Source organism: Niallia tiangongensis (genome assembly GCF_044704065.1).
Taxonomy (GTDB): domain Bacteria; phylum Bacillota; class Bacilli; order Bacillales; family Cytobacillaceae; genus Niallia; species Niallia tiangongensis.
Window position 1 is genome coordinate 1,553,255 of the sequence record NZ_CP162613.1, and the last position, 57,671, is coordinate 1,610,925.

At 35.0% G+C, this 57,671-nt stretch carries 40 protein-coding genes and 2 pseudogenes (2 of these 42 running past the window's edge); 31 read left to right on the plus strand and 11 right to left on the minus strand.

Features of this window, described 5'->3' with window-relative positions; genetic code table 11:
* From AB3U99_RS07415 to AB3U99_RS07440, 6 genes are all read left to right on the plus strand, one after another.
* A protein-coding gene (locus tag AB3U99_RS07415) for a replicative DNA helicase (RefSeq protein ID WP_400246660.1) crosses the window boundary here: on the plus strand, positions 1-587 show its 3' end. 940 nt of this gene lie to the left of the window's left edge; 587 of the gene's 1,527 nt are visible here — the last part of the coding sequence; its start codon lies off the left edge, out of view; it ends in the stop codon at positions 585-587.
* A complete protein-coding gene (locus AB3U99_RS07420) occupies positions 562-1,302 on the plus strand; it encodes a DUF6063 family protein (RefSeq protein ID WP_400246661.1) in 741 nt (246 codons plus the stop codon). Before AB3U99_RS07415 ends, AB3U99_RS07420 begins: the two co-directional genes overlap by 26 nt.
* Positions 1,289-5,704, plus strand: coding sequence for a hypothetical protein (locus AB3U99_RS07425; RefSeq protein WP_400246662.1), 4,416 nt, complete (start codon positions 1,289-1,291; stop codon positions 5,702-5,704). The genes AB3U99_RS07420 and AB3U99_RS07425 overlap by 14 nt, the downstream gene beginning before the upstream one ends.
* A gap of 238 nt (positions 5,705-5,942) precedes the next feature.
* The gene (locus AB3U99_RS07430; protein ID WP_400247983.1) at positions 5,943-6,845 is read left to right on the plus strand and encodes a 3-hydroxyacyl-CoA dehydrogenase; all 903 of its coding nucleotides are present in this window, start codon (positions 5,943-5,945) and stop codon (positions 6,843-6,845) included.
* A gap of 117 nt (positions 6,846-6,962) precedes the next feature.
* Positions 6,963-7,586: a TetR family transcriptional regulator gene (locus tag AB3U99_RS07435; RefSeq protein ID WP_400246663.1), complete on the plus strand. Its 624-nt coding sequence runs from the start codon at positions 6,963-6,965 to the stop codon at positions 7,584-7,586.
* A 134-nt stretch (positions 7,587-7,720) separates the two neighbouring features.
* Positions 7,721-8,743: a 2,3-butanediol dehydrogenase gene (locus tag AB3U99_RS07440; protein WP_400246664.1), complete on the plus strand. Its 1,023-nt coding sequence runs from the start codon at positions 7,721-7,723 to the stop codon at positions 8,741-8,743.
* Between the two features lie 413 nt (positions 8,744-9,156).
* On the opposite strand, the gene aiiA is transcribed toward AB3U99_RS07440, so the two are convergent.
* Positions 9,157-9,912 (minus strand): quorum-quenching N-acyl homoserine lactonase AiiA, encoded by a 756-nt coding sequence (gene aiiA, locus AB3U99_RS07445; RefSeq protein ID WP_400246665.1) that lies wholly within the window; start codon positions 9,910-9,912, stop codon positions 9,157-9,159.
* 308 nt (positions 9,913-10,220) lie between these two features.
* Here aiiA and AB3U99_RS07450 point away from each other — a divergent pair, with 308 nt between their 5' ends.
* Positions 10,221-10,397: a hypothetical protein gene (locus AB3U99_RS07450; RefSeq protein ID WP_400246666.1), complete on the plus strand. Its 177-nt coding sequence runs from the start codon at positions 10,221-10,223 to the stop codon at positions 10,395-10,397.
* A 207-nt stretch (positions 10,398-10,604) separates the two neighbouring features.
* Complete coding sequence (locus tag AB3U99_RS07455; RefSeq protein WP_400246667.1) at positions 10,605-10,757, plus strand: hypothetical protein; 153 nt, start codon at positions 10,605-10,607, stop codon at positions 10,755-10,757.
* 140 nt (positions 10,758-10,897) lie between these two features.
* On the opposite strand, the gene AB3U99_RS07460 is transcribed toward AB3U99_RS07455, so the two are convergent.
* From AB3U99_RS07460 to AB3U99_RS07470, 3 genes and pseudogenes are all read right to left on the minus strand, one after another.
* The gene (locus AB3U99_RS07460; protein WP_400246668.1) at positions 10,898-11,158 is read right to left on the minus strand and encodes a hypothetical protein; all 261 of its coding nucleotides are present in this window, start codon (positions 11,156-11,158) and stop codon (positions 10,898-10,900) included.
* On the minus strand, positions 11,155-11,955 hold the full coding sequence (locus tag AB3U99_RS07465; RefSeq protein WP_400246669.1) for an ExeA family protein: 801 nt from the start codon (positions 11,953-11,955) through the stop codon (positions 11,155-11,157). Before AB3U99_RS07465 ends, AB3U99_RS07460 begins: the two co-directional genes overlap by 4 nt.
* Positions 11,948-13,212, minus strand: a pseudogene (locus tag AB3U99_RS07470) (DDE-type integrase/transposase/recombinase). Before AB3U99_RS07470 ends, AB3U99_RS07465 begins: the two are co-directional and overlap by 8 nt.
* 920 nt (positions 13,213-14,132) lie before the next feature.
* On the opposite strand from AB3U99_RS07470, the gene AB3U99_RS07475 reads away from it, so the two are divergent.
* The gene (locus tag AB3U99_RS07475) at positions 14,133-14,603 is read left to right on the plus strand and encodes a hypothetical protein (protein WP_400246670.1); all 471 of its coding nucleotides are present in this window, start codon (positions 14,133-14,135) and stop codon (positions 14,601-14,603) included.
* A 58-nt stretch (positions 14,604-14,661) separates the two neighbouring features.
* Here AB3U99_RS07475 and AB3U99_RS07480 read toward each other — a convergent pair whose 3' ends face one another.
* Entirely contained in the window at positions 14,662-16,044 is a 1,383-nt protein-coding gene (locus tag AB3U99_RS07480; protein ID WP_400246671.1) for a Sau3AI family type II restriction endonuclease, read from the minus strand.
* A 179-nt stretch (positions 16,045-16,223) separates the two neighbouring features.
* Between AB3U99_RS07480 and dcm the strand changes: the two genes are divergently transcribed.
* Entirely contained in the window at positions 16,224-17,483 is a 1,260-nt protein-coding gene (gene dcm, locus AB3U99_RS07485) for a DNA (cytosine-5-)-methyltransferase (RefSeq protein ID WP_400246672.1), read from the plus strand.
* A gap of 387 nt (positions 17,484-17,870) precedes the next feature.
* Here dcm and AB3U99_RS07490 read toward each other — a convergent pair whose 3' ends face one another.
* Entirely contained in the window at positions 17,871-18,020 is a 150-nt protein-coding gene (locus tag AB3U99_RS07490) for a hypothetical protein (protein WP_400246673.1), read from the minus strand.
* Between the two features lie 703 nt (positions 18,021-18,723).
* Between AB3U99_RS07490 and AB3U99_RS07495 the strand changes: the two genes are divergently transcribed.
* Positions 18,724-20,091, plus strand: a complete 1,368-nt coding sequence (locus tag AB3U99_RS07495; protein WP_400244534.1) for a transposase — start codon at positions 18,724-18,726, stop codon at positions 20,089-20,091.
* Between the two features lie 238 nt (positions 20,092-20,329).
* Here AB3U99_RS07495 and AB3U99_RS07500 read toward each other — a convergent pair whose 3' ends face one another.
* The gene (locus tag AB3U99_RS07500) at positions 20,330-21,172 is read right to left on the minus strand and encodes an AraC family transcriptional regulator (protein WP_400246674.1); all 843 of its coding nucleotides are present in this window, start codon (positions 21,170-21,172) and stop codon (positions 20,330-20,332) included.
* A 161-nt stretch (positions 21,173-21,333) separates the two neighbouring features.
* On the opposite strand from AB3U99_RS07500, the gene AB3U99_RS07505 reads away from it, so the two are divergent.
* From AB3U99_RS07505 to AB3U99_RS07530, 6 genes and pseudogenes are all read left to right on the plus strand, one after another.
* On the plus strand, positions 21,334-22,635 hold the full coding sequence (locus tag AB3U99_RS07505) for an ABC transporter substrate-binding protein (RefSeq protein WP_400246675.1): 1,302 nt from the start codon (positions 21,334-21,336) through the stop codon (positions 22,633-22,635).
* A gap of 59 nt (positions 22,636-22,694) precedes the next feature.
* Positions 22,695-23,609, plus strand: coding sequence for a carbohydrate ABC transporter permease (locus tag AB3U99_RS07510; RefSeq protein WP_400246676.1), 915 nt, complete (start codon positions 22,695-22,697; stop codon positions 23,607-23,609).
* Positions 23,610-24,455, plus strand: a complete 846-nt coding sequence (locus AB3U99_RS07515; protein ID WP_400246677.1) for a carbohydrate ABC transporter permease — start codon at positions 23,610-23,612, stop codon at positions 24,453-24,455.
* Between the two features lie 6 nt (positions 24,456-24,461).
* Positions 24,462-26,567 carry a glycoside hydrolase family 36 protein gene (locus AB3U99_RS07520; RefSeq protein WP_400246678.1) on the plus strand — a complete coding sequence of 702 codons (2,106 nt, stop codon included), beginning with the start codon at positions 24,462-24,464 and terminating at the stop codon, positions 26,565-26,567.
* A 254-nt stretch (positions 26,568-26,821) separates the two neighbouring features.
* Complete coding sequence (locus AB3U99_RS07525; protein WP_400246679.1) at positions 26,822-26,944, plus strand: hypothetical protein; 123 nt, start codon at positions 26,822-26,824, stop codon at positions 26,942-26,944.
* A gap of 228 nt (positions 26,945-27,172) precedes the next feature.
* Positions 27,173-27,280: pseudogene (locus tag AB3U99_RS07530) on the plus strand (SDR family oxidoreductase); the annotation flags it as partial.
* Positions 27,281-27,822: 542 nt separating this feature from the next.
* Here the strand turns inward: AB3U99_RS07530 and AB3U99_RS07535 are convergent.
* The 4 genes from AB3U99_RS07535 to AB3U99_RS07550 form a co-directional block, all read right to left on the minus strand.
* The gene (locus tag AB3U99_RS07535) at positions 27,823-28,473 is read right to left on the minus strand and encodes a hypothetical protein (protein ID WP_400242608.1); all 651 of its coding nucleotides are present in this window, start codon (positions 28,471-28,473) and stop codon (positions 27,823-27,825) included.
* Positions 28,403-29,407 (minus strand): transposase, encoded by a 1,005-nt coding sequence (locus tag AB3U99_RS07540; RefSeq protein ID WP_400242607.1) that lies wholly within the window; start codon positions 29,405-29,407, stop codon positions 28,403-28,405. Before AB3U99_RS07540 ends, AB3U99_RS07535 begins: the two co-directional genes overlap by 71 nt.
* A gap of 63 nt (positions 29,408-29,470) precedes the next feature.
* Positions 29,471-30,481 (minus strand): hypothetical protein, encoded by a 1,011-nt coding sequence (locus AB3U99_RS07545; RefSeq protein ID WP_400246680.1) that lies wholly within the window; start codon positions 30,479-30,481, stop codon positions 29,471-29,473.
* A complete protein-coding gene (locus AB3U99_RS07550; RefSeq protein ID WP_400246681.1) occupies positions 30,450-33,182 on the minus strand; it encodes a family 78 glycoside hydrolase catalytic domain in 2,733 nt (910 codons plus the stop codon). Before AB3U99_RS07550 ends, AB3U99_RS07545 begins: the two co-directional genes overlap by 32 nt.
* Before the next feature lie 272 nt (positions 33,183-33,454).
* Between AB3U99_RS07550 and AB3U99_RS07555 the strand changes: the two genes are divergently transcribed.
* The 14 genes from AB3U99_RS07555 to AB3U99_RS07620 all read left to right on the plus strand — a co-directional run.
* Complete coding sequence (locus tag AB3U99_RS07555) at positions 33,455-37,321, plus strand: hypothetical protein (RefSeq protein WP_400246682.1); 3,867 nt, start codon at positions 33,455-33,457, stop codon at positions 37,319-37,321.
* Between the two features lie 17 nt (positions 37,322-37,338).
* On the plus strand, positions 37,339-39,396 hold the full coding sequence (locus tag AB3U99_RS07560; protein WP_400247985.1) for a beta-galactosidase: 2,058 nt from the start codon (positions 37,339-37,341) through the stop codon (positions 39,394-39,396).
* A 20-nt stretch (positions 39,397-39,416) separates the two neighbouring features.
* Positions 39,417-40,673, plus strand: a complete 1,257-nt coding sequence (locus AB3U99_RS07565; protein WP_400246683.1) for a ribulose-bisphosphate carboxylase large subunit family protein — start codon at positions 39,417-39,419, stop codon at positions 40,671-40,673.
* A 355-nt stretch (positions 40,674-41,028) separates the two neighbouring features.
* The gene (locus tag AB3U99_RS07570) at positions 41,029-42,816 is read left to right on the plus strand and encodes a sensor histidine kinase (protein WP_400246684.1); all 1,788 of its coding nucleotides are present in this window, start codon (positions 41,029-41,031) and stop codon (positions 42,814-42,816) included.
* Positions 42,794-43,573 carry a response regulator gene (locus tag AB3U99_RS07575; protein WP_400246685.1) on the plus strand — a complete coding sequence of 260 codons (780 nt, stop codon included), beginning with the start codon at positions 42,794-42,796 and terminating at the stop codon, positions 43,571-43,573. Before AB3U99_RS07570 ends, AB3U99_RS07575 begins: the two co-directional genes overlap by 23 nt.
* 215 nt (positions 43,574-43,788) lie before the next feature.
* Positions 43,789-45,168 carry a four-carbon acid sugar kinase family protein gene (locus AB3U99_RS07580; RefSeq protein WP_400246686.1) on the plus strand — a complete coding sequence of 460 codons (1,380 nt, stop codon included), beginning with the start codon at positions 43,789-43,791 and terminating at the stop codon, positions 45,166-45,168.
* A 42-nt stretch (positions 45,169-45,210) separates the two neighbouring features.
* Positions 45,211-45,888 carry an aspartate/glutamate racemase family protein gene (locus AB3U99_RS07585; RefSeq protein WP_400246687.1) on the plus strand — a complete coding sequence of 226 codons (678 nt, stop codon included), beginning with the start codon at positions 45,211-45,213 and terminating at the stop codon, positions 45,886-45,888.
* Positions 45,875-49,006 carry a glycoside hydrolase family 2 TIM barrel-domain containing protein gene (locus tag AB3U99_RS07590; RefSeq protein ID WP_400246688.1) on the plus strand — a complete coding sequence of 1,044 codons (3,132 nt, stop codon included), beginning with the start codon at positions 45,875-45,877 and terminating at the stop codon, positions 49,004-49,006. Before AB3U99_RS07585 ends, AB3U99_RS07590 begins: the two co-directional genes overlap by 14 nt.
* On the plus strand, positions 48,999-51,059 hold the full coding sequence (locus AB3U99_RS07595; RefSeq protein WP_400246689.1) for a beta-galactosidase: 2,061 nt from the start codon (positions 48,999-49,001) through the stop codon (positions 51,057-51,059). Before AB3U99_RS07590 ends, AB3U99_RS07595 begins: the two co-directional genes overlap by 8 nt.
* 23 nt (positions 51,060-51,082) lie before the next feature.
* A complete protein-coding gene (locus AB3U99_RS07600; RefSeq protein WP_400246690.1) occupies positions 51,083-53,497 on the plus strand; it encodes a glycosyl hydrolase family 95 catalytic domain-containing protein in 2,415 nt (804 codons plus the stop codon).
* A 15-nt stretch (positions 53,498-53,512) separates the two neighbouring features.
* A complete protein-coding gene (locus AB3U99_RS07605; RefSeq protein WP_400246691.1) occupies positions 53,513-54,220 on the plus strand; it encodes a GDSL-type esterase/lipase family protein in 708 nt (235 codons plus the stop codon).
* Positions 54,221-54,516: 296 nt separating this feature from the next.
* Positions 54,517-55,524, plus strand: coding sequence for an ABC transporter permease (locus AB3U99_RS07610; RefSeq protein ID WP_400246692.1), 1,008 nt, complete (start codon positions 54,517-54,519; stop codon positions 55,522-55,524).
* 19 nt (positions 55,525-55,543) lie between these two features.
* Complete coding sequence (locus AB3U99_RS07615; RefSeq protein ID WP_400246693.1) at positions 55,544-56,428, plus strand: carbohydrate ABC transporter permease; 885 nt, start codon at positions 55,544-55,546, stop codon at positions 56,426-56,428.
* Positions 56,429-56,511: 83 nt separating this feature from the next.
* Positions 56,512-57,671: the 5' portion of an extracellular solute-binding protein gene (locus tag AB3U99_RS07620; RefSeq protein ID WP_400246694.1), read on the plus strand. It continues 409 nt past the right edge of the window; 1,160 of the gene's 1,569 nt are visible here — the first part of the coding sequence; its start codon is at positions 56,512-56,514; its stop codon lies off the right edge, out of view.

Here is a 57,671-nt window from a genome sequence, read left to right on the forward strand (position 1 = left end):
TTAATTTCGATCAAGATATTGTTTCCCATTTGATTTCCACACCATTACCTTTTGAAGCGATGCAAGGTGTTTTGCAGCCATTTTTAAAAGTGGAAGAAAATCACTTCTGGTCACCACTGACCATTTTGGCCGAGCAAAATATAAACGAAGAAAGAGAAAAACCAGTGGAGCAAGGATTAATAGAGCTAAGTAAAGAAGACCAAGATAGTCCTTATCGGAAAAATCTAATGAAAAAATATAAAGAGATTATGGAATTATTTTTATTTGCCTATCAGCCAGGAAAGGGGAATACTTTATCTTCCTTTCTTCATTACTTAGATGAAATAGGACAATCGTCGCTCTATGAAAATCGTTATTTTTATGAATTTTGGTTGATCTTACATCAACGGTCTCCGGTTGTACAAGGTGCTATCCAGGAAGAAGAAGGGACAACCTTACTTGGTGACGCTTTGGCACTTTTAGAAAATCGTACCCTTATTGTTAAAGAAGAAAAGCGTGTTGTTAGACAATTTGCCCGTTATTCTATTCAAGAAATGATTATTTCTTTGGAAGGAGAAGAAAATGAATTACTCGGAACAAACGATTAAAAATGCTTTTCAAATATATACGAAATTAGTTCGGGATGGAGTAGCAGATAAAGAAGCCGTTCAGCAATATAAAGCAGATGACGAAATTCGGGGTTTACTCGATCTTTTTAGTAGAGAAGTGGACTGTGTTATCGTGAATACAAGCGAACAAATGCTGTTAATCCCTGAAACGAAACTGTCACCCTTTCATGTTAGCAATGACTGGCTGAAGCGTAATTATTTACGTTCTGGAGCAACAAATGGAGATATTTATTTGCTTTACTTTGCGACCATCGTTCTTTTTGGTAGTTTTTACGATACCTATCAAAGCATAGAGCCCACAAGACTTTTCTTAAGATTGGATGAATGGGTGCGCTTTATTCATGAACGAATAGAGCATCTAAAGACCCATGATGAAGGTACATTGAAGGAACTGGAAAAGGAGTTTTCCTATAATTGGAGTATCATTATCGAGAAATGGGAAGACATGGATGATATTAAGGAAACGGCTAAAAAGCAGGCTGGAAATACAATCAGTCGGTTTAGTTTCATGAATACGGTGAAGCGATTCTTAATTGATCAAGCTTTAATCCAAGATATTGGTAATAATGAAATTACTTTAACGGAAAAGGCGAAAACAATCATTCAGCGATATTTTATGGAAGTGGAATATAATAAAGGTATTTTTGAATTTATTTATAGCTTTAGCAAGGAGGAAAGCCATGCCATCGATTAGCAAAATCCGTTTAACGAATGTGATCTATGAAGAGGGGAACAAGCGCTACAACAATGAGATTTTTTTATTTGATGGTCAAAATAGTGCGATTCTTTTAGAAAACGGCGGAGGAAAGACTGTTTTTATTCAAACTGCACTGCAAGCTATTTTGCCTCATGCAGATTTAGCAGATCGAAAAATCAAGAATACATTAATGCTTGAGAATGCTCCAGCACATATTGCTATTGAATGGATTACCAATGATAAGCCAAGACATTATGTAGTTACAGCGGTGTCGCTATTTACAACGAAACAAGGAATCGATTCACTCCGCTATGTCTATGATTACGGAGAGAATGATGCAAACAGCATCGAAGAAATTCCTTTTGTGAAAGAAGGGAAAGAAGGCAAACGAACAGCAGAAAAAGGGGAAATGCAAGACTATTATAGTTATATGAGAGAAAAATCTTTATCTGCGAGAACGTTTCAGACAATTAAAGAGTATAAGCAGTATATCGAAGAACAATTTCAAATCATCACAAGTGAATGGGAAAGTATCGCAAAAATTAATAGTTCAGAAGGGGGAGTAGAAGCTTTTTTTGACGACTGTAAAAACACGAATCAATTATTTGACCGCCTATTAATTCCCGTAGTAGAAAATTCAATTGTTGGCCATGATACGCAGTTGTTCGCTAATACATTTGAACAGCAGCATGCCAGTTTAAAAAACTATCAAAATTTAAAAGAAACGTTAGAAGAAAATAAACAAATACAAAGGAAATTGGAAGATTTCACAAAAACATATGAAGTACTTCATCTTCAAGAAATTGCTTATGAAAAAATGAAACAGTTTGTAAAAGGACTTTATAAGGAAGCAATTAGTCAAAAAGAAAGCTACTTAGCAGAACAACAAAGCATTACAGAAAACTGGAAGGAGTGGTTTTCGAGTAATCATTTATACGAAGTAAAAGAGGCTTCATTTGATATTTTACAAGAAGAGTGGAAGTTCCAGAATTTAGATCGAACTTATAAAGAAAGCTATCAACAAAAAAATGACAAAGAAGAAAATCTAAAGCGGTATAAAAAAGAATTTTACTCCTTAAAACTAATAGGTTTAAAGAAAGAAAAGCGTGTATTATTAGGAACTCTAGCCAACATTGAAGCTGAATTACAAATGCACGATCAAAAGGAAGAAGTGCAAGATTTTAAAGAACAATTAGAGGAAATAAAAGCGACGTTGTTAGGTTGGTATAAAGCGGAATTAGAACAGTTAGAAAAGAATAAGCAAGAGATAAGGTATCAACTAAATCCTATAAAAGAAGGGATTGCTAGTAAAGAATCAAACCGAAAAGATTTATTGGCAAGGGAGAAGGAGATAGAGGCACTTAATACACAAATTACTACGACAATTAGATATCTTAAAAAGGATATGCAGCGTATTAAACAACAAATTCTCGCCAATCCAGAACAGGAAAAAGTTGAAACAGAGCTCTTAGTATGGCAGCATAGAGCGCAGCATCTCGATCAAGAAATCATTCGTTTGGAACAGGAAATAAAGCAATTTCTGGTTCAGATAAAAGAAGCAGAGCAAAAAAAAGAAGAGATTCAATCGCAAGTGATCAATCTAGAAAAAGAGATGGACAAAATCTCCTTTAACCTGTCACTTGGAGAACAAGCAGAGAAAAAGCTAATAAACGAACTAGCAACTCTTCATGCTGCATGGAATGCCCTTGATACAGTATATTTACAGCAAGAATCCATTGAAAAAAGGCTCACTGAAACATTGGCGAATGTAAAGAAAGAAAAGGAGAAGTTACTAGATAAAGAAAGAATGGCCCATCGCTTTGTTGATGATTACGCGAATCAAGATATATTCTTTGGGGATCCCTACCTTGAAAAACAACTCCGTACGTGGAAAAATCAACTGGATTATGTAGTAACAGGAGTAGAGTATTTACAAGAAGTAGATGAAGTAGAAAAGCAAGCAGCAAAACGTTATCCTTTATGGCCGATTACGCTGGTGACAACACAAAAATCTAAGCCAAAGCTCCTAAATCGAATTTCCAATATGACCAAAGAGTTGCAATACCCTATTGTGGTACTTACTACTGAGGAAGCATTAACGATGCAAGATTATCAAACAAATGATAATTGGGTGGTGCCATCTCACTGGGAAACAAACTCAAGTCAGAATAACTTCGCAGAATGGAAAAAACAGGTTAGTACGATTGCGAAGGAAGCTACTCTACTTCGTGAGGAAAAAGAATTGGAAATGAAGAAATGGCAAGATGGCCAGCATGCGTTCAAACAATTTATGGAAACATATCCATTTGCTCTCTTTACAGAATGGAAGAGTCAGCAGAATGAAGCAAAAGCTATATTAGAGGATTTAGAGCAGCAACTTCAAAAGGAAAAATACGTTATACTTGCTCTACAGGATAAAGGGAAAAAGCATACAAATACGGTTAAAGATTATCGAGATGAGAAAAATGGTTTAGAAGGAAAAATCGATAAAGGGACGCAATATGTACAGTATGCCAAAGAAGTAATGGATGTATCTAGAAAGGAAATAGATACTAGAAATCAACTCGTAGAATTAAAAAAAGAGCTTGAACGAATTGAACGGCAACTTACTGATTTGAAGGAAGAGAAAGAGTATCTAGATGAACAGATAAGTAGGAATAAGGTGAGAGCTGAAATGCTTCAGCAAGAGGAGGAGTATAAATCTTTAGGATCCATTAATCCTATCTTTTCAAATGAGGATAAAACGACAATTAAAGAAAAAATGTTCTCATTAGAAATGAAAATTCGTGAAATAACGGTTGCCGAAGGAGAATTACTCGCTAAAAGAGAAGCAAATCAAAATTCCCTTAACAAAGTAAAGGATCAAATAGAAGAGTTACAAAAGGAACATCCTTATATAGATGAAACAATAGAGTTTCTAAGTGACCACAGGCTATTGCAAGATCAGTTATGGAATCAAATGCAAACGGCACAGAGTGAAATCGAGAAACTAGCAGATGAAGTAGAGCGCAAAAACACTCGAAAAGAAAGACAGCATGGTATATGGCAACTAAAAGTGAAACAATTTAAGGCGAAATTCCTAGAAGAAGAAATAATCCATTTTACCAAAATAAAAGCGGAAATTATGGAAGAACTAGCAATAGAAAAACAAGCTTTACTCGAACGAAAAGCATATCTAGAGAAAGAGGAAGCAAGAATAAAAAAAGAGTTATCTTCTATAAGTGAAGCGATTATAGGCATGGATCTTTTCGAGGATAGTCATCATTTTAAAGCACCACATATTGTACCAGTTTCCCTATCACAGGAAGAAATACTCACCTTTACTTATAGTCGCAAGAAATATATAGATAAAGTAGTGGATGAATTAAAGCAGAAGAAGCAACTAGTGGAAACTGAACAGAAGGACGTGGAAAAGGCTAGACGAAAATTCCGAGAGTTTTGTAATCGTGAAATTTCCAATATAAAGCTGCAGCAGATGGCTATCTCTGGCCTAGATAATAAACAAAACTATGAAGATTTGTTAGAGTTTAAGAAAAATATGCTTCTTCGCATTGAGAAAATATCTAACTATGCGATGGAACATATCCGTCAAAGTGATGAAGATTTACAATTTTTTATTAATCAAATCCATTCACACTTACAAACACTTGTTGAAGAAATTAATCAGATTCCAAAGAAAACAAGAGTAAAAGTGGAAGAGGATTGGAAGCAAATCTATACCTTTAAAATCCCTGAATGGGAAGAAGAAGCCGGTAAGATGAGAATAAGAGATTATATTGAATGGATCTTACGGCAATTAGATTCAGAAAGATTCTTAAATGACTTAGGACAACAAGATACATCAAAAATCCGAAAAGAGACAGAGAAATGGCTGCAGACGAAACAGTTGCTGCAAGTAGTAATGAATAATGATGTTTTAAAAGTAAACTGCCGCAAAGTGACTAATGATAATAAGGTATCCACTCGGAACTATAGTTGGGAGCAAAGTAATGTCTGGTCTGGAGGGGAAAAATGGAGTAAGAATATGACTCTATTTTTAGGAATACTCAATTATGTTGCAGAAAAGAAAAAGCATCAACCCACTAACCGAAAACGTAATAGAGTAGTAATTCTCGATAATCCATTCGGAAAAGCATCGAGCGATCATGTGTTAAGTCCAGTCTTTTTCGTTGCCGAACAGTTAGGATTCCAAATAATTGCGCTGACAGCACATGCAGAAGGTAAATTTCTGCAAGATTATTTTCCCATCCTTTATAGCTGCCGCTTAAGATCATCTAGTGACGCTAGTAAAAAAATTATGACGAAGGAAAAATGGTTGCACCATGCGTTTTTCCAAGATCATGAGCCTCAGACGATTGATCGACTTGGGGAGACGGAGCAGATGACGTTATTTGAGTGATGAAAATTGATAGCAAACAATAGTGCCTGGCACCTTATGGAACAAACGTTCTTTATGGTGACAGGCATTTGTTTTTTTGTTTTCACTATAAGCAATGTGTTTATGTTTGACAAGAAAAAAAGATAAGCGTAAATTATTTATTGAACAATCGTTCAAAACGAATGTTCAAATAATTAGATGGTTCATTTCTTCAAAAGAAGTAATGAAACTATTAGGGAAAAGAAAGGGAGAATTTACGATGGATTTCAAACATATTACAGTAGCAGGTAGTGGAGTTTTAGGTAGTCAAATTGCCTTTCAAACCGCATTTAAGGGGTATCAAGTATCTGTTTATGATATTAATGATGAAGTTCTAGAAAAAGCTAAGAATCGCATTCAAAACTTAAAACCCTATTATAAAAAAGATATTGGTGCTACTGAAGAAGAATTAAAGGATGCTTTTGGACGTCTCTCCTTTTATTCGAATTTAGCTGATGCAGTGAAGGATGCAGACCTTATTATTGAAGCAATTCCTGAAGTAGTAGAAATTAAAACAGATTTTTATAAACAGTTAGCAATTGTTGCTCCAGAAAAAACAATTTTCGCTACAAATTCTTCAACACTTCTACCAAGTCAATTTGTTGAAGCTACTGGAAGACCAGATAAGTTCTTAGCTCTTCACTTTGCTAATGAAATTTGGAAAAATAACACAGCGGAAATCATGAAACATAAAGGAACTTCTAAAAGTGTTTTTGAAGAAGTTATAGTTTTTGCAAAAAGTATTGGAATGGTTGCGTTACCACTTCATAAAGAACAGCCAGGTTATATTTTGAATTCCTTATTAGTTCCCCTTTTAGAAGCAGCTCAAATGTTACTTGTTAATGAAGTAGCAGAAGTGGAAACAATCGATAAAACATGGATGGTAGCAACTGGAGCACCAATGGGACCATTTGCGATTCTTGATGTAGTCGGTATTACTACTGCTTATAACATTACAAAAGGAAAAGCAGATGCGACAGGAAATCCTGAATTTGTAAAGCTAGCTGAAAAATTAAAAGCAGATTATATTGATCAAGGAAAATTGGGACGTGCTACAGGTGAAGGATTCTATAAATACCCAAACCCAAGTTTCGTTGATCCTGATTTTCTAAAAAATAAATAAGTATGAAAATGCCAGAAGTTCTATCTAAGAGTAAATTGACAAGTAATAAGGACAAGCATAAACTAGTATTTTAAAAAAAGTTCATTATTTGTTCAGGTAGGACAGGAAGAGGGGACTATGGCAAAGCAAATAGTAAATGATGAAGAAAAGAATAAACAAGTAAAAGTGCAAATATTACATGCCGCTAAGCATCTATTTTCAAAAAAGGGATATGATGGAACGACAGTTAGGCAGATATGTGAAGAGGCGAATGTATCACTTGCATTGGTGTCCTATCACTTTGGTGGAAAAGAAAATGTATTTTATGCACTTTTTGAACCGCTGAGAGAATCCTTTATGACAACAGAATATGATTTATCGGATTCTTTAGAAGCTTTAAAAGAATTTTGTAAAAGATTTATTCTATATCGTCATGAAGAGCATGAATTAATTAATATCTTGCAACAGGAAATTGTAATGAATAGTCCTAGGATTGGGATGTTGAAAGATGTCTTCTTACCTTCTTGGGAACAACTTCGGGTGATATTACTGGCATGTTTGGAGCAGAAAACGATTCATTTTCCATCAGTTGATTTAGCTATTGACTTTATTATGGGAACTTTAATGTATTCTTACCATAATAGTTTTTTAAATCGTGGGAGTTTAGATCTTACTTCCGAAGAGATTGCAGATTATGCGGTGCGTTTTCTTTTACAAGGACTTATCGATCCCGAATTAAAGAGCAGGGAGTCTTCTCTGTAACAAAGTGAAGGAGATTAGTAAGGGATACACCTATCCTATAAAAGACTGATTGGTTTAAACAAACGATCGGTGAGGGATAGAAAAAAATAACCTCCTGATTGCTGGTAAGTATTTTCATAAAGGAGAGTTCAGTAATGAAAGCAGCCAATTTTTATGGAGCAAAAGATATTCGAATAGAAGAAACAGCAGTTCCACTATTAGATAGTGGTATGGTAAAAATAAAAGTAGCGTTTGCGGGAATTTGTGGAAGTGATATGCATGAATATCTTGCTGGGGCCTACCCTTTTCGTACCCATTCTGTATGGGGGCATGAATTTTCTGGAACAGTTGTCGAAGTTGGTGAAGGTGTTTCAAAGGTTACTGTTGGAGATAGAGTCGCTGTTGAACCGTTAACACCATGTGGGAAATGTACGAACTGTAAACGAGGGTATTTCAATATATGTAAATTGGGTGGCTCTTATGGGTATACAAAATCTGGTGGATTTGCTGAATTTGCAGTGGTCAACCAAGAGAATGTATATCTTTTACCAGATCAAATGAGTTTGGAGCTTGGAGCCCTTGTTGAGCCAACTTCAGTTGCTGTACATGCTGTACGTACAAGTCAGCTTCGTCTTGGTGACACTGCTGCTATATTCGGTGCAGGACCAATTGGATTACTTGTTTTACAGGCAGTAAAAGCCGCAGGAGCAAGTGAAATCTTTGTCGTTGAAGTTTCTGATGAAAGACGGAAAAAAGCATTGGAATTAGGGGCAACCTATGTACTCAATCCTATGGAGGAAGATGTACGAAGTATTATTCTAGATAATACTGAAGGGGGAGTAGATGTTGCTTACGATGCGGCAGGAGTGGAAGCGACATTTACAACAGGCATAGCTTCTATCCGACCTGGAGGAGAATTTAAAATAGTAAGTGTATGGGAGAAACCAGTTTCTTTTAGTCCAAATTTAATCGTTTCTCCAGAAGTAAAGGTAAGTGGTTCATTTGCCTATAATAATCTATTCCCTGAAGTAATTCGATTACTAGCACGAGGTGTGATTAATGGAAATGCAGTTATAACAAGCAAGATTGCACTGGATGATTTAGTTACAGAAGGATTGGAAAGGTTAACGAATGATCGTAGTCAGTGTAAGATTTTGGTAGAAATGACTAATGATTGATTTCTATCAGTGGTGTTAATGGTTCTCTTATTTTTATTTGAAGGAAGAGTTTTTTAGTTATGTCTTAAAATTTTGTAGAGCATTTAATCATTTTTGTTTTCCAAGTGTCAGGCAAGATTATTTTTCAATCCTTTATAGCTGTCGCTTAAGACCATCAAATGATGCTAGTAAAAAGATTATGACTAAGGAAAAATAGTTGCACCATGCGTTTTCCAGGATCATGAGCCGCAGACGATTGATCGGCTTGGGGAGACGGAGCAGATGACGATGTTTGAGTGATGGGAATTGATAGCAAACAATAGTGCCTGGCACCTTATTGGGTGACAGGTACTGTTGTTTTTTCATAATCTATCAAAATGGAAGTGGACAGCACTGCTATGATAGTTGTTATAAACTATATCTGAAGTTTGTCTCTAAGAAAAATCTGGGTAAGTCTTCTGTGAAGTTGCTTGGCCCAAGTCATGACCATAAAAAATGTGAGTAGGACGTATATCAGCCATAAGGCTTTTTATTTTTCTAATCGATTCATTAGCTATTTGTTGATCGAATGTAGCAAATGGAATTTCATCTTCATAATTTTCTTTAGTATAGGCTAAATCAACCGTCAATAAAATAGGGCCAGATTGTTTCGTTGTAATAAGAATTGATTGATGTCCTGGTGTATGGCCAGGAGTGAAGAGAAGCTGAATTCCAGGCATGAGTTCGTAATCGCCTTTAATGGCCTTATAATTTAAATCGGCTTGAGTGCATTCTGGCGGAGCATAACTATCATTTCCAATGGCAACATCCAGCTCTGCTTGTTGAACAAATATGGGTGTTTTGGGAAACAGCGAATTTCCACCTGCGTGGTCCATATGTAAATGGGAAGAAATGATTGCTTGAATGTCATCAGGTTTATAGCCAATTCTATTTAAAACAGCAAGAATATGATCTTCCTTTCTCATATCAGGTAAGAATAAACCTTCGTATGGTGTATGATCAAAATAACCTGGATTTTCAATAAACGATTCTGGCATACCTGTATCAATGATAATTGGGCCATCCTTTGTTTCTAGCAAATAGGACCATATTTGCAAGGTTACAAGCTTGCCAGGCTCTAATTTTTGATTTAAAGACGAGTGATCAAGCGTTAACTTTCCAGTAGGTAACCAGTGAAGTCTTTCTATCATTTAATACCCCTCTTTCGTATTTTTTGAATAATCAGACTAAATATATTATGTCATAGATTTAACCTTTTGAACAAATGATTTTTTTTTGTGCCACTTGTTTTTATATTAGAATACTATATGTAGAAGAGTAGTGAACAGAGCAATATATCCAAAGAGGAAATGGCTTTTATGCTGATATATTTGATTTAGTTTGTGGGAAATATTAGAATTAATATAGTGAAAATCGGAATTGAAAGAAAATAAAAAATATGAGGTATCTTTGATATTAGATAGTAACAACAAGAAAAAACAAAAAACAAGGTGATAATATGGCAGGGTATGTGTTTAATTTAAATAATATGGAGTCACTTAAAAAAATAATTAATAATGGTGTTTATAGTACTAATTTGACAGAGCCAACGAATAATCGTTGGCTAGCTCACCATGAAGGAACTTTAACGGACTATCTAACAATGAAAGAAGGAGATAATGTATATTTTTTTTAAAAAAGAAAAATTTATGGAATTGGTATCCTTACAAATATCAATGATAGTTGTAAATTTCTAAATTTTCCTGAGGCTGATATTCCCAAAATACCAATCTACGGATATATTAAAGATAGTTTGTTATTAGATGAATCTAGTAACTCTATTAATAATAGATTTATTTGTTCGTTCTATCCATATCCCTATTTTTTCGAAAAAGGAATTGATATGGATGACGTGTTAGCCTCCAATCCAGATAAATTTAGAATTTTAAGGGCCTTCTGGAAGGTATCATTTATAAAAATTGATGATGAAGAAAATAAAGCTCTAAGGGATATAATATTAAAGAGAAATGAAGAGCATTTAAACACAAAGCTGTAAACGAGCATATTATTCCAGACACTGTTTTTTATTTTAAATCGGTGGAAAATCTGAAATAATGTGCTCTTTTTTTCACAGTAAATTGGAAAGTGGAAATTCTTGTTCGTATTATTTCGGCTAAAACATTAAAACAAAAACCCCTAAAAAGGGGCATCAACTCGAATATAATCTTGAATTTTTAATCGAATCTTATATATTTCTTGGTTATGAAGGACAAATATTACATCGTTATTCAAAGTGACGAACCAATCTAGATCTTTCTCTAGATAGGCTCGTAAGTATTGATTGTTGATTTGAATTTCAAAATGATAGCCTTGGTCAATCCAATAGGAGGACTGCCCAATCCAAACTCTCCATTCATGGTCAATATGATTGAAGACTAATATTCCTCTTTTCATCATAGTTTACTATCCTCAATGGCCAATCTTACGATTTCCTCATCTATCTGTTCCTTATTAAGTTGAGAACCAAATAATAAACTGTTAATGGTTAAAGTATTTATGACTCGTGGCCATCCCTGCGAGCGTAAGGTTATAGCCTCTTTTGCTGCCTCAGTAAAGATAGGCATTTTTGCTCCAGCTATTTTCAAATGGTGGTCAATGTAATTTGACACTTCCTCTTTGGTTAGTGGCTGAATCTCATATTTCATAATGATTCTCTGTGTAAGTGGGCGATGATGGTTTAAGGCTAGCCGTGTCTTCAAATGAGGTAATCCAGATAACACTAAAATAAACGGGTTGGTAGAGTCCATTTGAAAATTAAATAATAACGCTATATCCTGTAAAAAAGCATCCTTTGCCATGTGCATTTCATCTAGAATAAAAACAGGTGTAATTCTTCGTTCCTCTACAATCCGTTCAATTCCTCGTTGAATTTGCCGGAAAAGGTCCACTTTCCGGAACTTTGGTTCTTCTCCTAAACCATAGGCTAAACCGCGATAAAAATCCATTACTCCTCCCGTTGAAAGAGGAAAATAGATTACTTGATATAAAGAAGGACTTAGGGACTCTTTAAAAGACCGTAAGGTAAATGTCTTTCCTACACCAGGTTCACCTATAAGAAGACCGATACCTTTTGATTTTTCCAGATATTTTAATGCATTTAATGCCCCCTTATAATCAGTAGCTGGAAATGCATCTAAAGGACGTATTTCCTTTGAAAATGGCGTTTGGGCTAAAGAATAGAAAGATTTATACATGGTCTTCACCTTCTTTCCGTTCGTTCGACTCGCTTAATAAGAACGGGGATCGAACTCGTTTTGCCTGAGCGTTGACTTCAAAAGAAACCGGAATGGCTTCTGCCACCTTTTGATCATTTTCAAAAATAAAAACGCCTTGTTCATCAAACCTGACATCCACACGGTGTCCGATAAATCTTGGTGGTACTTCATAAAGCTGCTTGTCTAATGTAATCGTTCCATCTGGTTTCACCTTCCGGTATTCCCGTTTTAAGAAGATTGTTTCAAGAATAGAGGTGTCCTCTAGAAATGACACTTCATGAAACTGAGAGTGAAAGACTTCATGCGGTGTTTTTCCTTCTAAAGATGCATGAAGCCTCCGATGATAATCTTTCTCTAACCACTCCCAAAATCGTTCATTTAACTCTTCCAAGGAATGGACAGGATTAGCTTGTAAAAGTGGATAAAACCTTGTTTGAATGGTCTTAAACATCCTTTCAATTTTGCCTTTGGCCCTCGGATCATAAGGGGCAGTATGGACCAAGGTAATTCCAAGTCTAGCACAAGCATATTGAAGTGTTTCTGATCGATAAATCTTACCATTATCGGAATATATCATTTTTGGTTTTCCTCTTCGAATAAGAGCTTCCTTCGTTACGACTCTTAATCCATCAAACTTTTCATCTGAAAAAAACTCCGCATATGGAACCAGTCGAGAACAATCATCGATATAGGCGATTAAAAAGGTTTTCTTTGCTTTCCCATTCACCTTTATGTATGGACCATGAGACAAGTCTCCTTGCCATAATACATTCACCTTTTCATGTGCGAACCGTTTCCGTTCGGGAATGGCTGATATTTTTTTTTACCTATTAAGTTGTGTTTTTTTAATAATCGATTTATAGTAGAATATGATATTTGATTTTTTTGGATTTCTCCACTCGCCATTAGTTGTTCGTAGAACACACTAACAGGCATATGGAGATTTTTTTTTCGAATTTCGATGATGTGATCCCGATCATCAGGTGATAGTCTTCTAGAATCTCCTCGATCCGCACGCTTCTTTGGTTTTAATGCCTCAAACCCATTTCTGCGATAGTGAAGAAGCCACTCTTTTATTGTTTTTACGGCAATTTTGCGTTCCCCATAGTAGGGTACTGAATGAATCTTTCCCTCCAATTCATTTAGATACTTTTTTTGATCCACTTGACCATTAAACAGAGGGGCAATGAGTCCAAAACGAAATAAAGCAATCTGTTCACGTTCTTTTTCATTCATGGAATTCTTCCTCCTTTTTGTAGAAGGACAACCGGTTATCCATGTATTTATTCTACTTTTTTTGTCATTTTCTGACGATGCAAAAGGTGTGTGGGACAAATAATATTTTTGTATCACCACAAATATGGTAGAATTAATTTGCCATAAAGTACGTTGATAAATGACCCCAGCTCCTTCGTAAGAAGGAGGATTCGCCAAAATCACGGATCATTTTCAAATATTTTATGGCTTCTTTTTTTCGATTGCTAGATAAGCCACTAGAATAACCAATATCGGTAAAAAAGCTATGGATCCAATTCAACTTCCTATTGTACCGTACAAAATAAAACCTTAATAATTGGCGGCTGCTATTGGTTTTCCTTTTTTGAATTAACTCTTGTATAAGATCTAACACAGTCCTAATGGTGTGCTGAAAAAAAGGGATTAAAAAATCTGGTAGGATTGATATATTCACTTTACAAATCAGACACCTAATTCGACATATAGGAATCTTGATCGTTAAATCCTCCGTAATTCCAAACCTCCAATAGTAGCCGTTCCTATGAAGATTTCCATGTGATATACACTTACAATTAGGACAACATTCAAGCGTAGGAAAGCTATTATTCTTCCCTCTATCGGCATATTCTTTTAAATCGATTCCAAAATCAAAAGAGACAATCATAAAAAACTCCACCTCCATAATATGAAAAAAATTTAGCACATTATTTCGGTGAAGTATAGATATTATTCCGAAGGAATTTGAAAAAATAGTGGTGTTTTTTGCAGAAAAAAAGTGACTGTTTACAACAAAGCAAGGGAAATTCTCATTTAGTGAATCTTTACAAAATAGTTTCAAACATAAATTGTCTGAAAAGTATTCTTTAACATCTGAGAATATCTTAAAATACTCTTCTAAAGAAGATTACATAAGACATGAGATGGCAATTGAAGCTCATATTGCTGATATTATTACCAATAATAAAGAAGGAATATTTGGAAAGTGGGATTTTATCTCGCATCAAGTGATTGCTTCACCGTTTAAACCTATTGATTATATGGATAAAATGGATATATTTGGATATAGAAATATTGAAGGTTTTGATACTATTTCTAAGTACTTATTAATAGAGATTAAAAGAGATAGTGCGAATAAAGAAGCAATTAATCAAGTGATGAAATATGTAGACTGGATTAATCAAGAATACTCTCATGGTGATTATTCAATGATTGAAGCTTTTCTTGTGGCATATGATTTTCCAGAGGAAGTAATTAAGGAAAAAGAGAATATTTGCAAGCGGAATTATATTAAAGGAAGACGCCCTACAGAATCTGCTGAATGGAGAAATGTAAGATTAATCAAATATAAATATGATAATAATACAAGCAGACTAGTTTTTGAAGAAATATAAAAATGGAATTATTAAAGCCTATAGTAGAAAGCTGAACCTATAGGCTTTAATTGTTTATTTAATCTTTTATGATATCTGAAATATATGAATTATTTAACCAATAGCATTGCTTAGTAATTAATTGACCATTTGGTAATTCAATCTTGTCATTTCCATCTCTTCCCTTTGGACGAATATGGGTTACACCATTAAAAGAACTTTTTGGGAAATTATTTTTTTCAACGAGATTTCCCCCTCGTTTTATATACTCAATTTTTAGACCACTATGCAATAGTTTATTAACCTCAACCCAGAGTTCTTTTATTTTTGACTCGATAGTTTTTTCTGGCATATTCCATAATTTAATTCTTTTTAAAAATAACTTTCTATTTGGGTTATCTTTTTTTTGCTCCTTATATTGGAATACAATGAATAGAAATTTCGTTTCATAGAAGCGATTACGTATGTAACTTTCTTCCCATGTTTCATTTTTCCATTGATTAAAATCGATGTTTTCAAATGACATGGATTCTTTTGGAATACCATTTGGTTCTAATCTAACTGTTTTAAATTGTACATTAGCTTTTGCGAATTCTTCAATGTTATCTAATTTTGTCCCTTTTATACCTAATAAAGCACTTATAATTTGGGGAATGAAACTTTTGGATCCCTTGTTATACTTAATATTTAGTTTCTTAGATATTTCTTCATCTGTTAATCCTATATATGGGGCGAATTTTTCATTTAGTAGTTCATGAAAACTTTTTTTCTGTAAGTCGATTGCTTTAGCAAAATTCACTAGATTTTCTTGCTTTATATGTTTTCTTACTAACGTTGTCATATAAGATTGCTTTAAGGAATATGCTCTTTGCATTGCGGGAATATCCGAGAATGGTTGAGTTCTTAGTGAATTTTTATTACTTCCTTTTGTACATGCACCTAAATATATAGTGTCCCCTTCTGATATTTCATGAGCTTTTCCTTCTTTTATTTTATCGAGAATTGCTTTCCAATCATTTTTAATGATTTCCAAATCTGCTTCTGGAAAAGAATAGAGAAAACTCTTATTTATATAATAATCATTTCTTTCATTATTTGGTGTCCACTCATAAAACATTAATAATAACTTTTGATTTTTCTCCCAAAAACTAGACGTATGAAAAGTAGTTTCAACTTCTTCCATATAGTTAATTATATTTAATACAAGCCTCTCTTTTGCAGATAAACTTCCATTTTTATTCTTTTTAAATGGAGTTACTTTTAATTCCACACCTAATTCTTCAAAATCAGGTCTAGCATTGGAATTAATTTTATAGCCAAAGAAACTTTCTTCGATAACTTGACCTAAACTACCTTTTGATTTACGATTAGACAATCTATTATAAATATCAATTTGTCCAAACGTTTTACCTTCGGCTTCTTTAGCTTTACTTAGTAATTCAGATTCTGTTTTGTATAACATAATATCTCCTTAGAATATTTATTTTAGGTTTTTAAACAGAGCGTTTGTTCTTAAAGTGTGATAAAATAAAATAGTATTGTTTTAGTTTTAAGAAAGTAACAATAACATACATTAATGTAATTAATTCCTATATATTACTATATTTTTGGTATATTTTGTACCGAAAGGATGTTCGATAAATGATTAAGGCTTTAGAGTTGTTTGCAGGCGTAGGCGGTTTCCGATTAGGTCTAGAAGCAACGAAAAATTTTGAAATAGTATGGGGGAATCAATGGGAGCCATCAAAAAAGGTTCAAGATGCCTTTAATTGTTATCAGAGACAATTTATGGACCAAGGAATACACTCCAATAAAGATATAGCAACTGTTGATGAATATAGTTTAAAATACTTAAATGCCCAACTACTAGTAGGTGGATTTCCTTGTCAGGATTATTCTGTTGCAAGAAGTTTATCTGGTGAACAAGGTATTCAAGGGAAAAAAGGCGTTTTATTTTGGGAGATAATTCGTTTCCTTAAAGAATTAAGACCAAAGTATGTTTTGCTCGAAAATGTTGATCGGTTATTAAAATCTCCTTCTAAACAGCGTGGAAGAGATTTTTCTATAATGCTAGCAAGTTTTCGAGATTTAAACTATTCTGTAGAATGGAGAGTTATTAATGCTGCAGAGTATGGACAGGCACAACGAAGACGTAGAGTCTTCATTTTTGCTATTAGAAATGATACTGAATATATTAAAGATAGGGAAAAAATCACTGATGCAGAAATATTGCATAAAGAAGGATTTTTTGCCAAACCATTTCCTATTAAAGAGGAATCGTCGTCTAAGCATGTAGCTCAATTAAGAGAATTACCAGAAGATATACTTGAAGTTTCGGATGAATTCTCGATGAAATATTTAAATGCTGGGATTATGAGAAATGGGATTGTTTATACAGAAGAAACTTTGCCCCAAGTGGAAAAGCCAAAGACATTAGGAAAAATACTTCAATCTAATGTTGACGACAAATATTATTTGAAAGAAGCAGCAATAGAAAAGTTTAAATACTTAAAAGGACCTAAAAAAATTGAAAGAACTGCTGCAAGTGGTCATAAATATATATTTTCCGAAGGTGGTATGGCTTTTCCAGACCCCTTAGATAAACCCGGCCGTACTATGTTGACTAGTGAAGGAACAGTTAATAGAAGTAGTCATGTAGTTGAAGATCCTACTACAAAGAGATTACGAATACTAACACCAGTTGAGTGCGAAAGACTAAATGGATTCCCTGATAATTGGACTGAAGGTATGTCTGAGCGAATGCGATATTTTTGCATGGGGAATGCCTTAGTAGTGGGACTTATTGAGAGAATGGGTAAACGAATTTCTGAAATTAATAGTACAGAACCAGATACGGAAATTAAATTTAAAGAAATGGAACAACTGAGTTTCTTTAATTAAAAGTGCATATAGCAATTTGGACTGTCAAGGTTAAAAGCTTGGCAGTCTTTTTTAGCTACAACGGTATAAATGTAAATTATGATTATAAAGATAAATAATGAAAGATTTCTGGATTTTCAGTGTCAAGAACCGGACAAATCTTAGGTTTTTATTCTCATCTTATAAAAATAGATTCTAAGAAAAAAGAGAGGAAAAATATAGATTTATCACATGAAATATCTCATTAATTGTTTTTAGTTATCAAATTCAATAGATTTGGAAATATACTGTTTCGGTCAAAATTAGTAATCGAAAAGTTAGATTCGAATGATTTTATTTGTTTATCTATCCCAATCCATAAAAACTACCTTATTTTCCTTTAGCCATAATGGAAAATAAGGTAGTTTTTCAGTCGCGCATATGACCAGCTTCCCGAGAAGTCATTGCTCCATCTCCTGCTTTTACATCTCTTTGAATTTCTTGTTTTACTTTTTGTGAATCAGTTCCTGCAAAATCTGGCTTCATAATGGAATTTAAGTTCTCCTTATTTTGCGTCATGCTTTTTCCTCCTTCCTAATTCTTTATCCCATAGTATTTCAAAAAAAGGCGGATATTATGTTAATGGAAGAAGAAGGAGTTATTTTTTAGCAAAAAAAGACAGAGCTTCTTGAAAAAAATAAACGGCTTATGCCAGAATGACTATGATAATGAAAAAGTAACCGTTATTCGAGTTCGAAAAAAGTAATCCTTAAATATAAGAAAAAGACATAAACAAAATGGCGAAGATAAATAGGATAAATAGTAACATAAAAATTATTGCTAATACGAGTAAAATCCATCCTAGAATTTTTCGATCCGTTCTAATCAAGTAAATAGAAAGTGTGATGATTCCAAACAGAAAGCCCATGATTCCCCAGAGAACAGGGTTTTTGCCTTTTTTTTTGGAATCTATAACCAAATATATCGTTATTAAAATGTTTATTACCCAAAATAAAGAAAACTCCATAAACTAAGCAACCTCTTCTTTCCATTTTTTTATTGTATTTAAATAAGCTTTCTTACATGTCTAATGAGTGATTAGTGATAACTCAACTTTCGGAGTTGAATTTAACTTTTAAAGCCTTACGATTGATAGGGTAGACCCCATTTAATATCCATTTGCTTTTCTTTGTCTTTTGTGAAGATAAAAAGAAAAGACACCTGTTTCTTTGGTAAAATAACGGTGACTAAACCAATTACACAAAGAAAGGTGTCTACCATTATGTTATCGAAAAATTCGTCTTTTGTCCATCTCTCGCAAGCTATGAAACACAGCTTTTCGGAGTTAAATGTGGGAAGGCATTTACGGAATGCGGGTATTACCAAAAAACTTGGATTTTCATGCCTCACCATTTTTCAACTTTTGTTTCTTTTAGTATTTGAACATCGTACCTGGTATCAAGCTTGTTTGAGTAAAAAAGCAACCGTTCTTCCAGGTAAGGATGTCATTTATGACTTCTTAAAGGTGCCTACATTTAACTGGCGCAAGTTTTTATTATCCCTTTCATTTGAAGTTACACAGCGTTTTGAAAGGTTAACTTCATCAAAGAGGATTTCCGTTTTTATTTTGGATGACTCAGTTTTTTCACGTAACCGTAGTAAAAAAGTAGAGCTGTTAGCACGTGTTCATGACCATGTGACACATAAATTTGTTAAGGGGTTCTCCATGTTAACACTCGGTTGGTCTGACGGATTTTCGTTTGTACCAGTTGACTTTGCGCTCCTCAGTTCAACTAAAAAGGAGAACCGTTATTGTGAAATAGATTCTACTATTGATAAGCGAACTTCTGGATATAAGCGTCGTCTGGAAGCTATACAACCTAAACCTGAAATGGCCGCTACTCTTATCCAAAACTGCTTAGATAAAGGCATAGTGGCGGATTATGTGTTGATGGATACTTGGTTTACACATGCGCCTTTAATCGAATCGATTACAGAAAAAGGCTTATTCGTGATTGGCATGGTCAAACAAATGAAGCAACGCTACCTTTATAACGACAAACTATTGAAACTAGATGAGTTGTTTAAGGTAGTTAAGCCCAACCTTCAAAAAAAAGGTGTCTTGGGCTCTATTCAAGTATGCCTTCAAACGGATAAACAGACGTCTGTCAAAATTGTTTTTGTTAGAAATCGCAATAAGAAGAGTGAATGGTTAGCCATTTTAAGCACGGATACTGCCCTTTCAGATGAAGAAATTGTAAGGATTTATGGTATGCGTTGGGACATTGAAACATTCTTTAAATGCACAAAGTCAATGTTAAAGCTCGCAAAGGAATTTCAAGGTAGATCGTATGATTCCATGATCAGCCATACAACCTTAGTTTTCACACGCTATACTCTGCTTGAATGGAGCAGAAGAAATGAACAAGACCCAAAAACAATCGGAATACTCTTTTTCTTAATGTGCGAAGATGTAAAAGATTTGGATATGCTTACGGCTTTACAACAGTTACTAGAACTTTTCGAAACAATGTCAAAAGGTACTGTTTCTTTAAGCACGGAAACTTTAACGGGTCAATTAACACATTGGTTTGAATCCCTGCCAAGTTACATCAAGGGTTCATTGAGTTTTTCTATGTCCGAAAGTTGAGTGATAAGATGTAAGGAAATCTTATTTATTTAAGAAAATCCATCCGTAGTCCTAAAATGAATGACATTAGTTATTAGTTTTCTCTTATGCTGGAACTTTTTTCTTAAAATTAAAAATAAATAATGATTGGTCAAACTCTGGCTTGAACATCTTACGACTTATAGAATGTTGTTTTATTAATTAACCGTAAACATTTTTAAAAATGAACAGGATATTTATCATGTAATAAAGTAATAAATTAATATTTAGTTCTGCTGTTTCTAGGTGAGTGTCCATAAATTCTTTTATAAGTTCTTGAGAAAGAAAGCGGATTTTGGTATCCTACAGCTTTAGAAATTAACGCGATTGTGTGATCGGAGTTTTCAATTAAGAATTTGGCTTTTAGCATTCGATATTTAATTAAGTATTCCAAAGTACTTTCTCCTAATTTTTTTGAAATGATTCTTGATAAATAAGAACTATTAAATCCTAAATCGTCAGCAAGTGTCTGGACACTTAAATCTTCTCTCCAATAGTTTTTTCTAATATATAAAATAAATTGTTCAACAATTTTTTGCTCAGAAGTCATGTTAGAATTTAAAGATATGTTTGATCCATCTAAGCTTAATAAGGATAATATAGTAATTAATTTACCTTGAATGGTTAAAGAACTAGATTGAGAAAGAAAATTTGTTGTTATTAGCTCTTTGATGTGTTGATCAATTAAATCTTGGTTGAGAACATGTCCAACTTTATTTTCTCCGTTGTAACCCAAATCTGCTAAAACTTCTTCTACTTTATTTCCTTCTAAACCAATCCAGATATATTCCCAAGGAGATTTAGCGTCAGCTTGATAGAGAGGATCGGAATCTTTAGGCGTGATTAGAAAAAAATCTCCTTTTTTCAAATGATATTGATTATTTTTATACTTATAAATCCCTTTTCCATTCAATATATAGTGTATAACATAGTATTCTCTTACTTGTGGTCCAAAGCTGTGTAAAGGCAGACATTTTTCATGTCCAAAATTTATTATACTTAGATCAGTTAGAAGACAATCATTAAAAAAGAATTCAATTCTATCTTTGCTTTCTAAAAACATTTTATCATTCCTTTATATCAGATTTTGTATAGTTTTCTTTGAGAAAAAAATAGTTTAAAAAGTCAGAAAGTGTATACTTTAGAATAGAACTCGTTATTTATTTATCATCTTACTCTAATTATAATATATGTTGTAAGCGATAACAATTAGGAGGTAATAATATGGTTCGAAAAAAAAGCATAGTATGGATGATTACTACTTTATTCTTATTAAGTATGATTTTAGCGGGTTGTGGCTCTGGTAGCGGAGATGAAAATAGTGAAAATGGTAAAGTGAAATTAGTATTCTGGTCAGGAGCAACCAAAGGAAACAAGGATCAGATACACGAGGAGGAACTAATCAAAGAGTATGCAGAGAAAAATAATATTGAAATAGATTATCAATTGTTTAATTGGGATCAGTTAAAAGATAAAATTGTTACTTCTGTTGCTGCAAGTGATGCACCTTCTATTACTTGGGGGTTAGGTGAATGGTATGGTGAGTTTAGCAATATGGGTGCATTAGCAGATTTATCTAGCTTTTGGGATTCATATGAAGATAAGGATCAATTTTATCCAAATGTGATAGATGCTTTAACTACTGACGGGAAACTACAAGCATTGCCAAACTATATTGCACCAAGAGCATTAGTATATCATAGCGATTTATTAACTAAGGCAGGCTACAATGCTCCTCCGAAAACTTGGGATGAGATGGTTGAAATGGCTAAAACAATTAAAGATAAAACTGGGAAATATGCTTTTGGTATTGCAGGTACAGGGGATAGAGCACCTCAAGAACTAGCATCTTTCCTTTTCCAAAATGGTTTAAACATTGCGGATTCTGAGGGTGACGGCAAATATAAAAACACTTGGCAAGATAGTTCAGACAATTTGAAGAAAGCTACAGAGGTTTTTCAGTTTTACAAAGATATGTTAGACAATGAAGTTATTGATCCAAATTCAGCTGTGGGTGGTTGGGAAGAACTAGACACAAACTTTTCCTTAGGTAAATATGCGATGGTAAATGATGGTTCATGGATGCAAAACTACGAAGCAAATAATCCAGAAGAAATGAAAGATGTAGCAGTAGGATTACCGCCACATAACTCTAATCCATCTACATTCTTAGAAATAAGTACCTATTATATTTACAACAATAACGAAAGAGAAATAGAAGAATCTACTAAATTAGTTAAATATCTTCTAAATAAAGAGAATCAGCAAGCTGGAAGACCTGAAGGATCACCAAGAATGGATATGGAAATTGATGGAAATAATAAATGGGCTCAAGGTTTTGCTAACCCAGAATTAATTAGTCAAGCACAACCACTTCCACCAATCTCAATGGCAGAAATTACTCGGCCAATGCAAGATGCAATTGCGATGGTTCTTCAAAATGGAGATAGTCCTAAAGATGCTGCAAAATATCTTTCTGACAAAATTAACGAAGCATTGAAAAACCAAGAAGTATACGCTGAATAAGTATCCGATGTGGGCGAATAGTCTTTTCGTTCACATTTTCTTAAGAAGGGAAGATTGAAATGGAGCTTTCAAAAAAGATGAATAAAGAAACCGCTAATCGAATAAATTCCCTTGTGTATATGGGTCCTGCGATTATTTTCATGGTTTTTTTGATAGGTATTCCACTGGTTCAAGTTATTTGGGATAGCTTTCATGCTAAAAGTTTAACAAATCCGAATTTGGATGGTTTTGTTGGATTAGAAAATTTTAAAAAAGTGCTTTCTGACCAATTATTTATGAACAACTTAAAAAATACGGTAGTTTGGACAATTTTATCGGTTTTCGGTGAACTTTTATTAGGAGTAACAGTTGGAATTGCTCTAAATCAGAAAATAAAAGGTAGAGTAGCATTCAGAAGTATGATTATTATTCCTTGGATCGTACCGATTGCTGTTGCTGGCTTAACATGGACATGGATGTTAAATCCAGATTATGGAATTTTGAATTATTTGTTTGTTAAGTTAGGTTTAATTGATAAATCAATCTATTGGCTTGGTGATACTGAAACTGCATTGTTAACAGTTACCTTTATTAATATATGGAGAACTTTTCCATATTGGGTTATTAGTATTCTTGCAGGATTGCAATCTATTCCTGAAGATTTGTATGAAGCATCTGCAATGGATGGAGCAAATATTTTTTACCGTTTTTTCCATGTAACATTACCTGGTTTAAAAAATGTGATAACCACTTTAATTTTTATGCATATTGTTTGGACTTCGGTAAACTTTGACTTCATCTGGATTACTACAGAAGGTGGACCGAATTATTCTTCTGAAACATTGCCAATTATGATTTATCGATTTGCGATGAAAAGTTACGATATTGGAAAATCTTCCGCGTTATCTGTAATTATGATTTTCATTTTATTACTGTTATTCGCATTTATACCATTAATAAAACTTGTTGCAAAAAAGATTAAGGAGGCTGCATAAATGGTTAAAAGCAAAAGTGAAATAATATTTTCAAAGATTGCAACATACCTTATCTTAGTTTTATGTTCGATTTTTTCCTTTTTTCCTTTTTTATGGATGGTATCAACTGCTTTAAAGCCAGATACAGAGATTTACTCGACAACACCATCGTTTTTTTCAAGGAATTTTTCTTTAACAAATTTTAAGGAAGTCTTACAAGAATCGGATTTTTTGATTTTTTTTAAAAATAGTTTATTTGTGTCGTTTGTAACTACAGTTATTGGCCTTATTTTGGCAATATTAGCAGGTTATGCTTTGAGTAGATATGGACGCTATAAGTCTATAAAATTAGCAGGCTTGTCTTTAACTGTGAGTCAAATGGTTCCAGGTGTATTATTACTGATTCCAATATATATGATATTTAAAGGAGTACATCTGATTAACTCCTATCCTGCTTTAATTTTAGCATACTCTACATTTGTTATACCGTTAAGTACTTTTATGATGAAAGGTTTTTTTGACAGTGTACCTATATCACTAGAGGAATCTGCCGAACTGGATGGAGCCTCTAGGTTCAGAACTCTTGTTCAAATTATACTTCCAGTTTCTATTCCTAGTTTGGTATCAACGGGATTATATACTTTTGTAACAGCATGGAATGAGTATATGTTTGGATATGTTTTAATTAATGATGTAGCTCATCGTACATTAACTCCAGGAATAACCTTATTTAGGGGGCAGTTTACTACAGACTGGGGAAATTTGATGGCAGCAAGTGTACTGGCTGTTATTCCAGTCACAATAATTTTTGTATTTTTACAACGTTATTTATTATCAGGATTAATGTCAGGAGCAGTGAAAGGATAATATATGATGAATATAATAAAAGAATTTAAGTATAGATTTGGATCTACAAATATAGCGTTTGTGTTAACGGAAGAAAATAAAATTCGTTTAGTACAATTTTCTACTTTTCCATATGTTGATATGAATACATTGGATCAGCATTTAGTCAACTCAAGTAATCTAGTTGAACTTCAAGTTACTGGAATGAATCAGCCACAACATAAAGGAAATAAACTTGGGAATACCTTACTGGGTAGTGAATTAGAGCTAGAGGATATTAAGACAGAAAATAATGAACTAATTATTTCGCAACGATATGTATTTCAGAAGATAGATATCAGAGTAAAAACTATTATTGAATATGTTACAGATACTGATGTATTTCGTTGGAAAAATATTGTTGAAAACCTTGGTGAACCAATTGGAATTGAATATATTACTTCAATTAATATTACTAATTTGAATCAAGGGCAAGTTTTTCAAAAATATATTGATCATATTCTATATTTGCCACACAACTCTTGGACTGGCGAATTGCAATGGCAACAGGATACATTGAAAAATTATGGTTTAGATTTTCAATTGGATGGTGAAAAACTACAAGATTCCACGAAAACTATTTCTATAACTAATAATAGTTCTTGGTCATGCTCGCAATATAGTCCATTAGCAGTGTTGCATAATCCATTATTAAATGTTTCTAGCTTTTGGCAAATAGAAAATAATGGTGAGTGGCATTGGGAATTGACAGACTGTGGTTTAGGAAAATATATAGCACTAAGAGGATTGGGACCAACAGAGCCCACTAATCATTGGTGGAAATCTTTGGGGGAAGGTGAAGCTTTTGAATCAGTCACCATAGCCTATGGAACTGTAAATGGTGGATTTGATGAATCGATTAATGCATTGACTCTCTATAGAAGAGCAATACGTAGAGATAATGAGGATAACCAAAAATGTCCAGTCATTTTTAATGATTATATGAATTGCTTAATGGGAGATCCAACAACCATTAAAGAACTTCCATTAATTGATAAAGCTGCAGAAGTAGGCTGTGAATACTATGTAATTGATTGCGGTTGGTATTCTGATGGCTATTGGTGGGATAACGTTGGAGAGTGGCTTCCATCAAGGGAACGTTTTCCAGAAGGTATTAATTTTTTGGCTAAGTATATTCGTGATAAAGAAATGATTCCCGGCTTGTGGTTAGAAATTGAAGTGATGGGTATTAATAGCGAATTAGCTAATTCGTTACCAGACGAATGGTTTATCTGTCGTCATGGAAAAAGGATTAAAGACCATAGTAGATATCATTTAGATTTCCGAAATTCGGAAGTAAGAGAATATGCGACTTCCGTTATTGATCGTCTGATTGATGATTACCAAATTGGTTATATTAAAATGGATTATAATACACCAACGGGTATAGGTAGTGATATTAATGCTGACAGCTTTAGTGAAGCGCTTCTACAGCATAATCGAGCATATCTAAAATGGTTAGATGAAATATTCGAAAAATATCCGGATCTAATAATTGAAAATTGTGGTAGTGGTGGAATGAGACATGATTATGCTATGTTAGCAAGACATAGTATTCAATCTGTTACAGACCAAACTGATTATTTAAGGAATGGGGCAATTGCAGCAATTTGTGCTTCGGCGATTACTCCTGAACAATCAGCCATTTGGTCGTATCCTTTAAAAGAGGGTGATTTAGAAGAGGTAATTTTTAATATGATAAATTCTATGCTTTTAAGGATACATCAAAGTGGGCATCTTGCTGAATTAAATACAGAAAGACTTTCTTTAGTAAAGGAAGGGATTGATGTTTATAAAGAAATTCGCCATAATATTCCTAAATCATCCCCTGAATGGTACTCAGGAATCCCTAAGATAGATGATGAATGGTTTAGCTTTTCATTAAAATGTGAAAATGAAATTTATCTTGCGGTATGGAGAACTTATAGTGAGAGTAATCAATTTAGTATTAAATTTCCCTATGAATTAATCAACGTCGAACAAATTTATCCAAAAAAACAAGAAAAAGTTGGTATGTTTGATTATTCTAGAGATACTATGCTGTTTGATTTTAAGAGCAATAAAGTGGCGCGATTATATAAAATTACCATTTAAAAACGCGGAAAAGCTCATAACAGTTCTAATCACATATAAATCAAGCTTAAAATTTATTTAAGAGGCTGTCTCAAAAGTTTAAAAACTTATGGGGCAGCCTCTTTTCATTTGTTGGTCATAACAGATTCTTTAAAATGGAAACCTGAACCTTAGATTTGTGCACTTTTTTAACGATTGAAAATGCGAAAATAATAATATTACTATGCTTTTAATACACCTAAAAGTCTAGTATGGATATCAAGAGTTCAGAACTGATGGCAATATGTTATCCGGATGTAAAGGATTTCCGTGCATCGATTGATGGCTATCAATCTTTATTGTCAAATGAAAAAACAAAACGACTTTTTGGAGGGGTTCCTAAATATAAGTGGCGGTAGGAAGTTGATAAGGCTCTATTTGACGATAGTGACTCCATTTAAGCTGACAAGTAATATTGGAAACTTATTTATAAAAGAGATTTATTTATCGATAAATTGTAACCGAATTAAATAGAAGGATGGAAAATTATCCAAATGACAATTAAATTAAAGGGGGTTACATGGAATCATAGCCGTGGATTCCTTCCTGTTGTTGCTACATCACAGCGTTTTTCTTAGTTAAATCTGGAAGATGTTGCTCAGGCAGCACTGTTTTTAGCATCGGATGAATCAAAGTTCATGATGGGTTCACCACTGTACATCGATGGCGGAGTAGTCTCTGGCAAAAATGCATAATGAAGAGGTTATATAAACAATTGTCTATAGAGAGAATTGCTTTAAAGAAAAGGAGGAATAAATGATGAAATTATTAAATTTTGCTAGTGAAAATCGTTCATCTTAGGTATTAAAACTGACAAAGGAATAAGATGCTTTGAAAGTAATTCCTGCCTGAAAAACAAGAATACTTAAAACCAGGTGATACAATTACAATTGAGATTGAAAAACTTGGCCAGTTAACAAATGTTTTTGTGGAAGAAACTGAGAATATGCAAAAAGAGATTGCAAAGGACGAATCAAAAATTTTATCGTAAATACAGTGGTAAAGGGCATCATTGAATGCCCTTTATTATTAGTGAAAGAGTTCTTGATATGGGGCAGAAGGGCGTTAACCGTAGTGTGTTAATAACTTTGTTGGTTCAGGTACACAACAGTTTAGATGACAAATCGAAAAAAGCTTCTTCGGATATAGAAAAAAGAGTTCTCGGCACCACGGACAACTCTTTTTTAGTTGGTTCGAAGTTTTAAAAAAACTTAGACGGCACAACTAACACAATAGGTTAGTTGTGCTCGTTCCATTTGCTCTCAATATTGAGTAAATATGCATTTGGGTCCTTTTTAAACCTTCTCTGTTTTGTGTGTTCAAGTATCCGGTTATTCCACTTATTAGCTTCGTTCTTATAGGTAGAATAGTCAGCTTTCCTTATCTTATTCAAACCGTCTCGTTCATCTGTAACACCTTCAACAAAAACAATGTTTTCACCATGACGAACAATATAACGATTCCAAGTTCGACTACCAGTTATTCGCCTATGCCTTACTTTTGTACGTCTAAAGAATAGTTCTAAATCATTGTTCGTCCTAGGTAAGAGAGGGAAATCGTATATAGTAAAAAGTCCTTTCCAAAAGCCATTACTATATCTTAAAAGATTATCCACAAACGCATGATCCTCTTCCCGATTAAGCTCTTTTTTAATATGATCTAGATACTGTTTTAGTCTATTTTCGACCCAAGAACTTGTTTTATTTTCAGATGGCTCCATAATAGTGGCAATCCGTTTAAAACGCAGGTCCCAACGTTTCACAAGTTGATAATCTGAGTTAAAGTTATCAACATTACTGACTATTCTGAATAGCTTTTCAAGTAAAAGAGTCCCCTTTTTTATCCAGGCATTTTTCAATCGAGTCTTTGATTGATTTTGTTCGTTCATAGACTCGAGTACCAGGTAATTCAAACGGGGGCTTACCATCTTCCAGTAATACGGAGCGAATGGCTGCCACATAATCACTTGCGATTTCATCTTCTAAGCTTTCTGAAGGGGATTCTTCTATTTTTCTCTCGATATCTCGAATTCCCCTTAGCTTCTTTTTAATATTTGTCTTTAACTTTCGGTCCTTTTCCACTAATGGTTTGGCAATATCCTTAAAGTAATGGAACTGACAATACTGATATGGAATGTTTGGTGCGACTTTCTCAATCGCTAAACGGATTGACTGTTGCCCATCACTAATAAACCCTTGAATTGGGTAACCCCAATTAATGATGGGTTGAATAATCCCAACCAATTCTTGAGATGCACTACTCTTTAGATTGTGTGCAGCTAGGACAGTTCCACTTAGTACCTCACGGATTACATAAAGTGTTTCGTTTCCTTTTTCAGGTTGAACGCCATCAATAGAAAGGATTAATCCGTCACTTTCTTCTACGACTTTCTCTAAAATTTCTTTCGTGTTCTCTTCGACAGATGACCTAAGTAGTAACGCGTAGCGTTCATAGAGTTTTTGAACCTGTCTTTCAGAGATTTTAATCTGCTTCTCCGTTAGTATGTCGGTAATTTCTAATCGTGTTTTATGTTCTTTAAAGCGTAAATGACCAATATGAGCAATGACATCCATTCCATATGTAATATGTTTCATACTGAGTTGTTCAGCCTCTGCAGAGCGATAAACGATATGATTATCACAGGAGTTATTTTCGCATCTGTAACCTAGATTGATTACTTTAAATTCACCTTTAAGAGTAGAGATGGTTTTCCGCCATACAGGATGACAGTATGTTAATTTGCCTTCACATTTAGGGCAATGTGTAATCTCAGGAGTATAGTAAATAGATTCAACTGGATTTAACCGATTTTTTGTACGCATAAATAAACACCAACTTAAATAATTTATAAGTCTATTATAACTCATAAACATGGTTGGTGTTATTTATTCCGCGTAAGAAAAAAAATCCTTTGAAGCAGCGACAGTGATGGTTCGATATTCTGTTCCCCAGTTAATAGTTGGATCTCCATTTCTATATGCTCTACTTGAACAATAGAAATGATAAAGAACACCATTATGCATAATGACAGAAGGTTTATGGGCGAAGATTGAGTCGATTTCGCCCTCATTCCCAACTGTAATAATTGGTTCAGGATATTTCTCCCAATTAAAAAGATTCTTTGAGAGGGCAATCCCTTCCTGTGCCTTTTTGTAGTTATAACCAAAGAAGTACATTATCCATTGTTCCCCGTCTTGCAAGACGCAAGGGTCACTTACAAATCCAGCGTCCCATCGATCAGGAGAAACTTTTAAGACTGGATTATTCTCGTATCTTATCCAGTCTTTTAAATTAGTAGAGGTGGCAACACCTGTCTGCTCGATCCATCTTCCAGTGTTGGTATTTTTTGCGTTATAAAATAAATAAAATGTTCCTTCATGTTCAATCAAACATTCTTTATAGAGACCACCTTTTTCCCAATCATCTCCATTTTCAGGGATTAAGATAGGGTCTTCTAGGCGATGCCATTCCAACAAATTTTCATCCTCTGTCCATGCTAGACCAATTTTTGCGGAGCCTTCCTCATAACCGAATTCTGGATAGGCATGATATACTAGCCAATATTTATTATCCCACTTTTTTAATGTTGGGGGAGCATCAATTCGATTTTCTTTAAGCATCCAAGTCCCTGCAACGTTTTTCGAATCCCACGCAGACCCTTCATTTCTTCGTAATATAACAGCAAGGTGTTCCCAATTAAGTAAATCTTTACTTATTGCAAGAGCTGTTTGATAACCTTCCCCATCAAAGCCAACATACATCATATAAAATTTATTTTTATGTTGGAAGACAAAGGGACAGTCAACGGCGCGATAATCAAAGTTGCCTTTAATCCCTGATCCTGAAAGAACAGGCTTACCATATTTATAGGGTGTTAGGTACGATTGGATATTCATCAGATTTCTCCTTTTCATTATTTAATGGAATGCTTTCAAAATGATAGTGGCCGGAAACTATTTTTAAGACGATGCAACCGTTCTCGAAACGTTGGAACTTTACACCCTCTGCCTCATCGATTGAAACTCCATTTTCGGTAATATCTGTAATGGAGACAGCTGGGATATAAACTTCACCAGAGCAATTCGCTGGGAGTTGAACTTCTAAAGAGAGTCGATTATTATCTACAAGCTTCCAATGAGTATACATTTTGCCTGTATATAAAACTTGCTCTGTTTTAACCCATTGTAAAGTATTTTCATAGTAAGGGTTAATCTTAAATTGGTAGGCTTCCTTAATCGGATCAAACGTATAATTTAGACCCGCTAATCCGCTGTATAGCCATTCTTCTATGTGACCAAGCATAAAGTGATTTTGTGATTTTCCAACTGTTGGACCGTCCCAAGCTTCTGTTAGCGCAGTAGCACCATGCTCAATTTGATAACCATAACTAGGATAATCTGTATTTCTAGTCATTTTAAAAATAATATCGGAACGATGATTATCAGATAATGCTAATAAAACGTAACGATGGGCGATATCACCAGAGGTAGTATGGAAACCCCGTTTTACAATGTCATCTACAAGATTTTGTAAAACTTTTGATTGATAAGGATCATCTACTAAGCCTAGAGTAAGAGACATGGCATTCGCAGCTTGACTTCCAGTAGCATACTGACTAGTAAAAGGATTAAAGAATTCTTTATTATAAGCCTCCTTAATTTGTTGACTTAAAAATATATATGCTTGTGTATCTTCATTTTTATTTAGTGCTCTAGTGATTCGTTCCAATACTTGAACTAGATGGAAGAACATTGCAGTTTCGGGTAAGGATACTGGAGTATTTTGAGCAAAACCAGGTCCATTTGGTCCCACATCATACCAATCTCCAAGACCATCTTTAACGATATAATTTTTAGAGCGGTTTTTAATGAAATGGATGTATCTTTTCATATTTTCATAGTGATCCTGAAGAACTTTACTATTGCCATATTTTTGATACATCATCCAAGCTGCTAATATATACGTCGCACCCCAAGAGACGGAATGTCGGAAGATATCCCAAGGTTCTTCAAAGACTACGTATTCTGGGGCGGTTGTTGGAATCATTCCATTTTGAAGCTGAGCATCCTTAATGTCATCAAGGACTTTCGAGAGTAAAGATTCCACTGGATAATTATAAATAAGGGGAAGCCCCATTAAATGCACTTGTTCAAGCCAACCTAATTTTTCTCTATGTGGACAATCGGTGAAGACACTTTTCGTATTACTTAATATGGCCCAGTTAATTAATTCGTGCGTTCGATTTAATAACTCATCGGAGCTTTCAAAGTCACCACTATTCTCAAAGTCCGGGTAAATCATTTGGCCTTCTAAAGAGAGTAATTGTGGTAAATTACTATTTTCAATAGGGAACCCTTTAGGAATGGCTCCTTCCATTTGTACGTATCTGAATCCAGAGTAAGTAAAGCAAGGATTCCAGGTTTCTTCACCTACACCCTTTAACGTATAATTTAATTCATACGGAGAACCAGTCCATGTTTGATTAGGAGATCCATCTTCATTTACTAATTCTGCTGGTGTCAGTTTAACAGTCATACCTCGAAAGCCTTTAACTTTTAACCTTATCCAGCCAGAAAAATTTTGTCCCAAGTCAGCTACATAAACGTTTGGTTTAATTTCTTTCATTTCAACTGGGTTAAACGTTTTCATTATTTTCAATGGAGGAGTTTTCTGTGCTCTTAATTTCCCCTTTGGCGGGACCGCCTTCAAAGCTGGCTTCCAAAGATCATTTACAGAGAAATTAGCAGTATCCCAACCAAGCTGCTCTAAACGGGCATCATAATCTTCTCCTCCATAAATACAAGAAAAAGTAGTAGGACCGAGAGAAGATAGCCAATTAGTATTACTGGTAATAACGGATCTTGTACCGTCATCATATTGAATCTCTAATTGTGCAATAAAAGTTGGTTCACCGAAGGAACCTTTGTATTTTACATATCTTCCACCAGTAACATTGTAGAATCCGTTACCAAGAATAACGCCAATAGTATTAGTTGAAACCGATAAATAGTTAGTTACATCGTAAACGGAATAAAGGCATGTTTTATTATAATTGGTCCAGCCTGGCTCTAAAACTCTATTTTCAACCTTGGAGCCATTTAGCCGTAATTCATAGTGACCGAGACCAGAAATATAAATTCTTGCTTGTTTTACTGGCTTTTCAATGTTAAATCCGTACCTAAATAGAGGGATAGGCTGAATCTCATGACCGTCCTCCATAATGTGTTTTGAAATCCATTCAGCAGACCAATCGCTTTGATGTAATAATCCCATCTCCCACCAAGTAATTTGGCTTTCCATCATTTTTTTGTTTTGGTCCCAGGCTTGTATTTTGCAAAAATATCTTTTGCGAGATACAAGTGGTTCCCCTTGAAACAGTACATTAATATTTCTTCTACTTTTTACGATACCACTGTCCCAAATGGTACCCAAATCGTCTTCTAATGATTGTTCATTGTCTGAAACAATGATGCGGTATGCGGTTTGATAGTTTCCGCGTTCCTTTGATTCTGCAAAGGACCAAGAGAAAGCAGGCTGTTCACAGTCTATTCCTAATGGACAAGATTGATTTTCAATTAAAACTGTCTGTATTTGCACCTCTACATCCCCTTTCTAAAAAAGATTAGGCACTTTGTATTATCTTATCAAGAGTGAAAAGCAAAATATTATACTTTATTTTAAGAAAAAGGTATTCATTCTTAAGATAATGGTGAATAGCTTTTATTTTTACTTAATATTAAGAGTTTTGATTAAAAATCATCGCTATTCTTGCAATGATTAGAAGGAATAGAATAAAAGAAGAATTAAATAACCCTTTATGTGAGCGGTTAATGTTTGAGGTGACTCTAATAATAAAAGGAGTGAAATATATGAGCTTGGAGCATATTCGAAATAGCTTTATCAAGATTGATCATCGCTTTGGTCCTGTACCCTTTTGGTGGTGGAGTGCTGAAGAAGTAACAGCTGAGAGGGTTCGCTGGCAAATGCAAAAGTTTCATAGTGGGGGCTTGCGGAATATAGGCATTATGAATATTGCACCGACTGGACCACAGTATGGCAGTAAAAGTGATAACCCGGCATATTTTTCTGAACAATGGTGGAATATGTTTGAAGTAGCCATAAGAGAAGCGGAAAGACTAGGAATGAGAATCTTTTTTTATGATCAAATTGGATTTTCTGGATCTAATTTACCTGCAAGAATTGTAACGGAGCACCCTGAATACACTGGATGGGCTTTAAGGCGTTTTTTACATGGAGAAGAAATTCCAGAAAAATCAAATGTTTTATTGGAAAATGATGAATATATATATGCGGCTGTTGTTCAAGGCTTTAATTGGCTTAATCATGACGCCGCTGCCATGCTAATTGATCGCGTCCATGGAGAGTTTGAGCGTCGTTTTCCAAATGATCTGGGAAAAACAATCGGTGGAACTTTTCAGGATGAATTGCCACCTCTACCATTATGGACACCAGAAATGCCGGAGTTATATTTTAATAGGTATAAAGAGAATTTGATTCCTCAACTGCCTTCGTTATTTGATGAACTGCCAAAATCAGCAGAAGTTCGCAGACGAGTCTATAAATTAGCAGCAGGTTTAGCTGAAACGTCTTTTTTTATTCCGTTATCGGAATGGCATAAAAAATATGACCTTCTCTTATGCTGTGACCAAGCTGGTCCTGCAAGGAGAGCAGATGTACATGGTGCCCAGCGTCTTTATTTAGATTATTTTCGAACACATCGATGGTATAGTGCTGCTGGTTCTGACATGGAAGGGAATGCAAAAGTCCATTCTTCTATGGCACATTTACATGGCGGAAAAAGAGTTTTTCTAGAATCCTTTCATACAAGTGGTTGGGGAGGAACACTTGAAGAAACGATGCACTGGCTAATACCTTGGTTGCAAACAGGGGTAACGCTTTATAGTCCACATTCCGTTTATTACAGTACGCGAGGGGGATGGTGGGAGTGGGCTCCGCCAGATACGGGCTGGAGGCAACCATATTTTGAACATTACTCCGTGTTTGCCAATACAATCAGCAGAGTGTGTTCCTTACTAACAGAGGGAACCCACATCGCCGATATTGCGGTCCATTATCCATCTGAGGCTGCATGTGGTTTCATGAGTTTAAGTGATGGGGATGCGAATGAACATCCAATGTCTGTTTCTAATAAAATGCCTAATGATGCTATGAAGCATATACATGAAACGTATGAAAGCATTGCGGGTAGCTGGAATCGTAGAGATCAGACAAAGCTTGGAATTATTCGTAAGCTAGGACATGATTTTGATATTGTCGATGATTCAGCACTTCAAAAATCATCTGTTGAAAATAAGAAATTAAAAATTGCAGAGGAGCAATTTAGCGTACTTCTGTTATGTGGTACAACGATTATGGATGAAGAAGCTCAAACAAAGTTAGAAGCATGGATTAATCAAGGTGGCTGGGTAATTGGAGTTGATATTCCAGATAATGATCCTTTCATTCCTGGAATAACGTTTGTAAAAACAGCTGAAGAAGCGATGGAGTCGATTGAAAAACAAATCCAGAAGCGTGTGAAAGGGAATGGCTTAACCTTACAGCGGAGAATAAATGATACGGATGTATTTTTACTATTACCTGATAACGGAAAGTTATTAAAAATGCATGAACCGGCGAATCCTGATACCACTATACAATCTAAAGGTACTTATCGTTTAAAAACAATTGGTGAACCGGAATTATGGGATCCGGTAACGGGACAAATGGACCACCTCGACTACAAGCGAGATGGTGAGTGGATAGAGTTAATTGTTCCATTTGAATCATGGCCGGCAGCAATTATCGTTTGTCCTGTCAAACAAGCAGCTATTAATGTACAAAATGAACCAATCTCTAATGACGAAATTAAAGGTTCATTCCCAGCTGATATTGGATCATTTTTCGAGCAAAAATATAAAGAAATTCAAAATGATAATTGGCGGGTGCTTGCTGTTCCAACTCTAGATAACCGCTATGGTGATTTTGATTTACATGGAGATAATCTAAACTTTCTTTCCATTGAACGTAGGCAGTTTAAGGTAAAACAAGAAATGGATGAATGTTCTGGAGAAAATGGAAACTGGCATCAAACATACTATGATGATTCTTCCTGGGATGAGCGTCTATGGACGGAATCGGCTTATTGGTTAGTAAGTAATGGACTAGAGTTTGATGAAGAAAATGCAAGACCGGTTGTTTACAGTAATACATTTGGGGACTTAAAGTTTCGTACATGGGCAGGGCGTATGGGGAGAATTCCACGAAGATTTTTAAATCTAGGAGAAGTGAATAAGGGTGACTATGTTTGTGCGAAAACTAGTGTAATTGCGCCTCATGAAGGTGAATATTGGATCCGAATGGAAAATAATGCGGAGATAAAGGGATGGATTAGTGGAAAAGAGATTAATTGGAACGGAGGGCCAGAGGAACAGACAGCCTCGATTTATTTAAAAGAAGGCGCTAACGAAATCCTTATTAGAGCAAAGGCAATTGTAACTGGACTCATTCGAGCTGGAATAGAAGTAAATGTAGAAGAACGTCCTAGCTTACCGAAGTGGATTTATGCCAGCAAACCAAACTCTAAATCACAGTTTGTAAAGTATATTACAACTAGCTCAGAAACTCCTATTCAAAAGGTTCGTTTAGTTTTTGCAGCTAGAGGACTTGTTGCACTGTATGTAAATGGAGAAAAAGTAACAGAGCATGGAGATTTTAATCCATATATTCGCCAAGGACAAGAAGAGGTTGATGTAACAGCACTTTGGAAGGATGGAGAGAATGAAATAAAGTTTCTTCTTCCAGAAGGAGAGGGGGAAGTACTTGCCGATGGGATAATCGAGTTTTTCTCTGGAGAAGAGATAGAGTTTTGTACTGGAAAAGATTGGAAAGATGAAGAAGGTAACCCTCCTGAAATTTTACATGAAGCGGTCTTGCAATTTGCAGAAACAGAAACGTTATGGATAAAACATCGTCCGCATCCATTACCTAATGTTGGATGGTTATTACCAGATGCTGTTCCAGAAGCCAAACCGCTGCCATTCCATTATGATCCTTCTAGAATTGGAAAGCCAATTTGGATGCGTTTTCCATTACCAGTGGGGGCTAATAAAATGAAGTTATCTTGTGATGGTGACTATCGTGTGTGGATTAATGGGAAGGAAAGACCCGTATCAAACAACAGTGTCTCATTTACACCTCAGTTAGCAGGAACGATAGCGGCAATTCGTATTGTACCTACAGGGCCATATTCTGAAGCAGATGCACTTATAGAGCCCATTCGTTTTGAAACTGCTCCGATAGTTGGAGAACTTGGGGATTGGAGAACAAAGCTAGCGTTACCACATCATAGTGGTGTAGTGGAATATGAACGAAAAATTGAATTAAGTGGTACAAAAACAGCTGTGCTCGATTTAGGACATATTCGTGGAACAGCAGAGGTATGGTTAAACGGAAAACCATTAGGAGTTAGAGCGTGGAGACCATACCGATTTAATCTTTCTAATAATCTCGCTAAAGGTCCACATGATTTAAGGGTAAGAGTGACTAATACTCTAGGAACACATTATGAAGTTGGAAGACCATCAAGTAATGTTGGAGGCAATTTAGACGCAAAGGTATCCTACTGGAATGAAGCAGAAAAACATATTAAAGAAAATTGGTCTAACCTTTTTGCTTCTGGCGGTTTATATGGACCTGTTCGATTATATGAATCATAAAGAAAGGAGTGGTTACTATTTTAAGTACAAAACTACCTAAAATGTTTTATGGTGGAGATTACAATCCAGAACAGTGGTCAAGAGAAACATGGGAAGAAGATATCAGAATGTTTAAACTTGCTGGCATTGATGTCGTTACCTTAAACGTTTTTACTTGGGCATTAAACCAACCAGATGAAGAAACCTATCACTTTGAATGGCTCGACGAAATCATTGATTTACTCTACAGTAATGGGATTTATGTTTGTTTAGCAACAGGTACTGCTAATCATCCTGCGTGGATGGCAAATCGCTACCCTGATGTTTTATCTGTTGATTTCGCCGGGAGGAAAAGGAAATTTGGGTTTAGGCATAATAGTTGTCCGAATAGTCCTACTTATAAAAAGTATGCCAAATTGTTAGTAGAAAAGCTTGCAAATAGATACCAAAATCATCCTGCAATAGTTGTTTGGCATGTAAACAATGAAATGGGATGCCAGTGTTATTGTGATAATTGTGAAAAAGAATTTAGAGTGTGGCTAAAAAAACGGTATGGAAGTTTAGAAGAATTAAATAAGGCATGGAATACTCGTTTTTGGGGACATACTTTTTACAGTTGGGAAGAAATTGTTCTTCCCAATCTGTTAAGTGAACACTTGGATGAAAGTAATCCTAATAAAACAGCATTTCAAGGGATTTCATTAGATTACTATCGCTTTAATTCTGATAGTGTTTTAGATCGATATTTAGATGAATACGAAATCTTAAAGAAAACCACACCGAATATTCCAATAACAACAAACTATCATGGTCATGCAACATACAAGCCATTAGATTATTTTAAATGGAGTAAGTATGTTGATATCGTTGCTTGGGACAATTATCCAGCTTTTGATACCCCAGAAAGTACAACTGCTTTTAGACTTGATATGATGCGTGGTTTCAAAGATGGAGATCCTTTCATGATTATGGAACAAACTCCAAGCCAGCAGAATTGGCAGCCGTATAATTCTCTAAAAAGACCAAGAGTAATGAGATTATGGAGTTACCAAGCGATAGCGAGAGGCGCAGATACGGTCATGTTCTTCCAATTAAGAAGATCATATGGGGCTTGTGAGAAGTATCATGGTGCTGTAATTGAACATGTAGGTCATGAGAATACAAGAGTATTTAAGGAAGTGGCGGAACTTGGTGCTGAGTTACAGCAGCTTGGAGAAATATTATTGGATTCCCGAATTGATACAAATATTGCACTATTGTTTGATTGGGAAAATTGGTGGGCAGTAGAGTTCTCAAGTGGTCCAAGTGATCAGTTAAAATATGTGGAGGAAGTTCAAAAGTATTATAAGGCATTTTTCTCGAAAAACATTGCAGTTGACATTATTAATGCAGAAGCAGATTTAAGCAAGTATGATCTTGTAATTGCACCTGTCCTATATATGGTCAAAGATGACCTTGATAAAAGGATTGAACAATTCACTAGTAGAGGGGGGACATTTGTAACCACTTTCTTTAGTGGAATTGTAAATGAGAATGATTTAGTCCATCTTGGTGGATATCCTGGAAAACTAAGAAATCTTCTAGGAATCTGGGTAGAAGAAATGGATGCCTTATATCCAGGGAAAACCAATCAAATCGTAATGAAAAAAGAAATAAAAGGTTTTAAAGCAACATATGAGTGTGGAATCTTATGTGATTTACTACATACAGAAGGTGCCGAGATTGTTGCCGAATATGGAAGTGATTTTTATAAGGGTATGCCATCATTAACACGAAATAAATTTGGAAAAGGGGAAGCGTGGTATATAGCTTCCAGTCCTGATGCTGAGTTTATGGAGAACCTAATAAATCATCTTTGTAATCAACACAGTATTAAACCTATATTAAAGACACCTTCAGAAGTGGAAGTAACAAAGAGAACAAAAGATGGAAAGTCATTCACGTTTCTTCTTAACCATAGTGATGAAGTAAAACAAATACATTTTTCAAATGATACCTATGAAGATATTATTACGAAGAAATTATACCACGGAGAAGCCATCCTTGAACCAAAAGGAGTTCTAATTATTACGCCAGTAGAAACAGGAATGGATTAATAGGATAGGAGGAATAGGATGTGAATCAAAATAGGCTTTTAGCCAGATATCGAATAGAGACTGCTTACTCATTAGATCATGCTGCAGGAGTAATAGCGGGAGAACAATCAACAGGAACGTTCATATCTGTACCTGGAGAAACTGCTTCTTTAAAGGAAAGATTCGGCGCAATGGTGGTAAGTATAACAGAAACAGGTGAAGTTATGTCTCCTTCATTGCCAGGGGGGGAAGTTCCTAATAATCATGATGGAGTGTACAAACAGGGGGAAATTGTCTTATCCTTTCCAATAGAAAATTTTGGACCATCCATACCAAATCTCTTGTCAGCGGTAGCAGGAAATCTATCAGAATTGCAGGAACTATCTGGACTAAGGTTGTTGGATATCGAAATTCCTCAAGAATTTTCTAAAGCTTACAAAGGGCCGAAATTTGGTATAGAAGGGACAAGAAAGCTGACCGGAGTTTATGGAAGACCAATTATTGGCACAATCGTGAAGCCGAGTATTGGACTTCCATTAGATCAATTAGAAAAACTAGTAACAGAACTAGGTTTAGCAGGATTAGATTTCATTAAGGATGATGAACTTAACTCAAATCCCGCCTTTGCCCCTTTGGAAAAAAGAGTAGAGGTAGTGATGAGAGCTATAAATCATGTTGCTGATAAAACTGGAAAAAAAGTGATGTATGCCTTTAATATTACAGGAGACATAGAGGAATTAAAACGTAATCATGATATAGTTGTAAAGGCTGGCGGAAATTGTGTAATGGTCAGTATCAATAGCGTTGGTTATACAGGACTTACCTATTTAAATAAATTTAGTGAAGTGCCAATTCACGGACACCGAAATCAATGGGGAATGCTAACTCGATGTCCAATGCTTGGAATGGAATTTACGGTATACCAAAAGCTATGTCGTTTAGCCGGAGCCGATCATATGCATGTTAATGGTTTAAATGGAAAGTTTTATGAAAGTAATGAATCTGTTGTTCGTTCAATCAAAGCTTGCTTAGAACCTATATTAGATGGTTATAGCTCCATGCCAGTTGTTTCTTCAGGACAGTGGGCAGGAACAGCTACAGATACTTTTAAGGCAGCAGAAACAGTAGATGTTATGCACTTAGCTGGTGGAGGGATTCTTGCACATCCAGATGGTGCTGCGGCAGGTTTTGAGAGTATGCGCCTTGCTTGGGAAGCAGCTGTTCAAGGAAATTCCTTAGACAATTATGCAAATAAACATGATGTATTGAAAAAAGCAATCGATAAATTCTCTAAATAAGCACAAAATAAATGTCCATTTTTCACTAAAACCTGAAAAATGGACATTTATTTCTTAAATTTGAACAATAACAATAGAAGGAATGATAAGATAAAATAATGAAAAAGGAATAGAAAGCGTTTTATCTCTGATTTTAAAGAAAATAAGCGATTTTGACACTTTATGTAATTATAGGTAGAAAAATAAATAATAAATACGATATGATAATAGTATCTACCTATAAAACAATCAACAGAGATGAGTTAGAAAAAAATCTGACACTTTTCAAGACATAATAATAAGCTTGTGAATTTAAAATTTTAGATGAAAAGCAGTGATAATGATGAAAAACTTCATTAATTGGATAGTAAAAACAATGACTATCCATAAAAAAATGACCATTGTAAAAAAAATGTTTTTAGGATATATCTTGCTTGTTTTCCTTCCAGTGGTACTTTTTGGTTCAACGTTTCTCTATATGTCACACAAAAATGTAATCGCTAACATTTTAGCGGGGCAACAAAGTCTTCTTAACCAAGCTGCTAATAGTTTAACGGTCAGTTTAACACAGGTAGAATCTACCTATCCTCTATTTCAAAACAATCCACTAGTTATCGATTATTTAACTGGGCTATATCAATCGGAGGGTGATCAAGTTTATCATTTTTTGAAAGATATCCGTCCTGTATTTTCATTTGCGTATTCTGCAAATGAATCTGTAAAAACCGTTCGATTATATGCAAAAGACAAAAATATTATGCCGGTATCTGGTGAAATCGAAAATATAGATATTTTTCCTTCTAAACAGATATATAAAGTCATTGATAATATGCCGATGAACAAGGGGAGTTGGATTCCATTAAAACAGGAAATTTCCAATATTCCTTATATATCTTATTATACAAAAATCTACAATGAGAAATATTCACAACAATTAGCTGTATTGGAAGTAATTGTTAGTGATCAGATATTAGAGAATTTTATTAAAACAATGGATAGTGAAAATAAAGCAGAGGTCATTATTGTAAAAGAAAACAATATTTTCTATCAGAGTAAAGGAGATACATTAGATAGTGATAAAGTATTGGAGATATCTAAAGTAATAAAAAAAAATAATAGAAGTTATCTCTATTGGAAAGACGAGAAGATTTTAGTTAATACTGTAAATTTACCGAAATTAGGCTTGGATTTTTATTTTCTTAGCCCAAGAAATGAAGTAATTCCAGATATGCTTAACAAATCCTTGCTATCGAGTATTTTCCTGCTCATATTATTGTTTGTTCTTTCTGTTATTTACTATGTTACCGCTTCGATGCTAACGAGTAGGGTTCTAAAATTAGCGTCGCATATGAGAAAAGTTGATCAAAACAACTTAACCCCAATGGATGTGGGTGGTTATGAAGACGAAATAGGTTATTTAACTACTTCATATAATTCAATGATACAGCGGATTCATGACCTAATTAACAAAATTAATCTAGTGGAATTAATGAAGAAAGAAGCGGATTATTTAGTCATGCAAGCGCAAATAAAACCACATTTTTTATACAATACTTTAGAATCTATCCGGATGATGGCTGAAATTAATGATGACCAAGAAGTAGTAGAGGCAACGTATACTTTTGGGAAATTGCTCAGATATAGCTTATCACCAGGTGGAAATGAAACATGGTTAAGTGAAGAAGTTGAAAATATTCTATATTTCTTGAAAATACATAAAATCCGAATGATGGATCGATTGCAATATGATATTCAAGTAGATTGCAACATTGAAGAAATTCGTTGTCCACGCTTCATCCTACAGCCACTTGTTGAAAATAGTATTGGACATGGTCTTGCAAAAAAGCGAGATCAAGGTTCTATCAAGGTTCATATATACCAAGAAGATCCTTATTTACATATTACTATTTCAGATAATGGTGCTGGTATACCTGTTGAGAGACTTGGAATTATAAAAGGAGTATTAAGTAATCAGCTTGATAGAGCTTTGCTCCAAACCAAGGATTCAGGTCTGGGGGTCTATAATGTAAGTGAAAGAATTAAGGCGTTTTTTGGTGGAGAATCATGTCTAGAAATTGATAGTATTCTTGGTGAAGGAACAATATATAAGCTTAAACTAAAAATAAGAGGGGGAAATATTGATGTTAAAGTTGATGATTGTTGATGATGAACCATTAATACAGAGGGGGCTAATGAATATTATCGAAAAGGGCAGTACTCCCTGTTCAAAAATTGTAAGCGCTTGTAATGGGTTTGACGCGCTAAAGAAGCTAGAAAAATTTAGACCAAATTTAATCATTACGGATATTGAAATGCCTGAAATGACAGGACTTGAGCTTATTAAAAATGTACAGGCAAAAGGATTTTGTGATCGATTTGTCATCTTAACGGGTTATGATGATACTTCCTATTTGCGTCAAGCGATACGTTCAAAAGTGATTGACTATTTATTAAAACCGATAAATAAAACAGAATTGTACGATGTTCTAAATAACTTATCTGTTGAATTATTGCATGAAGAAAATAGGGAAAAAGAATCTGTAACTGTTTCAATTGCTGATTCTTCTATGCCAAACTTAGAATATAGCAATATGTCAAAAAACGTAAGGGTGATTATTAAGTATATAGAAGAGCATTATAATCAGGATATTTCTTTAGACCAATTAGCAGATCATGTGTTTTTACATCCCAATTATATTAGTTCTCTGTTTAAAAAAGATACCGGATTAACTTTTATCCACTATCTTCATTTATATCGAATTAAGAAAGCGAAGGAATTAATGATCAAGGATAAAGAACTATCCTTTCAACAAATCTCGGAAATGGTAGGATATGAAAACGTTCGCCATTTCTTTAATGTTTTTAAAAAATATAGTGGGGAAACCCCTGGGAAGTTCCGTGAACTCTATAAAATACACTAAATTAAATTTACCTTTAAAATGAACATATGAATCTTAGATATGTTCTATTTTTTTGGAAATCATCACATGTAAAAATAAAAGTAACACCTCTTAGATTATAGGCTACTCCAGATAAATATTGTAAACCTGTTTATTAGATAACATCATGACGAAAATGAATCATGTTATGTCCGAGTTCGTTTTCTTTTAGAAAAAAACAAATGGGAGGGAGTAAGGTGGATAGCAGAAGGAAGTGGATTGGCTTCTACGGCGATGATTTTACAGGTTCCACTGATGCTTTGGAAGCCCTTACTATGAATGGGGTGAAATCGATTCTATTTCTTGAACCCCCTAATGAAACGCTGCTACAAAATCAGCGGTTTATAGACTTTAAAGCAATTGGAATTGCTGGAATAAGTAGGGCACTTTCGCCTAGAGAGATGGAAAACGAGCTTTTGCCTGTTTTTGAGAGTTTAAAGAATGCGAATGTGGAGATATGTCATTACAAAACTTGCTCAACTTTCGATTCTTCTCCTGATATAGGAAGTATAGGAAAAGCGATTGAGCTTGGTTTACAGGTTTTTCAGAATCAAAGGTTTTGCCCTTTGATTGTTGGGGTGCCAGCCCTCAAGAGGTATACCGTTTTTGGCAATCATTTTGCGACAATGGAGGATGGTACTTACCGTTTAGATCGTCATCCTATCATGTCAAAGCATCCAATAACACCAATGGACGAAGCCGATTTAAGTATTCATCTTAGTAGGCAGACATCAGCGGAAATAGAATCAATGAATTTGTTAGAACTAAATGGTTCCAATTATGAGATTGACAGAATACTTGAATCGAAGATAAAGAAAAACAATGAAGCACCAGTTATTCTGTTTGATGTTCTAACGAAAGAAATGCTAACTAAAATCGGTATTGTGTTAGTAAATGAAACACAAAAGAATACGATTTTTACGGTGGGGTCATCAGGTGTGGAATATGCTTTGACTGCCGTTTGGAAGGAGAATAGCCAATATGACTTAAAGGAGCAGAAGTGGTCTAGTTTAATGCCTGCTGACCCTCTTTTAGTTGTTTCTGGTAGCTGCTCATCCGTAACTGAAAAGCAGATAGGTTATGCATTAGAGCATGATTTTTACGGGATTAAGGTGGAAAGTAGTAGCATTATTAATCTTGAAAAGAGAGCAGAAGCTTGTCTTCATATTATACATGAAGCTTCAGAAAAACTGGAAAAAGGAATTGATGTCGTTATTTATACTGCACTTGGTCCTGAGGATTCAAGTATTGAAATGACGAAGGGACAGCTAGTAGAGGCAGGGGGAAAACAGACGGACACTAGTAAAATTCTAGGTGAACAATTAGGGGAAATAAGCAAAGAAGTAATTAAGAATACGAAGATAAAAAGAATAGCTGTTGCTGGTGGAGATACATCTGGATATATAACAAAAAATCTGGAAATTGTGGCAATGGAAATGATTAAACCAATTACACCGGGGGCACCTTTATGTTTAACCTATTCTAATAATCCAATTTATGATGATCTTGAAATTACTTTAAAAGGTGGTCAAATGGGCAGTGTTGATTTTTTCGTAAAGGTGAAGAATATAACCTAATACTGTTTCATGAAGTTATCTATTCATAATTTAGGAGGGTTTATGATGGTAAAAGTTGTTGCAGTTTATACAGGTCAAGGCTTATCAGATCCTTTAAAGAAAGTATTTGATAAACAATTACCGCATGCAAAATTGATTAATATTATCGACGACAGCATTATTACAGAAGTTGTTAGTGAAGGGAAAATCACAACAGCAGTTAAGAAGCGATTGTTTCAATATTATCAGAATGCAGTAGATATGGGAGCAGACATGATTTTGAATACTTGTTCATCGGTCGGGGAAGTAGCTGACATAGCTCGTCCATTTATTGATATCCCAATTGTTAAAATGGATGAAGCAATGGCAAAGGAAGCAATTGAGCATTATGGAACAATTGGAGTTATCGCTACATTGCCATCAACATTAGAGCCAACAATTAGATTGATTCACAAGCATGCTGAAACAGGTGGTAAAAAAATAAAAATAATCAATGGTCTTGCAAAAGGTGCCTATGATGCTCTAATTAATGGCAGACCAGATCTTCATGATCAAATCATATTAGAAACAGCAGTTTCTTTAGCCAAACAAGTAGATGCAATTGTCCTTGCTCAAGGATCAATGGCGAGAATGGAAAATGCATTGTATGAACACACTGGTACTCCTGTATTATCCAGTCCGACTAGAGGGGTAAGTGAAATTAAACGTTTATTAGGAGAATCTTTACATGCAGAATTATAATCGGGATATACAGGACTGGGAAAACCTTAGTGTTCTTGGCAGAAATGTTGAGCATCCTCATGCACACTTTACCCCTTATCATAATTGGGAATCTGCCCTTCTTGAGGATAAGGTGCTATCGCCTTTTTACATGCTGTTAAGTGGACAATGGCATTTTCAATATGCAAACTCACCTAACGAAATACCAAAAGGGTGTTATGAGGAAAATTTTAATTGTGATCATTGGGATACAATTAAAGTACCTGGGAATTGGCAAATGCAGGGTTATGGACGTCCTCTTTATAGTAGTAGCAAATATCCATATCCAATCGATCCACCATTCGTACCAAAACAAAATCCAGTTGGTTGCTATCTTAAAAGATTCTATCTTCCAGAAGGCTGGAGTAATAATCGCACTCATTTGGTCTTTGAGGGAGTTGATTCTGCTTTTCACTTGTGGGTAAATGGCAAGTTTATTGGATATAGTCAAGGCAGTCACTTGCATTCTGAGTTTAATATTACAGAAGCACTAAGAACAGGGGAGAATGTTGTCGCTGTTCAAGTTTACCAGTTTTCAGACGGAAGTTATCTTGAAGATCAGGATAAGTGGCGATTAAGTGGAATATTTCGAGATGTGTACTTGAGTGGAGCTCCACAAGTTCAAATTCGAGATTCTTATATTACGACTGAATTAGATAGCCAATATCAGCATGCTGAATTGAAACTAAATTTTGAATGGAATAATAATACTCACAATATAAGTACATCCAGGAGTATAAGGATTTCCCTTTTAGATCATAAGGATAGAATTATTCTTAATCAAACAGAAAAAGAAGTCATTTTAAATCCAGGAGAACATCGGAAGGAAAAATTGAATCTCTATGTTGAAAATCCTCGTAAGTGGACTGCTGAGGATCCATATTTATATAAGCTTTTATTAACAATAGTTGATGAAGTTGGAAATATAGAAGAAGTAGTAAAGTTTAATGTTGGATTTCGGAGTGTTCATATCAAAAAGGGGCAACTTTTCGTAAATGGCAAGGTCGTCATTCTAAAGGGAGTAAACCGAAACGAGTTTGACCCTGAACTTGGATATGTTGTAACAATGGAATCGATGATTAAGGATATTAAATTAATGAAACAACATAATATTAATGCTGTCAGATGCTCTCATTATCCAAATGATACAAGGTGGTTAGATTTATGCGACCAGTATGGTTTATATGTAATAGATGAAGCAGATCTTGAAACACATGGCTGTCATTTTATAGGTAATGAAGGTCATCTATCTCAGAATCGTGAATGGGAACACGCTTACCTTGATCGAGTTGTCAGAATGGTGGAAAGAGATAAAAACCATCCTTCTATTATTATCTGGTCTCTTGGGAATGAATCAGGTTATGGCTGTAATCATGATGCAATGGCAAAATGGGTTCGTACCCATGATCCAACAAGACTGATCCATTATGAGCGTGCAAGAGAGGCAGAAGTTGTCGATATCGTTAGTGTTATGTATCCTTCTCTTGAAACTCTTATCGAAGAAGGAGAAAAAATGAATGAAGATAGACCGTTTCTTATGTGTGAATTTGGACACGCAATGGGAAACTCTGTCGGTAATTTAAAGGAGTATTGGGAGGCAATTTATAAATATCCAAGACTTTTGGGTGGGTTTATTTGGGAGTGGACTGATCAGGGGATCCTCCAACAAAAAGATTCAGGAGAAAAATGGTATGCCTATGGTGGGAACTTTGATGATTATCCAAATAGTGGGCATTTTTGTATTGATGGTTTATTGTTTCCTGATAGAAAACTAAAGGCGTCTATTCTTGAATATAAGAAGGTTATTCAACCAGTAAAAATAGAAGTGATAGATTCTATAAAAGGAGTAGTTTGCGTATCGAATTATTACCATCATTTAACGTTAGAGCATTTAAGAGGAACTTGGAGATTGTACCAAGATGGTATGGTAATCCAGCAGGGAGAATTGTCCAGGTTAAATGTATCGCCTGGAAGTAAAATGAATATACAGATACCATTTGATTCCAATCTTGTTAAGCCTGATTCAGAGTATTGGCTACATATAAATTTTAGTCTTCGTGAAGACAATTTATGGGCAGAGCAAGGGCATGAAGTAGCTTGGGAAGATGTCTCTTTATTACTAGAAGAAAAATCAGTGGATTTAGGAAAGGGAAGTCTACCTTCTCTAAGAAGGAAGGAAGATGCTGAGACACTTTCTATCCTTGGAACAAATTTTAAAATAGATTTTTCAAAGAGAGATGGAATAATGAGGGCGATGGAATATTTGGGAGTATCGATCCTAAAAGAGGGTCCCAAAATTAGTTTATGGAGAGCGCCACTTGATAATGATGTGAACTTAAAGAAAGATTGGGTAGAGGCTGGATACAATCGGTTGGAATCTAATCAACTATCATTTTCATCAAATTACGTAAATGATGGCACCATTCGAATCGATTCATTTTATACGTTAGGTGCCAATGGAGAAGGTATTTGTTTCTATCTATCCAATCATTACACGATTTATGGGGATGGAGAAATAGATGTGATAACTTCTTTAAAACCAGTAGAAAATAGAGCGCTTCCACCATTACCTCGATTAGGTGTTTATTTGAAGTTGACAGATGAATATAATCAGTTTGCATGGTTTGGTCTAGGACCTCATGAGTGCTATTCCGATCGTAAAGAAAGTGGGAAATTAGGTATTTATAAAGGAACAGTAGAAGAACAATTTGTTCCATATATAAAGCCACAAGAAAATGGCAATAAGGCAGAGGTTCGATGGGCAACTTTAACTAATAAAATGGGAATCGGATTAATGTTTAGTGGAGTGCCACTTATCAATACAAGTGTTCATCATTATACAGCAGAAGATTTAGCGGCAGCTAAAAATGTGGCTGATCTAATTAAAAGAAAGGAAACAATTGTAAACATAGATGACGAGCAAAGTGGAATTGGAAATCATAGCTGTGGATATGCTCCTACTCTTTCTCAATATTTACTTGACGCAAAAGAAAGGATATTTAACTTTAAAATGAGACCAATATCTTTAACGATGGAATCTCCAATGAACCTAAGGAGAAATATGGTGAAAAGTGAGAAGGAAGTGACCATAAATGTTTAATAAAAAGGTTTCTAAACTCCTTTACGGAGGAGATTATAATCCGGAGCAATGGCCAAGGGAAATTTGGGATGAAGACATGCGACTATTTGATCTTGCTGGCATTGATATTGCAACACTTAATGTTTTTTCTTGGGCATTAAATCAGCCTGATGAAAATACATATAACTTTGAATGGCTGGATAAGGCAATGGATTTACTGCATAAAAATGGTATTCATGTTTGTTTAGGAACAAGTACAGCAGCTCACCCTGCCTGGATGGCAACAAAATATCCAGATGTTCTTATAGTAGATTTTGAAGGACGAAAAAGAAAGTTTGGACGCAGACATAATTCATGTCCGAACAGTCCTACTTTTAGAAAATACTCTCAAGCTATGGCTCAAAAATTAGCAGAAAGATATAAGGACAACCCAGCATTGTTATTATGGCATGTTAACAATGAGTATGGAGTGCATTGCTATTGTGAAAATTGCGAAAAAAGTTTTCGTGTATGGCTAAAGGAACGTTATGGAACATTAGAGGAGTTAAACCGTGCATGGTACACCCGATTTTGGGGTCACACTTTTTACTCATGGGAAGAAGTGGTTCTTCCCAATGTGTTAAGTGAGCATTTGGACTTAAATAATCAGGATGTGACTTCCTTTCAAGGGATATCACTGGATTATGCTAGATTTATGTCAGATAGTATTTTAGATTGCTATAAACTAGAGCGAGATGCCATAAAAAAAATCATTCCCGATGCCGTAGTAACAACAAATTTTCAAAGCAATGGAACGTATAAACCTCTTGATTATTTTAAATGGGCAAAAGAACTAGATGTTATTGCCCTTGATAGTTATCCTACAAATGATATGCCGATGAGTCATACAGCGATGAGATACGATTTAATGCGAGGCTTGAAGGATGGAGATCCTTACCTTCTCATGGAGTCATGTCCAACCCAGCTAAATTGGAAACCACAAAATGCATTAAAGCGCCCTGGGATAAATAAGCTTTGGAGCTATCAGGTAATTTCGCGTGGTGCAGATAGTGTTATGTACTTCCAGCTTAGAAGATCTGTAGGAGCTTTTGAAAAGTTTCATGGTGCCCTAATTGATCATGTGGGTCATGAGAATACAAGAGTGTTTCGTGAGTGTGCTGAGCTTGGAGAAGAATTAAAAGTACTCGGAGATAGCTTCTTGGGAGCTCGTGTTGAATCAAAAGTTGCTATCCTTTTTGATTGGGAGAATTGGTGGGCAATTGAATACTCTAGTGGTCCTACGGTGGAATTAAAATATTTAAATGAAGTTCAAAAATATTATGATGCTTTTTATCAACAGAATATCCAAGTAGATATGATTGGAGTTGATACTGATTTAAGTAAGTATGATGTAGTTGTTGCCCCAGTTTTATATATGGTAAAGGAAGGCTATTCAGAAAAACTAACTGAGTTTGTAAAAAAAGGTGGTACATTTGTCACCACTTTCTTTAGCGGCATTGTTAATGAAAGTGACTTAGTTACATTAGGCGGTTATCCAGGCGAGCTACGAGAGCTTCTTGGAATTTGGGTAGAGGAAATGGATGCGCTATTCCCTGAACAAAAAAATAGTATTGTGATGAAAGAGAATGTCGGAGAATTATCAGGAACATTTGAATGTGGAATTTTATGTGACTTGTTACATGCAGAGGGAGCTGATGTTATTGCTGAATATGGAAGTGAATTTTACAAAGGGATGCCCGTCATTACGAAAAATAGGTTTGGAAATGGAGAGGCTTGGTATATAGCATCGAGTCCTGAACATGATTTTTTAAAGGAGTTACTTTCCCATATAAGCGCACAAAAAGGGATTAAACCTTTATTAAAGACTCACGAACAGGTAGAGGTTAGCTGTCGGAACAAAGACGGGAAACAGTTCTTCTTTATCATGAATCACAATGAAGTGCCCACAATTGTAAATTTAGGGAAAGAGCTTTATCGAGATTTACTTAATAATCAGGCTATAAGTGGAGAAATAGAAATTGCTTCTAAAGATGTTAAAGTTCTTGAATATCAATTGGAAAAAAACAACGAGTAAATAAGAATAGACAGTGTAAAGGGGTGAAACATTTGAGTAATAGAAATAAAAAGCTTTGGTACAAGAAACCTGCTGAGGAATGGGTGGAATCACTCCCAATTGGAAATGGTAGGCTTGGCGGAATGATTTATGGTGGGATTAAGCAGGAACGAATTAGCGTAAATGAAGATACACTGTGGGCAGGCACTCCGAGAGAAGCAGATAATATTAAAGCATTTCAATACCTCGATGAAACGCGAAAATTAATTTTTGAAGGAAAATACCAAGAAGCTCAGACTATCATTGAAAATCATATGCTTGGACCTTGGTCTCATTCCTATCAGGCAATGGGCGATTTACATTTAGAGTTCAAGCATAGTTCTCAAGCGAATGGCTATGAGAGGCAACTGGATCTAAGTACAGCTATATTTCAAACAGAATTTACTAATCAGGGAGTCCACTTTACACGAGAGACATTTGTGTCTGCGGTTGATCAAGTAATGGCGATTCGTTTAGAAAGCAACAAGCAAGGAGAACTTGATTTTGATGCTAGTTTAACTAGTCCATTGAATTATAGCTCTTATAAAGTAGAGAAAGATTATATTGTTCTAAAAGGTCAAGCTCCGAGTATTGTAGATCCAATGCATGATCAAACAGATGATCCTGTTAAGTATGATGATGGAAAAGGAATGACATTTCAAATACATCTAAGAGCTATTGCGGATGAAGGTCGCGTTGAAGTACATGGTTCTCGACTTATTGTAAAAGAAGCTGACGCTGTTACTCTTTTGCTTACTGCCGCTACAAGCTTTAATGGATTTAATAAAGACCCATTTATAGAGGGTAAGGATCCTCAATATTTGTGTGAGCAATGGCTTGAGTCTGCTTCCAAGTATTCTTATAAAGAATTGAAGGAGCGACATATTAAAGACCATCAAAAGTATTTTAATAGAGTAGAGTTTGAACTTGAGGTACCAGGTCATCCTTATCTTCCAACAGATGAACGTATTATGGCTGTAAGAGACGGTGAAAAGGATGATCAATTAGCTATACTATTCTTTCATTTCGGCCGCTATTTATTAATAGCCAGTTCTCGACCCGGAACTCAACCTGCTAACTTACAAGGAATATGGAATAACATGACACGTCCACCATGGACCTCAAATTATACAACGAATATCAATACTGAAATGAATTATTGGTTAGCAGAACCATGTAATTTAGCAGAGTTTCATACACCATTATTTGAGATGATGGAAGACTTACGGATAGCTGGAAATAAAATGGCGAAAATTTATTATAACTGTCGAGGCTGGGCTGCGCACCATGGTATTGATCTTTGGAGAACGGTTACTCCTCAAGGAGGACCATCAAAGGGGCCTGCAAGTTGGGCATATTGGCCAATGACGGGTCCTTGGTTATGTCAGCATTTATGGGAACATTATGCATATAGTGGTGATATTGAGTTTTTACGTACTACAGCATATCCAATTATGAAAGATGCGGCGCTATTTTGTCTAGATTACCTTGTTGAAGATGAGAACGATAATTTAGTATCAGTTCCTTCTACTTCTCCGGAAAATACATTTATTGCACCAGACGGAACCCTTTCGTCTGTAAGTATGAGTTCTACGATGGACATTGCTTTAATGTGGGGACTATTTACTAATTGTATGGAAAGTGCTTATATTCTAGGGGAAGATCATGAGTTTAGAAGAGTGATAGAAAAGGCACGAGATCGGTTATTACCTTTACAAATTGGTAAGCACGGTCAGTTACAGGAGTGGTTTCAAGACTTTGAAGAAGCCGAGCCTGGGCACCGTCATACAGCCCATTTATATGCACTGCATCCTGGAGATCAAATCACCCCTAGGTCAACACCCGAACTGGCTAAAGCGGTTCGAGTAACTTTAGAGCGTCGCCGTGTGTATGAGGGGAAGGATACAATAGGCTGGTGTTTTGCCTGGAATGTTAACATGTACGCAAGGCTAGAAGAGCCTGAAATGGCATATGAATATTTAATGAAATTATTAAAAAATCCATTCCCAAATCTATTTAATGCCCACCGTCATCCGAAGCTAAAATATTTTCCGTTGACAATAGAAGCAAATTTTGGCGCCACGGCAGGTATAGTAGAAATGTTAATGCAAAGCCATGGCGGAGAATTATCCTTTCTTCCTGCACTTCCTGAAATGTGGAAAAAAGGATATATAAAAGGAGTACGTGCAAGAGGAGGCTATGAAGTCGATATCAACTGGGAAAATGGAGTACTTAGTGAAGCGGTAATTAAATCAACGTTTTCAAGATTATGTAAAATTAGGAGTACCCTTACTATTCAAGTAGATGGTACGGACTATATTCCAAATAATAAAGGAATAATTGAATTTAAAACAGAGGCAAATAAGGTTTACATACTTAGCCCAGTACACGTAAAGACAGCCCTAAATGGAACAAATTAGAGGAGGGAAAATGGCATGGTGACAATGTCAAGACCAGATGTGATTAGACCAGGACTTTTTGGTGGGGTAATCTCTGCAGATACACGAAGAAATGTTTTTGACTATCATAATGAAGTGTTAATTTCTCATCAGACAAAAATAGATTTCCTATTTATTGGAGATTCTATTACAGATATGTGGGACGTTGAAACTTATTTTGGAGGGAAAGGAAACCGGATTGTGAACAGAGGAATTGGTGGGGATATGACTCCCTATTTGTTACGCCGATTTCCAGCCGATTGTGTCCAATTAAAACCGAGATATGCCATTATTCTTATTGGTGTTAACAATACATGGGCATTAGATGCATGGAGAGCATGTGATATTCCAAAGCCAGAGAAATTACAAAAAGAGATTGTGGCAGATATCTTGAAAATGGTTAATCTAGCTAAGGATGATGGAATTATACCAATAGTTTGTTCGATTCTTCCCACATGTATTGATACAAATAAACAAACAGAACAAAGAAATGACTTAATTATTGCGATCAATCAACAGTTAAAAAAAGAAGCAGAAAATCTTTCTATTCCATTTGTTAATTATCATTCTTATTTAGTAGCTGAGGACGGTAAAACGTTACAACCTGGCTTAGCTGAGGATGGACTTCATCCGCATGTACTAGGGTATAATATAATGGCAGATGCTTTATGCAAAGAATTAAGGAAATACAATATTACCATATAAATAAAGCCATTAGAAAGTTGATCCTATGAAGTAAAGGGTCAGCTTTTTTTTGGCAAAGAGAATTAGATGTAACGGTACTTAATTTTAAGACTTTTAATTAAAAATAAGCACTGTTAACCAATCTAAAGGAACGATAAAATTTAATTAAAGAGCTTAATATATAAAGTTGTTAATAAATGTAAACGCTTTAATTCTTTGGAGTAGAAATCTTATAAATAAGTATCTTAATCTTAAATTTCGTCAATATCTTATTTAGACAGCATGGTGATAGAATTTAGAAAAATGGTATAACACATATGAAAGGAGAGAGGGATTTGAAGAGTGAAATTAAGAAGTCTAGTGAAAATATACCAGTACTTAAGACCTCTAAACGACCGGTTTGGAAGCGCTTAAAGTCACAGGAATTCCCACAGCTTTTTGTTTGGTCGGGCCTTATTGTTTTATTTCTTTTTCACTACCTACCAATGTTTGGAATTTTAATGGCTTTTAAAGATTACTCTATTAATGAAGGAATTAAGGGGATTTTTACAAGTGAATGGGTTGGTCTTAAGTATTTTAAAGAATTTTTTAATGATTACCAATTTGAAAGAATTATAAAAAATACCCTTTCTATTAGTTTCTTAAAATTGATTTTTACGTTCCCGGTACCAATTTTACTGGCTTTAATGCTAAATGAAGCTCGAAATAAATATGTGAAAAGAATTGTTCAAACTACAAGTTATTTTCCCCACTTTATCTCTTGGGTAGTGGTTGTTGGTTTGGTATCAGTTTTTTTATCAACTGATAGTGGGCTAATAAATAACTTATTATTAAAATTTGGAATAATAAAAGAACCGCTTGCGTTCATGTCTGATCCAGATAAATTTTATAGTTTAGCAGTACTAACAGCTATGTGGAAAGAAGCAGGGTGGTGGACGATTATATTTTTGGCAGCAATCAGTGGGATTGATCCCTCTCAATATGAGGCTGCAGAGATGGATGGTGCAGGTCGCTTAAGAAGAATTTGGCATATTACCCTTCCTGCAATTAGAGGTACGATTATTGTAGTATTAATCTTAGCAATTGGTAGTTTACTAGGTGGTGGTTTAGTAGGATCCAACTTCGAGCAAGCATTTTTGTTAGGTAATCCTGTTAATGCTGAAAGTTCAGAAATCCTCCAAACTTATGCGTTTAAAATGGGTTTGGCACAAGGACGTTATTCTTATGCAACAGCTATTGACCTATTACAGTCAATAATTGCTGTTATATTAATCTTTGGCAGTAACTGGCTAGCAAAGAAAACAACAAAAACAGGATTATTTTGATTAAGAAAGGAGGACTATGATGAGAAGAACATTAGAAGATAAAATCGTAGATGGCGTTAACTATACACTGTTAGCAATCATCTTTGTCATCACATTTTATCCTTTTTACTACTTAATTATCATTTCGTTTAATGAAGGATTAGATGCATCACTAGGAGGAATTTATTTTTGGCCGAGAGAGTTCTCACTCGTTAATTATACAACGATTCTAAGTGATCCTAAATGGATAATGGCGTTTTTTGTCAGTGTCGCTAGAACATTAGTTGGAACGCTTTTAGGTGTATTATTTACTTGTATGGTAGCCTATGGCTTAGCAAACAAGAATCTACTGTTTCAAAAAGTCTATTATCCGATCTTTATTGTTGGAATGTATGTATCGGGTGGATTAATTCCATTCTATGTAGTTTTAAGACATTTGCATCTACTAAATACATTTTGGGTGTATGTCATACCATCAATGCTTAATTTATTTCTATTACTTATTGCCATTTCTTTTTTTCGGGAAATTCCTTCTGAATTGGAAGAATCAGCGCGAATTGATGGTGCAAATGACTTGAAAATATTCTATTCTATTATTCTACCAATCTCTAAACCGATTCTTGCAACTATGTCTTTATTTATCGGTGTTGGTCAATGGAATTCTTGGTTAGATTCTGCTTACTATGTACAAAACGAAAATTTGAGAACGTTAACATACAGAATGATTGAGCTAATCAATACATCAAGTGTTCCGACAGACTTACAGGGTCCTGCAGTAGAATTGGCAACACAAGCAGCACAAGCAACTCCATTTTCATTAGAAATCACAGCAATGGTTATAGCGATTGTTCCGATTTTATGTGTTTATCCTTTCTTACAAAAATATTTTGTTAAGGGTGCAACAATTGGTGCTGTGAAAGGATGATCATTATGGTATTTACACAGGGCTAAATAAACGATTAGCTTATTAAGTCAAGTGTTACTATAAAAAATTCTAGGAGGCTTAACATGAAAAGGACATTTGAAAGGGGCTTTAAATATTTTGCAATTTTACTATTAGCTATTTTTATATTGGCTAGCTGTCAGAGTACTGACACATCTTCTAATGCTAGCAAAGAAAACAAAGCAGCAGAAGATAAAGATGGGATAACTGAGCTTACCATATTTGTGGATCAATCATTCTGGCCACTAAAAGATTGGTCTGGTGAAATCCCAGAAGAAATCACGCAAAAGACTGGTATTAAACTTAAGGTTCAAGTAGCTACAGATGGTCAACAATTACCTTTAATGATTTCATCTGGTGATCTACCAGATATGGTATTCACAACAAATCAGTTCCAGCAAATGTCCGATTCAAACGTATCCTATACATGGGATGAATTAATTGAAAAGTATAATATTAAAGACTTTGATATTGATCCTATGGCTAGGGTTCTTAATGAAGCTCCGAATGGAAAATTGTATTCAGTAAAAAATGGTTTTACTAACCCAGAAGATTTTCAAAATACACCAGCAGCGTTAGGAAACGTGCCATCTTTTGCATTTCGCCCTGATATTTTAGAAGAGTTAGGTAACCCCAAAATGGAATCTTTAGATGATTTAGTGGATGTATTGAAACAGGTTAAACAAAAATATCCTGATATGACTCCACTCGTTATGAATCCGAATGCAATTGGTCAATACTTCCGTGTTAATTTTGGTGCACCTTATCTTGGATGGTTGAATCTTGATGGTCAAGTAAAATATTACATTAGTCATCCGAAGCAAAAAGAATACTATGTGTTTATGAATAAGTTATATCGTGAAGGTTTAATTACTGCTGAGAACTTTACTTGGAATGAACCTAATAAAGCAAAAGAAATGATTATTAATGGGAAAGCTTTTTCCATTAACAATGTAAATGCAACACCAACTATTAATTCTGAGATTAAAGCAGCGGGTAAAGATTTTGTGATTTCCCAAGCGACAAAATTAATAGGAGAAGAGCCTGCACTATATCCAGCGGCTGGAGGATGGTCAGGAACTTTTATTACGAAAAAATCTAAAAACCCAGAAGCTGCTATAAAATTCCTTCAATTCATGCAAAGTGAAGAAGGGCAGAAACTAGGCCTATGGGGAATTGAGGGGAAACACTGGACAATGGATAAGCCAATTGAAGAAGGTGGATA

Bases quoted from the DNA above. Each gene is read 5' to 3' on its own strand.
- AB3U99_RS07420 (WP_400246661.1), top strand. From the start codon at position 562: ATGAATTACTCGGAACAAACGATTAAAAATGCTTTTCAAATATATACG.
- AB3U99_RS07425 (WP_400246662.1), top strand. From the start codon at position 1,289: ATGCCATCGATTAGCAAAATCCGTTTAACGAATGTGATCTATGAAGAG.
- AB3U99_RS07430 (WP_400247983.1), top strand. From the start codon at position 5,943: ATGGATTTCAAACATATTACAGTAGCAGGTAGTGGAGTTTTAGGTAGT.
- AB3U99_RS07435 (WP_400246663.1), top strand. From the start codon at position 6,963: ATGGCAAAGCAAATAGTAAATGATGAAGAAAAGAATAAACAAGTAAAA.
- AB3U99_RS07440 (WP_400246664.1), top strand. From the start codon at position 7,721: ATGAAAGCAGCCAATTTTTATGGAGCAAAAGATATTCGAATAGAAGAA.
- aiiA (WP_400246665.1), bottom strand. From the start codon at position 9,912: ATGATAGAAAGACTTCACTGGTTACCTACTGGAAAGTTAACGCTTGAT.
- AB3U99_RS07450 (WP_400246666.1), top strand. From the start codon at position 10,221: ATGGCAGGGTATGTGTTTAATTTAAATAATATGGAGTCACTTAAAAAA.
- AB3U99_RS07455 (WP_400246667.1), top strand. From the start codon at position 10,605: ATGGATGACGTGTTAGCCTCCAATCCAGATAAATTTAGAATTTTAAGG.
- AB3U99_RS07460 (WP_400246668.1), bottom strand. From the start codon at position 11,158: ATGATGAAAAGAGGAATATTAGTCTTCAATCATATTGACCATGAATGG.
- AB3U99_RS07465 (WP_400246669.1), bottom strand. From the start codon at position 11,955: ATGTATAAATCTTTCTATTCTTTAGCCCAAACGCCATTTTCAAAGGAA.
- AB3U99_RS07475 (WP_400246670.1), top strand. From the start codon at position 14,133: ATGGCAATTGAAGCTCATATTGCTGATATTATTACCAATAATAAAGAA.
- AB3U99_RS07480 (WP_400246671.1), bottom strand. From the start codon at position 16,044: ATGTTATACAAAACAGAATCTGAATTACTAAGTAAAGCTAAAGAAGCC.
- dcm (WP_400246672.1), top strand. From the start codon at position 16,224: ATGATTAAGGCTTTAGAGTTGTTTGCAGGCGTAGGCGGTTTCCGATTA.
- AB3U99_RS07490 (WP_400246673.1), bottom strand. From the start codon at position 18,020: ATGACGCAAAATAAGGAGAACTTAAATTCCATTATGAAGCCAGATTTT.
- AB3U99_RS07495 (WP_400244534.1), top strand. From the start codon at position 18,724: ATGTTATCGAAAAATTCGTCTTTTGTCCATCTCTCGCAAGCTATGAAA.
- AB3U99_RS07500 (WP_400246674.1), bottom strand. From the start codon at position 21,172: ATGTTTTTAGAAAGCAAAGATAGAATTGAATTCTTTTTTAATGATTGT.
- AB3U99_RS07505 (WP_400246675.1), top strand. From the start codon at position 21,334: ATGGTTCGAAAAAAAAGCATAGTATGGATGATTACTACTTTATTCTTA.
- AB3U99_RS07510 (WP_400246676.1), top strand. From the start codon at position 22,695: ATGGAGCTTTCAAAAAAGATGAATAAAGAAACCGCTAATCGAATAAAT.
- AB3U99_RS07515 (WP_400246677.1), top strand. From the start codon at position 23,610: ATGGTTAAAAGCAAAAGTGAAATAATATTTTCAAAGATTGCAACATAC.
- AB3U99_RS07520 (WP_400246678.1), top strand. From the start codon at position 24,462: ATGAATATAATAAAAGAATTTAAGTATAGATTTGGATCTACAAATATA.
- AB3U99_RS07525 (WP_400246679.1), top strand. From the start codon at position 26,822: ATGGCAATATGTTATCCGGATGTAAAGGATTTCCGTGCATCGATTGAT.
- AB3U99_RS07535 (WP_400242608.1), bottom strand. From the start codon at position 28,473: ATGAACGAACAAAATCAATCAAAGACTCGATTGAAAAATGCCTGGATA.
- AB3U99_RS07540 (WP_400242607.1), bottom strand. From the start codon at position 29,407: ATGCGTACAAAAAATCGGTTAAATCCAGTTGAATCTATTTACTATACT.
- AB3U99_RS07545 (WP_400246680.1), bottom strand. From the start codon at position 30,481: ATGAATATCCAATCGTACCTAACACCCTATAAATATGGTAAGCCTGTT.
- AB3U99_RS07555 (WP_400246682.1), top strand. From the start codon at position 33,455: ATGAGCTTGGAGCATATTCGAAATAGCTTTATCAAGATTGATCATCGC.
- AB3U99_RS07570 (WP_400246684.1), top strand. From the start codon at position 41,029: ATGACTATCCATAAAAAAATGACCATTGTAAAAAAAATGTTTTTAGGA.
- AB3U99_RS07575 (WP_400246685.1), top strand. From the start codon at position 42,794: ATGTTAAAGTTGATGATTGTTGATGATGAACCATTAATACAGAGGGGG.
- AB3U99_RS07585 (WP_400246687.1), top strand. From the start codon at position 45,211: ATGATGGTAAAAGTTGTTGCAGTTTATACAGGTCAAGGCTTATCAGAT.
- AB3U99_RS07590 (WP_400246688.1), top strand. From the start codon at position 45,875: ATGCAGAATTATAATCGGGATATACAGGACTGGGAAAACCTTAGTGTT.
- AB3U99_RS07595 (WP_400246689.1), top strand. From the start codon at position 48,999: ATGTTTAATAAAAAGGTTTCTAAACTCCTTTACGGAGGAGATTATAAT.
- AB3U99_RS07605 (WP_400246691.1), top strand. From the start codon at position 53,513: ATGGTGACAATGTCAAGACCAGATGTGATTAGACCAGGACTTTTTGGT.
- AB3U99_RS07610 (WP_400246692.1), top strand. From the start codon at position 54,517: ATGAAAGGAGAGAGGGATTTGAAGAGTGAAATTAAGAAGTCTAGTGAA.
- AB3U99_RS07615 (WP_400246693.1), top strand. From the start codon at position 55,544: ATGAGAAGAACATTAGAAGATAAAATCGTAGATGGCGTTAACTATACA.